50 protein-coding genes and 4 tRNA genes (2 of these 54 cut by a window edge) are annotated in these 57,318 nt (G+C 71.9%); 13 read left to right on the top strand and 41 right to left on the bottom strand.

Features of this window, described 5'->3' with window-relative positions:
- The 5 genes from ACFVVL_RS05560 to rfbB form a co-directional block, all read right to left on the bottom strand.
- Positions 1-924, bottom strand: partial view of a hypothetical protein gene (locus tag ACFVVL_RS05560; protein ID WP_387671543.1) — the 5' portion only. 693 nt of this gene lie to the left of the window's left edge; only the first 924 of its 1,617 coding nucleotides appear in the window; its start codon is at positions 922-924; its stop codon lies beyond the left edge, outside the window.
- 29 nt (positions 925-953) lie between these two features.
- The gene (locus ACFVVL_RS05555) at positions 954-1,349 is read right to left on the bottom strand and encodes a DUF2304 domain-containing protein (protein WP_380292235.1); all 396 of its coding nucleotides are present in this window, start codon (positions 1,347-1,349) and stop codon (positions 954-956) included.
- On the bottom strand, positions 1,346-2,035 hold the full coding sequence (locus ACFVVL_RS05550; RefSeq protein WP_387671541.1) for a glycosyltransferase family 2 protein: 690 nt from the start codon (positions 2,033-2,035) through the stop codon (positions 1,346-1,348). Before ACFVVL_RS05550 ends, ACFVVL_RS05555 begins: the two co-directional genes overlap by 4 nt.
- Positions 2,036-2,120: 85 nt before the next feature.
- Positions 2,121-3,470: a lipopolysaccharide biosynthesis protein gene (locus ACFVVL_RS05545; protein WP_387671539.1), complete on the bottom strand. Its 1,350-nt coding sequence runs from the start codon at positions 3,468-3,470 to the stop codon at positions 2,121-2,123.
- Positions 3,467-4,444, bottom strand: coding sequence for a dTDP-glucose 4,6-dehydratase (rfbB, locus tag ACFVVL_RS05540; protein ID WP_380292229.1), 978 nt, complete (start codon positions 4,442-4,444; stop codon positions 3,467-3,469). The genes ACFVVL_RS05545 and rfbB overlap by 4 nt, the downstream gene beginning before the upstream one ends.
- Positions 4,445-4,561: 117 nt before the next feature.
- Between rfbB and rfbA the strand changes: the two genes are divergently transcribed.
- From rfbA to ACFVVL_RS05515, 5 genes are all read left to right on the top strand, one after another.
- Positions 4,562-5,437 (top strand): glucose-1-phosphate thymidylyltransferase RfbA, encoded by an 876-nt coding sequence (rfbA, locus tag ACFVVL_RS05535; RefSeq protein WP_380292227.1) that lies wholly within the window; start codon positions 4,562-4,564, stop codon positions 5,435-5,437.
- The gene (locus tag ACFVVL_RS05530; protein ID WP_380292225.1) at positions 5,434-6,033 is read left to right on the top strand and encodes a dTDP-4-dehydrorhamnose 3,5-epimerase family protein; all 600 of its coding nucleotides are present in this window, start codon (positions 5,434-5,436) and stop codon (positions 6,031-6,033) included. The genes rfbA and ACFVVL_RS05530 overlap by 4 nt, the downstream gene beginning before the upstream one ends.
- 47 nt (positions 6,034-6,080) lie before the next feature.
- On the top strand, positions 6,081-6,977 hold the full coding sequence (locus ACFVVL_RS05525) for a glycosyltransferase family 2 protein (protein WP_380292223.1): 897 nt from the start codon (positions 6,081-6,083) through the stop codon (positions 6,975-6,977).
- A 47-nt stretch (positions 6,978-7,024) separates the two neighbouring features.
- Positions 7,025-7,999: an NAD-dependent epimerase/dehydratase family protein gene (locus ACFVVL_RS05520; protein ID WP_387671536.1), complete on the top strand. Its 975-nt coding sequence runs from the start codon at positions 7,025-7,027 to the stop codon at positions 7,997-7,999.
- A 170-nt stretch (positions 8,000-8,169) separates the two neighbouring features.
- Positions 8,170-9,399 carry an acyltransferase family protein gene (locus ACFVVL_RS05515; RefSeq protein WP_387671534.1) on the top strand — a complete coding sequence of 410 codons (1,230 nt, stop codon included), beginning with the start codon at positions 8,170-8,172 and terminating at the stop codon, positions 9,397-9,399.
- 103 nt (positions 9,400-9,502) lie between these two features.
- Here the strand turns inward: ACFVVL_RS05515 and ACFVVL_RS05510 are convergent, their stop codons facing one another.
- From ACFVVL_RS05510 to ACFVVL_RS05475, 8 genes are all read right to left on the bottom strand, one after another.
- On the bottom strand, positions 9,503-9,913 hold the full coding sequence (locus ACFVVL_RS05510; RefSeq protein ID WP_380289453.1) for a GtrA family protein: 411 nt from the start codon (positions 9,911-9,913) through the stop codon (positions 9,503-9,505).
- 45 nt (positions 9,914-9,958) lie between these two features.
- Positions 9,959-12,367 carry a hypothetical protein gene (locus ACFVVL_RS05505; RefSeq protein WP_387671532.1) on the bottom strand — a complete coding sequence of 803 codons (2,409 nt, stop codon included), beginning with the start codon at positions 12,365-12,367 and terminating at the stop codon, positions 9,959-9,961.
- 47 nt (positions 12,368-12,414) lie between these two features.
- Complete coding sequence (locus tag ACFVVL_RS05500; protein WP_387671530.1) at positions 12,415-13,428, bottom strand: glycosyltransferase; 1,014 nt, start codon at positions 13,426-13,428, stop codon at positions 12,415-12,417.
- 291 nt (positions 13,429-13,719) lie between these two features.
- A complete protein-coding gene (gene tuf, locus ACFVVL_RS05495; RefSeq protein ID WP_030280743.1) occupies positions 13,720-14,913 on the bottom strand; it encodes an elongation factor Tu in 1,194 nt (397 codons plus the stop codon).
- A gap of 199 nt (positions 14,914-15,112) precedes the next feature.
- On the bottom strand, positions 15,113-17,218 hold the full coding sequence (gene fusA, locus ACFVVL_RS05490) for an elongation factor G (RefSeq protein ID WP_350542313.1): 2,106 nt from the start codon (positions 17,216-17,218) through the stop codon (positions 15,113-15,115).
- A gap of 39 nt (positions 17,219-17,257) precedes the next feature.
- Positions 17,258-17,728: a 30S ribosomal protein S7 gene (gene rpsG, locus ACFVVL_RS05485; protein ID WP_030055803.1), complete on the bottom strand. Its 471-nt coding sequence runs from the start codon at positions 17,726-17,728 to the stop codon at positions 17,258-17,260.
- Positions 17,729-17,730: 2 nt separating this feature from the next.
- Positions 17,731-18,102 (bottom strand): 30S ribosomal protein S12, encoded by a 372-nt coding sequence (rpsL, locus tag ACFVVL_RS05480; protein ID WP_014144289.1) that lies wholly within the window; start codon positions 18,100-18,102, stop codon positions 17,731-17,733.
- A 422-nt stretch (positions 18,103-18,524) separates the two neighbouring features.
- Positions 18,525-19,136 (bottom strand): DUF1707 and DUF4190 domain-containing protein, encoded by a 612-nt coding sequence (locus tag ACFVVL_RS05475; RefSeq protein ID WP_387671528.1) that lies wholly within the window; start codon positions 19,134-19,136, stop codon positions 18,525-18,527.
- Between the two features lie 315 nt (positions 19,137-19,451).
- Here ACFVVL_RS05475 and ACFVVL_RS05470 point away from each other — a divergent pair, with 315 nt between their 5' ends.
- The 4 genes from ACFVVL_RS05470 to ACFVVL_RS05455 all read left to right on the top strand — a co-directional run bounded on the left by ACFVVL_RS05470 (position 19,452) and on the right by ACFVVL_RS05455 (position 24,619).
- The gene (locus tag ACFVVL_RS05470) at positions 19,452-20,261 is read left to right on the top strand and encodes an ABC transporter ATP-binding protein (protein ID WP_387671526.1); all 810 of its coding nucleotides are present in this window, start codon (positions 19,452-19,454) and stop codon (positions 20,259-20,261) included.
- Complete coding sequence (locus ACFVVL_RS05465; RefSeq protein WP_387671525.1) at positions 20,258-21,913, top strand: transporter; 1,656 nt, start codon at positions 20,258-20,260, stop codon at positions 21,911-21,913. The genes ACFVVL_RS05470 and ACFVVL_RS05465 overlap by 4 nt, the downstream gene beginning before the upstream one ends.
- Positions 21,914-22,123: 210 nt before the next feature.
- Positions 22,124-23,425 carry a DUF2786 domain-containing protein gene (locus tag ACFVVL_RS05460; RefSeq protein WP_387671523.1) on the top strand — a complete coding sequence of 434 codons (1,302 nt, stop codon included), beginning with the start codon at positions 22,124-22,126 and terminating at the stop codon, positions 23,423-23,425.
- An 87-nt stretch (positions 23,426-23,512) separates the two neighbouring features.
- Positions 23,513-24,619: an ADP-ribosylglycohydrolase family protein gene (locus ACFVVL_RS05455; RefSeq protein WP_387671521.1), complete on the top strand. Its 1,107-nt coding sequence runs from the start codon at positions 23,513-23,515 to the stop codon at positions 24,617-24,619.
- A gap of 9 nt (positions 24,620-24,628) precedes the next feature.
- Here ACFVVL_RS05455 and ACFVVL_RS05450 read toward each other — a convergent pair whose 3' ends face one another.
- Positions 24,629-25,942 (bottom strand): serpin family protein, encoded by a 1,314-nt coding sequence (locus ACFVVL_RS05450; RefSeq protein ID WP_387671519.1) that lies wholly within the window; start codon positions 25,940-25,942, stop codon positions 24,629-24,631.
- A gap of 162 nt (positions 25,943-26,104) precedes the next feature.
- Between ACFVVL_RS05450 and ACFVVL_RS05445 the strand changes: the two genes are divergently transcribed.
- Positions 26,105-26,749 carry a hypothetical protein gene (locus ACFVVL_RS05445; protein ID WP_387671517.1) on the top strand — a complete coding sequence of 215 codons (645 nt, stop codon included), beginning with the start codon at positions 26,105-26,107 and terminating at the stop codon, positions 26,747-26,749.
- 30 nt (positions 26,750-26,779) lie between these two features.
- Here ACFVVL_RS05445 and ACFVVL_RS05440 read toward each other — a convergent pair whose 3' ends face one another.
- The 19 genes from ACFVVL_RS05440 to ACFVVL_RS05350 form a co-directional block, all read right to left on the bottom strand.
- On the bottom strand, positions 26,780-27,994 hold the full coding sequence (locus ACFVVL_RS05440) for a cytochrome P450 (RefSeq protein ID WP_380289434.1): 1,215 nt from the start codon (positions 27,992-27,994) through the stop codon (positions 26,780-26,782).
- A 107-nt stretch (positions 27,995-28,101) separates the two neighbouring features.
- Positions 28,102-29,094 (bottom strand): hypothetical protein, encoded by a 993-nt coding sequence (locus tag ACFVVL_RS05435; RefSeq protein ID WP_387671515.1) that lies wholly within the window; start codon positions 29,092-29,094, stop codon positions 28,102-28,104.
- Positions 29,091-30,383, bottom strand: a complete 1,293-nt coding sequence (locus tag ACFVVL_RS05430) for a protein phosphatase 2C domain-containing protein (protein ID WP_387671513.1) — start codon at positions 30,381-30,383, stop codon at positions 29,091-29,093. The genes ACFVVL_RS05435 and ACFVVL_RS05430 overlap by 4 nt, the downstream gene beginning before the upstream one ends.
- A gap of 14 nt (positions 30,384-30,397) precedes the next feature.
- Positions 30,398-31,057: a VWA domain-containing protein gene (locus tag ACFVVL_RS05425; RefSeq protein ID WP_380289428.1), complete on the bottom strand. Its 660-nt coding sequence runs from the start codon at positions 31,055-31,057 to the stop codon at positions 30,398-30,400.
- 34 nt (positions 31,058-31,091) lie between these two features.
- Complete coding sequence (locus ACFVVL_RS05420) at positions 31,092-31,619, bottom strand: hypothetical protein (protein WP_380289426.1); 528 nt, start codon at positions 31,617-31,619, stop codon at positions 31,092-31,094.
- Positions 31,616-33,040 (bottom strand): methyl-accepting chemotaxis protein, encoded by a 1,425-nt coding sequence (locus ACFVVL_RS05415; protein WP_387671511.1) that lies wholly within the window; start codon positions 33,038-33,040, stop codon positions 31,616-31,618. The genes ACFVVL_RS05420 and ACFVVL_RS05415 overlap by 4 nt, the downstream gene beginning before the upstream one ends.
- A gap of 261 nt (positions 33,041-33,301) precedes the next feature.
- Entirely contained in the window at positions 33,302-34,042 is a 741-nt protein-coding gene (locus ACFVVL_RS05410) for an NAD-dependent deacetylase (RefSeq protein ID WP_387671509.1), read from the bottom strand.
- Between the two features lie 139 nt (positions 34,043-34,181).
- Positions 34,182-34,255, bottom strand: a tRNA-Met gene (locus tag ACFVVL_RS05405).
- A 125-nt stretch (positions 34,256-34,380) separates the two neighbouring features.
- The gene (locus ACFVVL_RS05400; RefSeq protein WP_380289420.1) at positions 34,381-38,274 is read right to left on the bottom strand and encodes a DNA-directed RNA polymerase subunit beta'; all 3,894 of its coding nucleotides are present in this window, start codon (positions 38,272-38,274) and stop codon (positions 34,381-34,383) included.
- Positions 38,275-38,375: 101 nt separating this feature from the next.
- Positions 38,376-41,852: a DNA-directed RNA polymerase subunit beta gene (gene rpoB, locus ACFVVL_RS05395; protein WP_380289418.1), complete on the bottom strand. Its 3,477-nt coding sequence runs from the start codon at positions 41,850-41,852 to the stop codon at positions 38,376-38,378.
- Positions 41,853-42,579: 727 nt separating this feature from the next.
- Positions 42,580-42,966 (bottom strand): 50S ribosomal protein L7/L12, encoded by a 387-nt coding sequence (gene rplL / locus ACFVVL_RS05390; protein ID WP_380289416.1) that lies wholly within the window; start codon positions 42,964-42,966, stop codon positions 42,580-42,582.
- Between the two features lie 90 nt (positions 42,967-43,056).
- On the bottom strand, positions 43,057-43,620 hold the full coding sequence (rplJ, locus tag ACFVVL_RS05385; RefSeq protein WP_380289414.1) for a 50S ribosomal protein L10: 564 nt from the start codon (positions 43,618-43,620) through the stop codon (positions 43,057-43,059).
- Between the two features lie 373 nt (positions 43,621-43,993).
- A complete protein-coding gene (locus ACFVVL_RS05380; protein ID WP_380289412.1) occupies positions 43,994-44,863 on the bottom strand; it encodes a hypothetical protein in 870 nt (289 codons plus the stop codon).
- Between the two features lie 135 nt (positions 44,864-44,998).
- Positions 44,999-45,844, bottom strand: coding sequence for a hypothetical protein (locus tag ACFVVL_RS05375; RefSeq protein ID WP_387671506.1), 846 nt, complete (start codon positions 45,842-45,844; stop codon positions 44,999-45,001).
- Between the two features lie 182 nt (positions 45,845-46,026).
- The gene (rplA, locus tag ACFVVL_RS05370; RefSeq protein ID WP_350542338.1) at positions 46,027-46,749 is read right to left on the bottom strand and encodes a 50S ribosomal protein L1; all 723 of its coding nucleotides are present in this window, start codon (positions 46,747-46,749) and stop codon (positions 46,027-46,029) included.
- Positions 46,750-46,828: 79 nt separating this feature from the next.
- Positions 46,829-47,263: a 50S ribosomal protein L11 gene (rplK, locus tag ACFVVL_RS05365; protein WP_224278191.1), complete on the bottom strand. Its 435-nt coding sequence runs from the start codon at positions 47,261-47,263 to the stop codon at positions 46,829-46,831.
- A 165-nt stretch (positions 47,264-47,428) separates the two neighbouring features.
- Positions 47,429-48,337, bottom strand: a complete 909-nt coding sequence (gene nusG / locus ACFVVL_RS05360) for a transcription termination/antitermination protein NusG (RefSeq protein WP_387671503.1) — start codon at positions 48,335-48,337, stop codon at positions 47,429-47,431.
- Between the two features lie 210 nt (positions 48,338-48,547).
- Entirely contained in the window at positions 48,548-48,880 is a 333-nt protein-coding gene (gene secE, locus ACFVVL_RS05355; RefSeq protein WP_380289407.1) for a preprotein translocase subunit SecE, read from the bottom strand.
- Positions 48,881-49,028: 148 nt separating this feature from the next.
- Positions 49,029-49,101 (bottom strand) — tRNA-Trp (locus tag ACFVVL_RS05350).
- Between the two features lie 258 nt (positions 49,102-49,359).
- Between ACFVVL_RS05350 and ACFVVL_RS05345 the strand changes: the two genes are divergently transcribed.
- Positions 49,360-50,607 carry a pyridoxal phosphate-dependent aminotransferase gene (locus ACFVVL_RS05345; RefSeq protein WP_380289406.1) on the top strand — a complete coding sequence of 416 codons (1,248 nt, stop codon included), beginning with the start codon at positions 49,360-49,362 and terminating at the stop codon, positions 50,605-50,607.
- 102 nt (positions 50,608-50,709) lie between these two features.
- On the top strand, positions 50,710-51,738 hold the full coding sequence (locus ACFVVL_RS05340; RefSeq protein WP_380289405.1) for an adenosine deaminase: 1,029 nt from the start codon (positions 50,710-50,712) through the stop codon (positions 51,736-51,738).
- 39 nt (positions 51,739-51,777) lie between these two features.
- Here ACFVVL_RS05340 and ACFVVL_RS05335 read toward each other — a convergent pair whose 3' ends face one another.
- From ACFVVL_RS05335 to ACFVVL_RS05310, 6 genes are all read right to left on the bottom strand, one after another.
- Positions 51,778-52,824 (bottom strand): UDP-N-acetylmuramate dehydrogenase, encoded by a 1,047-nt coding sequence (locus ACFVVL_RS05335; RefSeq protein WP_387671500.1) that lies wholly within the window; start codon positions 52,822-52,824, stop codon positions 51,778-51,780.
- A 53-nt stretch (positions 52,825-52,877) separates the two neighbouring features.
- Positions 52,878-53,300, bottom strand: coding sequence for a MaoC family dehydratase (locus ACFVVL_RS05330; RefSeq protein WP_380289455.1), 423 nt, complete (start codon positions 53,298-53,300; stop codon positions 52,878-52,880).
- A 5-nt stretch (positions 53,301-53,305) separates the two neighbouring features.
- Entirely contained in the window at positions 53,306-53,767 is a 462-nt protein-coding gene (locus tag ACFVVL_RS05325) for a MaoC family dehydratase N-terminal domain-containing protein (RefSeq protein WP_380289403.1), read from the bottom strand.
- Positions 53,768-53,887: 120 nt separating this feature from the next.
- Positions 53,888-54,052, bottom strand: coding sequence for a 50S ribosomal protein L33 (gene rpmG, locus ACFVVL_RS05320; RefSeq protein WP_006604855.1), 165 nt, complete (start codon positions 54,050-54,052; stop codon positions 53,888-53,890).
- A gap of 84 nt (positions 54,053-54,136) precedes the next feature.
- Positions 54,137-54,209: transfer RNA gene (locus tag ACFVVL_RS05315), tRNA-Met, on the bottom strand.
- A gap of 43 nt (positions 54,210-54,252) precedes the next feature.
- Positions 54,253-54,325: transfer RNA gene (locus ACFVVL_RS05310), tRNA-Thr, on the bottom strand.
- Between the two features lie 238 nt (positions 54,326-54,563).
- Here ACFVVL_RS05310 and ACFVVL_RS05305 point away from each other — a divergent pair.
- Positions 54,564-55,859 carry a hydrolase gene (locus tag ACFVVL_RS05305; protein ID WP_387671498.1) on the top strand — a complete coding sequence of 432 codons (1,296 nt, stop codon included), beginning with the start codon at positions 54,564-54,566 and terminating at the stop codon, positions 55,857-55,859.
- 216 nt (positions 55,860-56,075) lie between these two features.
- Here the strand turns inward: ACFVVL_RS05305 and ACFVVL_RS05300 are convergent, their stop codons facing one another.
- Together ACFVVL_RS05300 and ACFVVL_RS05295 are read right to left on the bottom strand one after the other, a co-directional pair.
- Positions 56,076-56,753, bottom strand: a complete 678-nt coding sequence (locus tag ACFVVL_RS05300; RefSeq protein ID WP_380289401.1) for a response regulator — start codon at positions 56,751-56,753, stop codon at positions 56,076-56,078.
- On the bottom strand, positions 56,750-57,318 hold the 3' end of the coding sequence (locus tag ACFVVL_RS05295) for an ATP-binding protein (protein WP_387671495.1). Its footprint extends 2,065 nt past the window's final position; 569 of the gene's 2,634 nt are visible here — the last part of the coding sequence; its start codon lies beyond the right edge, outside the window; the stop codon is at positions 56,750-56,752. The genes ACFVVL_RS05300 and ACFVVL_RS05295 overlap by 4 nt, the downstream gene beginning before the upstream one ends.

The raw sequence follows: 57,318 nt of genomic DNA, 5'->3' as shown, positions 1-57,318 counted from the left end.
CGCCCGCAGGACGGCGTCCTTGCCCCGCCGCCGGACCTTGGCCAGGGTGACCACCATCACCGCCAGCATCCCGGGCGCCGACCAGACGAACCAGCCGGAGTACCAGAGGAAGAGGAGGGCCAGCGCGAGGCCGTAGGCGGCGCCGGTGAACAGCGCGGTCCGCACGCTCTTCCCGGTGGAGCGCAGCAGGCTGGTGGTGAACCGGGCCAGGACGGGGATGAGGACCAGCAGCACCACGTCGACGTACGGCTTGGCCGCGTGGACGATCGGGAAGACCGGCACCACGCCGATGGCCAGCGCCCACAGCGGCGGGAGCAGCAGCCGCCACGCCAGGTAGACGGCCGGGCCGGTCAGCGCGATCAGGACCAGGCCGAGCATCTTCAGGCCCAGCCCGGGCTGGCCGGGGTAGAGGAGGTCGGTCCAGCGGGCGAGCAGGTGCGGGAACAGCGGCGGGTAGACGCTGGAGATCGGGCGGCCTTCGAGGATGTCGCCGGTCCACTGCTGCAGCTGCCCGGAGTCACCGCGCTTGGCGTTGAGCGGCCAGACCGTGCCGCGCAGGGCGACCGCCACGCCGCCGGCGTAGAGCCCGGTGGCCAGGCCCGACAGCGAGGCCGCGGCGGTCCGCAGCGCGAGCGGGCGCGAGAACCAGCGGCTCGCCGCCCACCACAGCAGGGCGAGGACGACGAACGCCAGGATGAACCGCAGCTGGAGCGCGGCGAGGCCGCTGACCTGGCCGACCCGCTGCATCGGGTTGACCTTGATGAACGTGCAGATCCAGGTGAACCCGAGGGCAACCAGGACTCCCGATGCTGCCTCGACGGCCCCGGGCGCGAGCCGTCCGAGCAGGGACGGCCGGGCATCGGCGGCCTCCGAGGAAGGCCGCTGACGCGCGATTATTCGTGGCCCGGTGGCCGTCGCAGACATGATTGCCGCTCTCCCGAAACGATGAGGACCTAGAGCTGCGCGACGCGCTCGTCGGCGCCGACCTCGGACTCGGTGAAGCGGTCGGTGTTCACGCGCTGGCCGTCGTTCACCGCGACGGTGCGGGCCAGGTCGGTGAGCTTCTTCTCCAGCGAGCGGAAGCGCATGAAGGTGTTCAGGGTCATGAACGCCATCGCCACGACCAGCAGGTAGAGCACCAGGTCGGTGCCGCGGCCGACGCCGAGCTTGTTGGCGATCCAGGTCACGTCCTGCGGCCGCAGGACCGCGTAGACGTTGGCGACGACGAAGGCGAAGAACGCCATCCGCTTCCAGGCGCGGGTGTGGGCGGCGTCCCAGCGGCGGACGAAGGCGAGCACGAGCACACCCGTGCCGACCATGAGCAGCAACTGGATCCAGATGTACTTCACTTGCGGCCACGCTCCCTGAGCGAGATGTCGAAGAGGATGTTGACGCCGTTGATCAGCGACTGGCCCTTGGAACGGGAGTAGTCGGTGTACAGGATGTCCACCGGCACCTCCATGACCCGCAGCTCCGAGGCCGCCAGGAAGGCGACGATCTCGGAGGCGTGGGCCATGCCGTTCATGGTGATGCGGAGCTTGGTCGCGGCCTCGCGGTTGATGACACGGAGTCCGTTGTGGGAGTCCGTCAGGTTGAGCTTGCGCGCGGTGGGGCTGATCGTCGCGGCGGTCCGCAGGACCACCCGCTTGATCCACGGCACCTCGCCGGTCTGCTCGATGAAGCGGGAGCCGAGGACCACGTCGGCCTCGTCGGCCCGGAGCAGGGCGACCATCTTCTCGACGTCGTGCGTCTGGTGCTGGCCGTCGGCGTCGAAGGTGGCGAAGTACTTGGCGCCGGGCTGCTTGAGCGCGTAGCTGAGACCGGTCTGCAGTGCGGCGCCCTGGCCGAGGTTGACGGGGTGCTGCACCAGGTGCGCCCCGGTGGTCATGATGTGCTCGGACGAGTTGTCCGTGCTGCCGTCGTCGACCACGACGATGTTCGGGAAGGTCTTCCGGGCCCCCTCGATCACGTCGGCGATGACGGTTCCCTCGTTGTAGGCCGGGATGACCAGCCACACGTCGTCGTAGTCGGACATCATGACTCCATGCCGCGGCCGCCGGCCGCGAGTTTCAGGGTGCGAAGAAAGACGGGCTGCGGGCCTCGGCGACAGCGACGTGTCGTCATACCGAGTCCACGAGTGAGGGACGGGCGGACTCGGCGGAACCGGCCGGAGAAGTCGGCGGCTTCCGCAGGAAGGTCAGCCAGACCGCGGCGAACATGCATGCGACAGCGGCCAGCGAACCAACAGTGTAGGCGAGGCAGACCCGGGTCGCGATCGGGCCGGGTACCAGGGTGGTCACGATCAGCGCAACAACACCCAACGCCCAGCCGAGCAGTTGGAGACGGTGGCGATGCAGCACCAGCAGCGCCTGGCCGAGCACCATCGCGAGCATGTAGCAGAGCGTACCGGCCGACATCCAGAGGAAGTCGAGCGAGCCGAGCACGTCATCGGCCTTGAAGAGCACCTGGATCAGCCACGGGCCGAGGACGGTGGCGGGGATGCCACCGGCCACGCCGAGCACGGTGACGACCGCGCAGGTGCGGACCAGCAGCTTGGAGAACCCGGCCCGGTCGCCGGCCGCCGCGGTGCTCGACAGGCCCGCGAGCAGCGAGGCCTGGAGCGAGCCGAAGACGAACAGCGGGACACGGGCCAGCACCACGGCGTTCAGCAGGCCGGACACCAGGGCGGCGTCGTCCGGGGCGAGCAGCTGGGTGGAGACGACCGCGGCGTTGACCACCACCTGCGAGAGCAGGGTGGAGGCGACCAGCGGCGCCAGGCCCGAGGTGAGGGACCCCCAGCCGGCCGCCGGACCGGCCTTCACCCCGGCGAGCAGCGGGCGGACCGTCGCCACCACGGCCACCAGCGGCGCGACGGTGAGGATCAGCGCGAACGCCAGCGGCGAGCGGACACCGGCCACCGCGCAGCCGCCGGCCAGCGCGATCCGCAGCGCGCCGTCCACCGCCAGCTGGGCGCCGTACGCGCCGAACCGGTTGAGGCCGGCCAGCACGCCGCGGCTGACGTTGCTCGCGGCCATCGCGGCGAAGGCGATGCCCAGCGCCATCACCATGTCGGTGCGGCCGTCGAAGAAGGTCCGGGCCAGCGGCCGGACGGCGACCGCCATCCCGACCGCCATCACGGCCAGCATCCCGACGGTGATCAGCAGGATCCGGCGCACGACGGGCGCCGCGCCCTGGCCGCCGACCGCGCGGGCGGCGACGATCCGGGTCAGCTCCTGCTCGACCGGGAAGAAGAGCCCCAGGCCGACCGACATGAGGATCGTCCAGAGCAGCGAGACCGAGGCCATCTCCGGCTTGCCGAGGCTGTAGCCGGCCGCCATCAGGTGGACGTAGGAGGCGGCGCCGAGCAGCACCGTCCCCCCGATCACCAGCTGGGTGCCCGGGGGGAGAGCGCTGACGACCTTGGCCAGCGGGGAACGGCGCGCCGGCGCCGTGCTGCCCTCGTGGTTCACGACTGCTGCGCGGCCCTCACCTTGAGCGGCTCCCACCAGGCACGGTTCTCGCGGTACCAGGCGATGGTCGAGGCGAGGCCCTCCTCGAAGGTGACCTGCGGCTCGTAGCCGAGCTCCTCGCGGATCTTGCTGATGTCCAGCGAGTAGCGCAGGTCGTGGCCCTTGCGGTCCTCGACCCGGTCGACCATGTCCCAGCCCTGGCCGGCGGCCTCCAGCAGCAGGCCGGTGAGCTCCTTGTTGGTGAGCTCGACGCCGCCGCCGATGTTGTAGACCTGGCCGGCCCGGCCCTTGCGCAGCGCGAGGTCGATGCCGCGGCAGTGGTCCGAGACGTGCAGCCAGTCGCGGATGTTGCCGCCGTCGCCGTACAGCGGGACGCGCTTGCCGTCGATCAGGTTGGTGGTGAAGAGCGGGATGACCTTCTCGGGGAACTGGTACGGCCCGTAGTTGTTGGAGCAGCGGGTGACCACCACGTCCATGCCGTGGGTGCGGTGGTAGGCGAGGGCGAGGAGGTCCGAGCCGGCCTTCGAGGAGGAGTACGGGGAGTTCGGCGCGAGCGGCCACTCCTCGGTCCAGGAGCCCTCGGTGATCGAGCCGTAGACCTCGTCGGTGGAGACGTGCACGAAACGGCCGACACCGTGCTTGCGGGCGGCGTCCAGGAGCACCTGGGTGCCGACGACGTTGGTCATCACGAACGGGCCGGCGCCGGCGATGGAGCGGTCGACGTGCGACTCGGCGGCGAAGTGCACGACCGCGTCGTGGCCCGGCATGGCCTGGTCGACGGCGTCGATGTCGCAGATGTCACCGCGGACGAAGGTGTAGCCCGGGTGGTCGGCGACCGGCGCGAGGTTCTCCTCGACGCCCGAGTAGGTCAGCTTGTCGAAGACGGTGACGCGGGCCGCGGGATCCGCCGACAGCAGCGCGCGGACGAACTGGGACCCGATGAATCCGGCGCCGCCGGTGACGAGGATACGCATAGTGCGGCTGAGTATAGTGCGCGCGCGGAGGCGCTCCGTCCCGGGTCCGCGGGGTGCTGCGTGGGCGTCCGAAGGCTGGTTGCCGCGGGGTCGGGCAGGCCACGTAAGGTGTGCGCCATGCGCGGCATTCTTCTTGCGGGCGGCACCGGTTCCCGCCTCTGGCCCCTCACGCGGGCAGTCTCGAAGCAGCTCCTCCCGGTCTTCGACAAGCCGATGATCTACTACCCGCTCTCCACGCTGATCATGGCGGGGATCCGCGAGATCCTGATCATCACCACTCCGCAGGACCGCGACCAGTTCGAGCGGCTGCTCGGCGACGGCTCGCAGCTCGGCCTGGAACTCCAGTACGCCGTCCAGGAGCGCCCGGAGGGCATCGCCCAGGCGTTCGTGCTCGGCGCGGACTTCATCGGCGACGAGCCGGTCGCGCTGATCCTCGGCGACAACATCTTCCACGGCAGCGGCCTCGGCACCCGGCTCGCCCAGCGCACCGACCCCAAGGGCGGCATGGTCTTCGCCTACCCGGTGGCCGACCCGACCGCCTACGGCGTGGTCGAGTTCGACGAGTCCGGCCAGGTCATCTCGATCGAGGAGAAGCCGGTCCGGCCGAAGTCCCGCTACGCGGTGCCCGGCCTCTACTTCTACGACAACCGCGTGGTGGAGATCGCCCGCACGATCACCCCGAGCGCCCGCGGCGAGCTGGAGATCACCGCCGTCAACGACGCCTACCTCCAGCGCGGCGAGCTCCAGGTCACCGTCCTGGACCGCGGCACCGCCTGGCTGGACACCGGCACGTTCGTCTCGATGGTCCAGGCCTCGGAGTTCGTCCGGGTCATCGAGGAGCGCCAGGGCTTCAAGATCGGCTGCGTCGAGGAGGCGGCCTGGCGGGCCGGCTTCCTGACCTCCGACCAGCTGCGCGAGCTGGCGCAGCCGCTGCTGAAGAGCGGTTACGGCCAGTACCTGCTGAACCTGCTGGACGAGGAGGACGCCCGATGAAGTTCCGTGAGCTGTCCATCGAGGGCGCTTGGGAGATCACCCCGCAGCAGCACGGGGACCCGCGCGGCCTGTTCATGGAGTGGTACCGCTTCGACAGGCTCGCCGAGGTGGTCGGCCACCCGCTGCGGATGGCCCAGGGCAACCTCTCGGTCTCCGCCAAGGACGTCGTGCGCGGCATCCACTTCGCCGACGTCGCGCCCGGCCAGGCCAAGTACGTGAGCTGCGTGCGCGGCGCCGTGCTGGACGTGATCGTCGACCTGCGGGTCGGCTCGCCGACCTTCGGCCGCTGGGAGTTCGTCCGCCTCGACGACGTGGACCGGCGCTCGGTCTACATCTCCGAGGGCCTGGGCCACGGCTTCTGCGCGCTGACCGACGACGCCACGCTGTCGTACGTCTGCTCCGAGACCTACAACCCGACCGGCGAGCACGCGGTGCACCCGCTGGACGCGGACCTGGGCATCGAGTGGCCGGCCGAGGTCCCGCAGCTGTCCGCCCGGGACGCCGCCGCCCCGACGCTGGCCGAGGCCATCGAGACCGGCCTGCTGCCGGACTACGAGGAGTGCCTTCGCTACCGGCGCTCGCTCAGCGGCCAGTAGCCTTCTCGCCGTCCCCTCCTACCCGGAAAACACCTGGTGCGCCGCTCATGACAACTCTTGACATCATGCTGCCCTACTACGGCAACGTCGCCCTCATGCAGGCGGCCGTCCGCAGCGTCCTGGCCCAGAGCGACCCGAACTGGCGGCTCACCGTGGTGGACGACGGCAAGGAGCCGGACGTCCCGGGCTGGTTCGCCGAGCTCGGCGACGAGCGGGTCTCGTACCAGCGCAACGAGCAGAACCTCGGCGTCACCGGCAACTACCGCAAGTGCCTCGGCCTGGTGCGCGAGCAGCACTTCGTCATGATGGGCACCGACGACATCATGCTGCCGAACTACGTGGAGACCGCCCGGGCCGTCCTCAAGGACAACCCGGACATCGGCATGGTGCAGCCGGGCGTCCAGGTCATCGACGGCGACGGCACGCCCACCGAGGGGCTGGTGGACCAGGCGAAGAAGCGCATCTACGCGCCCAAGGTCCAGGGCCGCAAGCTGATGAGCGGGGAGGAGCTGGCCATCAGCCTGCTCCGCGGCAACTGGCTGTTCTTCCCCTCCATCTGCTGGCGCACCGAGGCCGTGAAGGCGGTCGGCTTCCGGGACAACCTGGAGGTCACCCAGGACCTGGCGCTGGTCATCGACCTGCTGCAGACCGGCGAGCAGATGATGATCACCGACAAGGTCACCTTCCAGTACCGCCGGCACGCCGTCAGCATCTCCTCCGCGCAGGCCTTCACCGGCGTCCGCTTCGAGGAGGCCAACCGGTTCTTCCGGGACGTCGCCGACCGCCTGGACGCGCACGGCTGGTCCCGGGCCGCCAAGGCCTCCCGGCTGCACCTGTCCTCCCGGATCCACGCGCTCACGATGGTCCCGGGCGCGGTCAAGAACCGGCACAGCGAGGGCACCAGGACGCTGCTGCGGCACGTCGCCGGCACCGACCGCTACTGAGCAACGCCCACCGCCCCACCCGTACCGACCCATCGGAGCCAGAGGCCATGGCCGCTAGCAGCTCAGCCCTCCCCCGGATCGCCGTCCTCGGCGGCACCGGCTTCATCGGGCGCACCATCCTCGCCACCCTGGCCGAGCGGGGCCACCACCTGCTCACCATCGCCCGCAAGGAGCCGGCCGACGCCCTGCCCGGCGAGTTCGCCCGGCTCGACCTGACCGTCGACCCGCCGGCCGCGCTGGCCGCGCTGCTCGCCGAGCACCGGATCGACGTGGTCGTCAACGCGGCCGGCGGCATGTGGGGCCTGACCGACGAGCAGATGGTGGGCGCCAACGTCGGCATGGTCACCCGGCTGCTGGAGGCGCTGCGGTCGATGCCCGCTCCCCCGCGCCTGGTCCACCTCGGCACCGTGCACGAGTACGGGCTCTGCCCGATCGGCGTCAGCCTCTCCGAGGACTCCGCGCCGAACCCGTCCATGGTCTACGGCAAGCTCAAGCTCCAGGCCACCGAGCTGATCGCGACCGCCGTGCGCGAGGAGGGCCTGGACGCGGTGGTGCTCCGGCTCGGCAACGTGGTCGGCGCCGGGCAGCCCTCGCACAGCCTGCTCGGCGTGATGGCCGGCAAGCTGGCCGCGGCCCGGGCGGCCGGCACCACCGCCGAGCTGGCCCTGCAGCCGCTCACCGCCCAGCGCGACTTCGTCGACCTCCAGGACACCGTCGACGCGATCGTGGCCGCGATCCCGTCCGACCCGAAGGCCCCGGCCGTCCTCAACGTCGGCCTGGGCCGGGCGAGTTCGGCCCGCGAGCTGGTGGAGCTGCTGATCGAGGTCAGCGGTGTGCCGACCGAGGTCACCGAGGTGCCGGCGCCGGACGGCACCGGCCCGGAGACCGAGTGGCAGCAGCTGGACGTCACCGCGATCGAGCAGGCCTTCGGCTGGACCCCGCGCCGCAGCCTGCGCGAGGCCGTCCGGACCCTCTGGGAGCACGCGGCCAAGGACGGTTCGTCCCCGGACGCAGGCCGCTAACGATTCGCCCAGCACGGTGAAGGCTTCCGGCAAGCTCGATAGGATCCCCCGAGGGTCCGATCGGGCCCGTGCGCCGGAGGCTTTCTCCGCGTCTCCACTTCCGGAAAGCATGAACCGCTCTCATGTCTCCTAGGCTTTCTCTGCCTGGCCGTCGCGGGACCCTGGCCGAGTTGTACTCCTCCCGGGCCAACAGCTTCGGTGTGCTCCGGCTGCTGCTCGCCTCCGCCGTCGTCGTCTCCCACCTGTACCCGATCGCCTGGGGACGGCTCGACCCGCTGTGGCTCCGCAGCGGCCAGCAGACGGACATCGGCAAGATGTCGGTCATCGGCTTCTTCGTCCTGTCCGGCTTCATGATCAGCGGAAGTGGCGCGCGCAGCACCGTCGGCCGCTACGCCTGGCACCGCGCGCTGCGCATCCTGCCCGGCCTCTGGGGATCGCTGCTGGTCTCCGCGCTGGTGATCGTCCCGCTGCTGTACCACTGGCAGCACGGCACCTTCGACGGCTACTGGGACCACCCCCAGGGTCCGGTGAACTACCTCAAGGGCACCTGGAACACCGCCATGAGCACCGGCTGGGACATCTCCGGCGTGATGGCGGAGGGCCGGGCCAAGGGCACCAACTTCGACCCCGGGGTGAACGGCGCGCTCTGGTCGCTGAAGTACGAGATCCTCTGCTACGTCCTGATCGGGCTGCTCGCGGCCGGCGGCGTGCTCCGCAAGGCCCGGCGGTTCATACCGCTGCTCGCCCTCGCGCTCGGCGGTCTCATCCTGCGCGACTGGGTGAACGCGCCCTCGCTGCGCGGGATCCCCGGCGACCAGCAGTCCTTCGTCATGGTGCCGTTCCTGGACGCCATGTCGGTCCACATGCTGATCCACCTGGTCTTCGTCTTCATGATCGGCGCGACCTTCCAGCTGTACCGCGACAAGCTGGTCATCCACGACGGCCTCGCGCTGATCTGCGCCGCCGTGCTCGGCCTCACCCTGTGGACCGGCGGCCTGTTCGTCTTCGGCTACCCGGCCTTCGCCTACCTGCTCCTCTGGCTGGCCATCCGGCTGCCCCGGCCGTTCCACAAGATCGGCCGCAAGCGCGACTACTCCTACGGCATCTACATCTACGGGTTCACCGTCGAGCAGGCGCTGGCGGTGCTCGGCTACGCCAAGCACGGCAAGCCGGTCTACCTGGCCCTGGCCATGGCGGGCACGGTCGTCCTGGCCGCGCTCTCCTGGCACCTGCTGGAGTCCCCGGTGATGAAGGCCAAGAACTGGACCCCGTGGCCGGTGCGCCGGCTCAAGGAGCGTGCGGCGGTCCGGGCCGCCCGGCGGGGCGAGCCCGTCGAACCCGGCGCCGCCGCCCAGCCGCAGTCGCCCGCCGAACCGGCCCCGCCGAAGGTCTCGGCCTGACCGGCCCGGCCGGCACCGGACGGTGCCGGCCGGACGCGGAAGTGCCTGGCCCGCCGCCCCTCACGGGGGACGGCGGGCCAGGCACTTCGTCGTTCCGGGCGGCTCAGCGGTTCTTGAAGACCCAGACCTTCATCAGCAGGAAGCGCACCACCGTGGCGAGGCCGTTCGCGACGACCAGCCCGCCCACCTCGACCACCCGGGAGGCGTCCGGGACGGCCAGGTCGAGCAGGGCCAGGACGCCCGCGCTCAGCCCCAGGCCGATGAGGAAGGCCACCGCGCCCTGCAGCTGGTGCCGCAGCGCGCCCTCCGAGCCGGTGATGCCGAAGGTGAAGCGGCGGTTGGCGGCCGTGTTGGCCACCGCGCTGACCGCCAGCGCGATCAGGTTCGCCACCTGCGGGTCGGTGAACGCGCGGGCGGCGACGAACAGCCCCAGGTAGAAGAGGGTGCTCAGGACACCGATCACCAGGAAGGACGGCAGCTGCCGCTTGACGGGCGGCGCCGTCTGCGGGGCCACCCCAGGATCGTCCGTGGAAAGCATGCGGGTTACCCGTTCATCCGGTCAGGCCAGCTCGTACACGACGGTCCGGCCGTTGTCGTAGACCTTGCTGGTGAGAGTGCCGAGCTGCGGTGACTCGGCGCCTGCCTTGCGGTCGACCACCAGGTACCGCACCTGGTGCTCCCGGCGCAGGCCGTCGAGCAGCTCCGCGGTCGGCTGGTAGATCGCGTTCTCGTTGCGCTGGAACAGCTCCTGGTCCCAGAACGGCCGCCCGGAGGCGACACCGCCGCCGCTCTGCGCGATCATGCGCGGCGCGTAGGCCCACCCCTCGATGAGCACCGAGCGCTCGGAGTACGCGCTGAGCCACTGGGAGCGGTAGTTGGTGCAGCGGTCGGTGGTGGTGTAGTTCTCCGGCTCCCAGCAGTGGCTGTTGGTCGCGATGACGTCCGCCGGGTCGCTGTGGGCCCGCACCCAGCGGGCCGCGTCGATCTGGCTCTGCGGCAGGATCCAGGTGCCGTCCCACACGTACTGCCGGGACTGCAGGAGGTCCAGTGCCGTCCCCGGGACGCCGACCGCGAGCGTCGCCGTGAGCAGGACGATCCCGCCCCGGCCGCGCAGCCGCGGCCAGACCCGGCCCGACCCCCACCACAGCAGGGCGCCGACCGCCGCGATCCCCGCCAGGACGACCGTCCCGCCGAGCACCGGCAGCAGCGGGGCGTACGGCTGCCAGGTGTCGTAGGCGCCGGCCGCCTTGGCCACCAGCTCGGCCCAGTCCCGGGTGTGGCGGTACATGCCCCAGGTGAGCCCGGCCACCAGGACGAGCACGCCGGCGGCCAGCAGGACCCTGGCCCGCACGGACAGCGCCGCCCGTTCCGCGGCCTCGCAGTAGCCCCAGGCCGCGAGCAGGGCGCCGAAGGGCGCCGAGGCGATGGTGAAGTAGCTGGAGTTGAAGCCGTTGACCACCAGGTAGGCGGCCGGGCCGGCCACGGCGCCGCCCAGCAGGAACCACTGCGCCGGCTCCAGGTTCAGCCGGCGGTGGCGGAACAGCGGGAGCGCGCCGGCCAGCCGGACCTGATGGGTGATCACGAACGCCGCCAGGGTGGCGACCACCACGGCCGCCTGCGCCACGGTGCCGCGCATCTGCGGCGCGTTGGCCCAGTACTGCTGGACGTTCCCGAAGGCCACGACCTCCAGGCCGTAGCTCTCGAAGTCGAAGATGACGGCGGTGGCGAAGAGCTGGGCGCCGGCGATGATCGCGCCGAGCCCGACCACCGTCCAGGGGATCCGGCGGCCGGTGACCAGCATCACCAGTCCGGCCAGCGCCAGGCCGGCCAGGGTCACCGGCAGCGAACTGGCCTTGGCGGCGCTGGAGGCCAGCGCGAACCCCGCCACCAGGACGAACGCTCCGCGCCCGAAGGCTGGCACCCGGCTTCCGTCCGCCGGCTCCTCCCCCGCGGCGTCCGGGCCGCCCTTGCGGCCGATCAGCGCACCGACCACACCGACCAGCGCCACCAGCAGCGGCTGGCTGTAGGTCAGGGACAGGCTCCCCCAGGACATCAGCCGGATCGGCGGGAAGCCGAAGGTCCAGGAGCTCACGTTGTTCGGGTAGGCCGCGGTGAACTCGCCCACCGCGAAGAACAGCAGCGCCGCCGCCGGGCCGGCCCACGCCCTGCCGCTGAGGCGCTGCGCCACCACCGCGATGATCAGCACGGTCAGCGCGCTGAGCGCCGGGACCATCAGCCGCATCGCCACCACCGGCAGGTCGATGTGGCCGACGAGGTCGGTCATCGCCATGTGCGCGAAGGTGAACCAGTGGTAGTGCAGCGGCTCGCCCGCCGCCTGCGGGAAGGTCGGCGGCATGTCGTGGGTGGCGCTGCCGGCGAGCGAGAGCATGTACGGCAGGTCGCCGAAGATCCGCGTCGAGTCGTCCGTCGGCAGCACCGGGAAACGGGCCAGGTTGGCCTCGTAGTAGTAGACGACGGTCAGCGCGACCGTGCCCGCCAGGGCCCAGGAGCGTCCGGCCGAGAAGGGCAGGTAGCCCCGTGGCCGCCAGTGCCGCCGCAGCCGGGGCACCAGCGCGAACGGGAGCACCACCGCCAGCGGCCAGAACGTCGCCACCGACTGGAGGCCCAGGCCGACCAGCACGGCCCAGGCCACCAGCTCCAGCACGAGGCCGGTGACCGCGCCGAACGCGAGGTCCTCCAGCAGCGTGTAGGGGCGGCGGCGCAGGCCCCGGAAGACCAGGGTGCCCGGCAGCAGCACGCCCCAGAGCGCGTAGAAGGTGTACCGGGCGATGTCGTTCACCGACGTGTCGGAGGCGAGCAGCGCCGCCACCAGCACGAGGTAGGCCGCGACGGCCGGGAGGAACCGCACCGCGGTCCGGCCGGGGGTGGCCGGCGCCGGGCCGTCGGTCGGCCCGCCCGGTCGGCGGGCGGGCCGGGAGGCGGCCACGGTCGTGTCGGTGCTGTCCAAGTTTCTCGTCTCTCTACCGGCCCGACCAGCGGTGCCTGGACTGTGCGCTAGCGGGCCGACGCGGAGGGCTCGGGCTGGGTCCGGACGTCGTCCGCGGCCGAGTCGTACCCGACGAAGTAGGCCGGGCGGGCCTGCGCGGCGGAGTAGATCCGGCCGACGTACTCGCCGAGCAGACCGATGCAGACGAGCTGGACCGCGCCGAGGAACAGCATGCCGACGAAGAGCGAGGACCAGCCGGGCACGGTCTCGCCCAGCGCGTACTCGACCGCGGTGTAGACGCCCAGCACGAAGCAGAGCACCAGGCTCACCAGGCCCAGCCAGGTGGCGAGCCGCAGCGGCGCCGCCGAGAAGTTGGTGATGCTGTCGATGGCCAGCCGGAGCATCTTGGAGAGCGGGTAGTGCGTCGAGCCGGCGACCCGCTCCTCCCGCACGTAGACGACCTCGCCGCTGGGGAAGCCCAGCCACGGCACCAGCAGCCGGTAGACCGGCTGGTGCTCGGGCATCGCCTTGAGCGCGTCGACGGCGGCCCGGCTCAGCAGGCGGAAGTCACCGGCCTGGTTGGGCATCTTCTTGCCGACCAGGCGGCGCATCAGCCAGTAGTACGCCCCGGCCGTGCGGCGCTTGAAGACGGTGTCGGTGCCGCGGTCGCCGCGCACGCCGTAGACGATGTCGAGGCCCTGCTCCTGGGCGAGCTGGAGCATCTCCGGGATCTTCTCCGGCGGGTCCTGCAGGTCGGCGTCGATGGAGACGACGTAGTCCCCGAAGGCGCGGTGGATGCCCGCGGTCAGCGCCGCCTGGTGCCCGGAGTTGCGCGCGAACCGCACGATCCGGAACTCCGGCCAGTCCTGGTGGACCTTCTGCATGATCGCCGGGGTGGCGTCGGTGCTGCCGTCGTCGATCCCGACGACCTCGTAGTCGATCCCCAGCCGGTCCAGGATCGGCCGCAGACGCTGAACGGTCAGGGGCAGCGCTTCCTGCTCGTTGTAGATCGGCATGACGACCGACAGCAACGGTGCCGGGGTGCCGGCCGCCTTGAGGTCGTGCCCTGCTGCGTTGAACATCGTTTCTCGCCTGTCCCCATGTTTCCAAGAACGATATGGCGGCACGGACCGACCGGGACGCCCCCACCAGCCGGACACCCTTCACCCACCGTGTCCGAAGGATCCGCGGACAGCAATGGGGGGAGCCCCAATGAGCGGCCAGAATAGCAGGCAGGCATGAAGCCATTCTCAACGACCGGAGGGTCGGCGGCGCGTTCGTCACGCCGACACGCCGAAGGGCCCCGCACACCTTGAGAAAGGTGTGCGGGGCCCTTCGGCTCGCCCGGTCGGACAGGCAGGTCAGAAGGTCAATTACTTGACGATCTTGGTGACCTGGCCGGCGCCGACGGTGCGGCCACCCTCACGGATGGCGAACTTCAGGCCCTCCTCCATGGCGACCGGCTGGATCAGCGCGACCGTCATGGCGGTGTTGTCGCCCGGCATGACCATCTCGGTGCCCTCGGGGAGGGTCACGACGCCGGTCACGTCCGTGGTACGGAAGTAGAACTGCGGGCGGTAGTTGTTGAAGAACGGGGTGTGGCGGCCACCCTCGTCCTTCGACAGGATGTAGGCCTGGGCCTCGAAGTCGGTGTGCGGGGTGACCGAACCCGGCTTGATGATGACCTGGCCGCGCTCGACGTCCTCGCGCTTGATGCCACGGAGCAGCAGACCGACGTTCTCACCGGCCTGGCCCTCGTCGAGCAGCTTGCGGAACATCTCGATGCCGGTGACCGTGGTGGTGGTCTTCTCGGTCTTGATGCCGATGATGTCGACGGTCTCGTTGACCTTGAGGATGCCGCGCTCGATACGACCGGTGACGACGGTGCCACGACCGGTGATCGTGAAGACGTCCTCGATCGGCATCAGGAACGGCTGGTCCACGGCGCGGGCCGGGGTCGGGATGTTCTCGTCGACCGCGTGCATCAGGCCGAGGAGCTTCTCGCCCCACTCCTTGTCGCCCTCCAGCGCCTTCAGCGCGGAGACGCGGACGACCGGCAGGTCGTCGCCCGGGAACTCGTACTCGGAGAGCAGCTCGCGGACCTCGAGCTCGACGAGCTCCAGGATCTCCTCGTCGTCCACCATGTCGGCCTTGTTCAGGGCGACAACGATGTAGGGGACGCCGACCTGGCGGGCCAGGAGGACGTGCTCCTTGGTCTGCGGCATCGGGCCGTCGGTGGCGGCGACCACCAGGATGGCGCCGTCCATCTGGGCGGCACCGGTGATCATGTTCTTGATGTAGTCCGCGTGACCCGGGCAGTCGACGTGGGCGTAGTGGCGCGCCTCGGTCTGGTACTCGACGTGCGCGATGGAGATGGTGATACCGCGCTGCCGCTCCTCCGGCGCCTTGTCGATCTGGTCGAACGGCGTGAAGGGGTTGATCTCCGGGTACGCGTCGTGCAGCACCTTGGTGATGGCCGCGGTCAGCGTGGTCTTACCGTGGTCGATGTGACCGATGGTGCCGATGTTGACGTGGGGCTTCGTCCGCTCGAACTTCGCCTTCGCCACTGAGTCCTCCTGAGGACAGTTCCTGTACGCCGTGCTGACGCCAGTTGGTCTTTGATCGGTTTTGGTGCGGGTTGTCCGGAGGACACCCCGTGCCGTCCCGCTGGTGGGGGGGCCGGAGGCCCCGGGAGGATCCGACCGGATCCTCCCGGGTTGCCTCCTAATAGCCTAAGGGTTGGTTATCGTCCCGAAAGTCGGGACGTCACTCGCCCTTGGCCTTCGCGATGATGTCGTCCGCCACGTTCCGCGGAACCTCGGCGTACGAGTCGAACTGCATCGAGTAGCTCGCGCGACCGGAGGTCTTGCTGCGCAGGTCACCGACGTAGCCGAACATCTCGGAGAGGGGCACCAGCGCCGTGACGACGCGGGCACCGTGACGCTCGTCCATGGACCGGATCTGGCCACGGCGAGAGTTGATGTCGCCGATCACGTCGCCCATGTAGTCCTCGGGCGTGGTGACCTCGACGGCCATCATCGGCTCAAGAAGGACCGGCTTGGCCTTCTTGGCGCCTTCCTTGAAGGCCATCGAACCGGCGATCTTGAACGCGAGTTCGGAGGAGTCGACGTCGTGCGCGGCACCGTCGAGCAGCTTCACGCGGACACCCTGGAGGGGGTAGCCGGCGAGGATGCCGAACTCCATGGCCTCCTGGCAGCCGGCGTCGACCGACGGGATGTACTCGCGCGGGACGCGGCCACCGGTGACCAGGTTGACGAACTCGTAGCCCTCGGCCTGCTCGAGCGGCTCGATCGCGATCTGCACCTTGGCGAACTGACCGGAACCACCGGTCTGCTTCTTGTGGGTGTAGTCGATGCGCTCGACCGCCTGGCGGATGGTCTCGCGGTACGCGACCTGCGGCTTGCCGACGTTGGCCTCGACCTTGAACTCACGGCGCATGCGGTCGACCAGCACCTCAAGGTGCAGCTCGCCCATGCCCGCGATGATGGTCTGGCCGGTCTCCTCGTCCGTGTTGACCTGGAAGGACGGGTCCTCCTCGGCGAGACGCTGGATGGCGACACCCAGCTTCTCCTGGTCACCCTTGGACTTGGGCTCGATCGCGACGCGGATGACCGGGGCCGGGAAGTCCATGGACTCCAGGATGACCGGGTTCTTCTCGTCGGACAGCGTCTCACCGGTGGTGGTCTGCTTCAGGCCCATGACGGCGATGATGTCGCCGGCGCCCACCGAGTCGATCTCCTCACGCTTGTTCGCGTGCATGCGGTAGATCTTGCCGATGCGCTCCTTCTTGCCCTTGACGGCGTTCAGCACCGAGGTGCCGGACTCCAGGCGGCCCGAGTAGACCCGGACGAAGGTGAGCTTGCCGAGGTGCGGGTCCGACATGATCTTGAACGCGAGCGCGGCGAGCGGCTCGTCGTCCGAGGCCTTGCGGGAGATCTTGACGGTGTCGTCGCCCGGCTTGGTGCCCTCGATGGACTCGATGTCCAGCGGGGACGGCAGGTACTTGACGACGGCGTCGAGCAGGGGCTGGACGCCCTTGTTCTTGAACGCGGTGCCGCAGAAGATCGGGGTGAACTCCGAGTTCAGCGTGCCCTTGCGGATCGCCGTCTGCAGCAGCTCGACCGGGATGTCCTCGCCCTCCAGGGCGAGTTCCATGATCTCGTCGCTGACGTTCGACACGGTGTCGATCAGCGCCTCGCGGTACTCGTCCGCCTGCTCCTGCAGCTCGGCCGGGATGTCGACGATGTCGTACATCTCGCCCTTGGCGGCCTCGGCCGACCAGACCAGCGCCTTCATGCGGACCAGGTCGACAACGCCCTGGAAGTCCGACTCGGCACCGATCGGCAGCTGCATGACCAGCGGGGTCGCGCCGAGGCGGTCCACGATGGTCTGGACGCAGAAGAAGAAGTTGGCGCCCGTGCGGTCCAGCTTGTTGATGAAGCAGATGCGCGGGACGCCGTAGCGGTCAGCCTGCCGCCACACGGTCTCGGACTGGGGCTCGACACCGGCGACACCGTCGAACACCGTCACGGCACCGTCGAGGACGCGCAGCGAACGCTCCACCTCGACGGTGAAGTCGACGTGACCCGGGGTGTCGATGATGTTGATGGTGTGGTCGGCATCGTCGACGGTCCAGTGACAGGTCGTCGCGGCCGACGTGATCGTGATGCCGCGCTCCTGCTCCTGCTCCATCCAGTCCATGGTGGCAGCGCCATCGTGGACCTCACCGATCTTGTACGACACACCGGTGTAGAACAGGATCCGCTCGGTGGTGGTGGTCTTGCCCGCGTCGATGTGCGCCATGATCCCGATGTTGCGGACCTTGGCGAGGTCAAGGGAGGTTGCAGCCATGGTGGCTCGTTCTCTCTCTGTCTAGTGACGGGGTACGGACTACCAGCGGTAGTGCGCGAAGGCCTTGTTGGACTCGGCCATCTTGTGGGTGTCCTCGCGACGCTTCACGGAAGCGCCCAGGCCGTTGCTGGCGTCGAGGATCTCGTTCATCAGGCGCTCGGTCATGGTCTTCTCGCGACGGGCGCGCGAGTAGCCGACCATCCAGCGCAGCGCCAGGGTGCTGGCGCGGCCCGGACGGACCTCGACCGGAACCTGGTAGGTCGCGCCACCGACACGGCGGGACTTGACCTCGAGGGCCGGCTTGACGTTCTCCAGCGCGCGCTTCAGCGTCACGACCGGGTCCGAGCCGGTCTTCTCACGGACGCCCTCAAGGGCGCCGTAGACGATCCGCTCGGCGGTGGAGCGCTTGCCGTGCAGCAGGATCTTGTTGACCAGCTGGGTGACGACCGGGGAGCCGTAGACCGGGTCGATGATGACCGGGCGCTTCGGGGCGGGGCCCTTACGAGGCATTCTTACTTCTCCTTCTTGGCGCCGTAGCGGCTGCGGGCCTGCTTGCGGTTCTTGACACCCTGGGTGTCGAGCGAACCGCGGATGATCTTGTAGCGGACACCAGGAAGGTCCTTCACACGACCACCGCGAACCAGCACGATGGAGTGCTCCTGCAGGTTGTGGCCCTCGCCCGGGATGTAAGCGGTGACCTCGATCCCGCTGGTGAGGCGCACACGGGCGACCTTGCGGAGAGCCGAGTTCGGCTTCTTCGGGGTGGTCGTGTACACACGCGTGCAGACCCCACGGCGCTGCGGGGAACCCTTCAGCGCGGGAGTCTTGTTCTTCTCGACCTTGTCCTGCCGGCCCTTTCGGACCAGCTGCTGGATCGTAGGCACCGTTTCTCCGTTTTCTGTGTGCCAAGGCTTGGTGGAACTAACCTGCGGTGATTCCCTCGCACACGGCCCCGTGGTCGACCCACGCGGTCGGGTGTGTTGGGTTTTTTCCGGCACGGAATCCCGTGGGCTGATGTACAGCGACGGCGCTCTACGCGCGGCGCGCTGGGAGGCGCTCCGGCTCGGCGCGGCGACCGGTGTGCATGCACGCACAAGGACCCGGGGACACCCCAGGCACAAGGTCAGAGCGTACCTAGCGCATCGGGCGCGGTCAAAACAAATGCAACGCCGCAGGTGACGGCCGTCGGCCGGGTGTCGCCCGGGTGTCCCGCGCGCGGCCGCCCGGTGTCAGGTCGTCCTCCTGCCGCTCTACCACACCCGGGAGGCCGCCGCCACCGCAACGGCCCCCGACGGCGCGCCGGGAGTCAGCCGAACAGGGCCACCGTGGTCATGATCAGCACCCAGAAGGCGATCGACAGCCAGCCGAAGACGATGCCGGTGACGGCCATGCCGTCCCCGTCCTCGTTGCGCTCCGCGGCCTGCCGGCGCCCGATGTGGCCGGTGATCACCGCCGGCACCCCCAGCAGGCCGCCGGTCGGCACGCAGAGCAGGCCCAGCACCAGCGAGGTCACCGCGACGGCGTTGGTCCGGCGCGGCGGCGGCGGGGCCAGGAAGGTCGGCGGCACGGGCGCGACGACCGGACCGGCCATCGACGGCGCCACCATCTGCGGGGCCACCATCGGCCCGGCCGGCAGGTCGGCGACCAGGCGGGCCAGCTGGCCGTAGGTCTGCGCGCCGCTCGCCGCCTCGAACCGCTCGCCGTACTCGGTGGCGCTCAGCCGGCCCTCGGCGAACGCGGCCTTCAGCACGTCCACCGTCCGCTCGCGGTCCGCGGTCGCCGCGCGCATCGCCGACTGCGGCATCGCGGCGTGGTGCGCCGCGTGGTGCGGCGCGGGCGGCATCCCCGGGACGGGCGGCACGGACGCGGGCGGCTTCGCCGTCCCGTAGCCCTGCTCACCCCATGGCTGAACGGCCATCCGCCACCTCCCGGTACCCCCGCGCGACCACGGTCCCACCCCGCCCACTCGACTCTCATAGTGCAGGACGAACGGGCGTCCTGAGTAGTTGCCGAATCCGCGGATCGGTCGCCCTTTCGCGGGAAATCCCGCGACGGCCCGGCCTCCGCCCGGCCCCGCCGGCCGCCCCGCTCACCCGTTTGGCGCAGACACACCCGGGGCATCGCCACAGGAGACAGGCCCGGCCGGACGGTGGCAGGCTGTCGTCGGGGCCCGTGTCGATCATGGAACCTGCACCGCCCCCGACCGGTCCGACCACCAGTGGAAAGAGCCGCCATGCAGGCGTCAGCGCCGCCGCCGTCCCCCGTTCCCGCCGCCCCCGCGCCCTCGGCCGTCTCCATCCGGGGGCTGTGGAAGCACTTCGGCACCCAGGCCGCCGTCGCCGGGCTCAGCCTGGAGCTGCCGGCCGGCGCGTTCATCGGACTGGTCGGTCCCAACGGCGCCGGCAAGACCACCACCCTGTCGATGGTCACCGGACTGCTCCGGCCCGACCAGGGCACCGTGCTCATCCACGGCGCCGACGTCTGGGCCGACCCGGTCGCCGCCAAGGCCCGGATCGGCATCCTCCCCGAGGGCCTGCGCATGTTCGAGCGGCTCAGCGGCCGTGAACTGCTCCAGTACAACGGACGGTTGCGCGGCCTGCCCGGCGCCGAGGTCGACCGCCGGGCCGAGGAACTGCTCGCCGTCCTCGACCTCGCCGGCCACGCCGACAAACTGGTCGCCGACTACTCCACCGGCATGCGCAAGAAGATCGGCCTCGCCGCCGCGCTGCTGCACAACCCGGACGTGCTGTTCCTCGACGAGCCCTTCGAGGGCGTCGACCCGGTCTCCGCCCAGACCATCCGCGGCGTGCTCAAGCGCTACGCGGCGGCCGGCTCCACCGTCGTCTTCTCCAGCCACGTCATGGAGCTGGTCGAGCAGCTCTGCGACTGGGTCGCCGTCGTCAGCACCGGCCGGGTCGTCGCCCAGGGCCCGCTCGACACCGTCCGCGGCGGGCGCAGCCTGCACGAGGCGTTCCTGGAGCTGATCGGCGTCCGTGAGGACGACGGCCAGGCACTCGGCTGGCTCGGCGGGGGCGACCGGTGAGCACCCCCACCGCGCCCGCGCACCCCGGCCTGCCGGACGGCCCTCCCGACGACCGGACGGTGGTCCGCACCCTCGTCTCCCTCAAACTCCGGCTGCTCCGCAACGGCCTGCGCCGCAGCCGCGGCCGTGCCGTCCTCTACGCGCTCGGCACCGTCCTCGGCCTGCTGTTCGCCGGCGGGATCGCGCTCGCCCTGGCCATGCTGGAGCACGCCGTCGACTCCGGCTCCGCCGGTGACGCGGGCGTCGTCCTCACCGGCGCGCTCACCGTCGGCTGGGCCGCGATACCGCTCTTCCTCTTCTCCAGCGACGAGAGCGCCGACCCGACCCGGCTCACCATGCTGCCGCTGCGGCCCGGCCCGCTGCTGCGCGGCTCCGTGCTCGCCGCCCTGCTCGGGCCCGGGCCGCTGGTCAGCCTGGTCCTGCTCACCGGCGCCGCGCTGTCCGGCGCCGCCGGCGGCGCCTCGGCGGCGGCCGGGGTGGTCGGGGTGCCGCTCGCCGTGCTCACCGTCGTCGTGCTCTCCCGCTCCGTCGCCGCCGGCAACGCCCGGCTGCTCTCCAGCCGGCGCGGCAAGGACTTCGCGATCTTCGGCGGCCTGCTCTTCGCGCTGCTGGTGCAGATCGCCAACGTCGGCTCGCAGAGCATCTTCGGCAAGCCCGGCACCGACGGCCTCGACCTCGAACCGCTCGCCCCGATCGCCTCGGTGCTGCGCTGGATCCCGCCGGTCTCCGCCGTCGACGCCGTCCGCACCGCCGGCGAGGGCCGGTACCCGCTCGCGCTGCTCCAGCTCGCCGCGACCGCCGCGCTGCTCGTCCTGCTGCTGCGCTGGTGGCGGAGCAGCCTGCAGCAGCTGATGGTCACCGCCGACGCCTCCACGGTGGAGGTGGTGCGCGGCGTCCAGGAGCCGGGACGCCGCTGGCGCTTCCTGCCGGACGGCCGGGCCGGCGCCGTGATGCAGCGTCACCTGCGGTACGCCTGGCGCGAGCCGCGGGCCAAGGCCGCCGTCTTCACCAGCATCGGCATGACGCTGGTGATCTGCGTGCTGTCGATCGTCCAGGGCTGGTCCACGGTCTACCTGGTGGCGATGACCGGGATGTTCCTCGGCCTGCAGATGCTCAACCTGTTCGGCATGGACGGCTCCGCGTTCTGGATGGTCGCCGCCACCCTGCTCACCCCCGCCGACGCCCGCGACGAACTGCGCGGCCGCGCGTTCGCCCTGCTCTCCTACGCCGTCCCGGTCACCCTGGTGCTCGCCGTCGTCCTCGCCGCCGCCTCCGGCGACTGGTCCGGCCTGCCCGCCGCCGTCGGCCTCGCCTCCGCCCTGCTCGGCAGCGGCATCGCCATCGGCGCCGTGCTCAGCGTGCTCGCGCCGTACACCATGCCCGCCGACAACAACCCGATGCGCAACGCCGCCCCCGGCCAGGGCGGCCTGGTGATGCTCAACAGCTTCGGCTCGATGTTCGGCAGCGTCGTCGTCGCCTCCCCCGCCATCGGCTACCTCGCCTGGGCCCTCGCCGCCGGCGCCCCCACCTGGCCCCTCCTCCTCGCCGGCCCGCTCTACGGCGCCGTCATCGCCACCCTGGGCCTGCGCCTCGCCGCGGGCCGGCTGCTGGAGCGGCTCCCGGAGATCCTCGCCAAGGCCGTGGAACGCTGAGCGACTGCGGGAGCGGGAAGTCGGCCCCGTCGACTTCCCGCTCCCGTGCCCGCCCGGGGAGGGGGTGGCCGCCCCGCGCTCGGAGCGAGCGAGGGGCGGCCGGGGTGAGCCCAGGACGCGGAGCGGGAGGCCGGAGCCCGGCACCACAGCGGGTGACCGGGCGCGGTCCGGCATCATGGGTGGGAGGTACGGGACCCGGAGGTAGGCGGCGTGGGCAGGCGGAAGCAGGGCGGCGGCGGCAGCGGTGAGGACGCCGGGGCGCTGCTGGAGTCGGCGGTGTGGCTGGTGGTGACGGCTCCGGAGGAGGAGCTGGACCTCTCGCTGGACACCGGGGCCTCCTCGCTCGCGGCCTCCGCCGGCCGGTGGCCGGCGGTGAGCCGGGCGGTGCTGGGGTACGCGGACACGGCGGTCGGCCGGTGCTGGTCGGCCGGGTGGCGGCCGGCGGACCTGGTGCGGGTGGTGCGCCGCGAGCTGAAGCCGGTGCACCTGGCGCTCGCCGTGGACCTGATCGCCGCCGAGGCCCGCCGCTACCCCGCCGCCGCCACCGACCGCCGCTGGCAGGAGCAGCTGCGCGAGCTGGAGGCGGAGGTGTGGTGGACCTCCGACGAGGCGTACCTCCCCGCGTTCGCCCACCGCCACCGCCTGGACCGCTTCGCCCTCGCCACCGCGCTGCTGGAGCTGCTGCGCAGCTGGGGCCGGCTGCCCCCGATCGCCCCCGTGGGCCCCGCGCCGGGCCGGACGCCGCACCGGGAGCCCGGCCCGCGCCGCCCGGTGACCGGCGAGCCGCGGATGCTCCCGCGGATCCGCGCCCTGCTGGCGAAGGCGGAGTCCACCGACTTCCCCGAGGAGGCCGAGGCGCTGACCGCCAAGGCCCAGCAGCTGATGGCCCAGCACAGCATCGACGAGGCCCTGCTCGCCGTCGACGGCGCCGACCCGCACGCGCCGGGCGCGCTGCGGATCGGCGTGGACAACCCGTACGAGGGCCCGAAGACGATGCTGCTGGACGCGGTCGCGGCCGCCAACCGCTGCCGCGTCGTGTGGGCGAAGGAGTTCGGCTTCTGCACCGTGATCGGCTTCGACGCGGACCTGGACGGCGTCGAGCTGCTCTACACCTCGCTGCTGGTGCAGGCGACGCACGCGATGCAGCAGGCCGGTGCCCGCCAGCACCTGGACGGCGCCTCCCGCACCAAGGCGTTCCGGCAGTCCTTCCTGGTGGCGTACGCCGCGCGGATCCGCGAGCGGCTCGCCGAGGCGACCGAGCGGACGACCAGCGACGCCGCGGCCGGCCGGCACCTGCGCGAGGACGGCACGGCGGAGCAGCTGGTCCCGGACGCCCGGCTGCTGCCGGCCCTGAAGGCGCGCACCGAGGCGGTGGACCAGGAGGTGGACCGGTTGTTCCCCAAGCTGGTGTCGCAGCGCGTGCGGGTGAGCGACGGCGAGGGCTGGGCGGCGGGCCGCGCGGCGGCGGACCGGGCGTCCCTGCGCGGCGGATCCGGCGAGATCGACCGCTGAGATCCGGGCGCCGGGATCCGGGGTTCCGCCCCGGCCGCCTGGTAGAACAGGTCGTGGGGGCGGGAACTACCGAGGGGCGGGCGAGCAGTGACGAGTACGGGGACGGGGTACCGGGACCGGGTGCGCGGGGCGCTGCTCGGCGGCGCGGTCGGCGACGCGCTGGGCTGGCCGGTGGAGTTCCTGCAGCTGGAGCAGATCCGCGAGCGCTTCGGCCCGGACGGCGTGACGGGCCTGCCGGGCGGCGGCCTGGTCGCCGAGGTGACCGACGACACCCAGATGACCCTGTTCACCGCCGAGGGCCTGATCCGGGGCTTCGTCCGCGGCTGGTCGGGCGGCGGCGGTTCGGTGCCGGAGGCGGTGCACGGCGCGTACCGGCGGTGGCTGCTCACCCAGCAGCAGGGCGCGCCGGACCGTGAGCCGCTGCCCCGTCCGTACGACGGCTGGCTGCTGCGCGAGCCGTTCCTGTACGCGCAGCGGGCGCCGGGCAACGCGTGCCTGACCGGGGTGCAGTACCACCCGGTGTTCGAGCCTCCGGTGGCGCTGGGGCAGCCGGGGCCGATCAACGCGCACTCCAAGGGCTGCGGCACGGTGATGCGCTCGGCGCCGTTCGGCCTGGCCCGGCTGGGGGTGGAGCAGTCGTTCGGGCTGGCCGCGCAGTGCGCGCAGCTGACCCACGGGCATCCGACCGGCTATCTGGCGGCAGGCGCGTTCGCGGCGTTGGTGGAGCGGCTGGCGGCCGGGACGGAGCCGTGGGCGGCGGTCGGCGAGACGGTGGAGCAGACCCGGGAGTGGCGGGCGTCGAAGGAGACAGTGCAGGCGCTGGCCCGGGCGGTGCGGGTGGCCCAGGAGTCCGAGCCGTCGGCGGAGGCGGTGGAGCAGGTGGGGCTGGGCTGGATCGCCGAGGAGTGCCTGGCGATCGCGGTGTACTGCCTGCTCGCGGCGGCCGGCGGGCCGGAGCCGGCCCGTTCGGCGCTGCTGCTGTCGGTGAACCACTCCGGGGACAGCGACTCGACGGGCGCGGTCTGCGGCAACCTGGTCGGCGCGGCGTACGGCGCGAGCGCGCTGCCGGCCGCCTGGACGCAGGCGGTGGAGGGCCGGGAGGCGCTGCTGCGCACGGCGGACGACCTGCTGGTGCTGTTCGGCAGCCGCGAGCCGGGCCACCCGGCGCTCGGGGACCGCTACCCGGCCGGGTGACGGTCCCCGCTACTTCGCCGCCGGGTCGGTGACCTGGCCGAGGAAGAGCGGCCGGCCGGTGGCGGTGTCCCGGATCAGGAAGAGGAACGGCCGGTCGATGTGCAGTTCGACGGGGCCGACCGGCACCGGCGCGGCCATCACCCCCACCCCGACGCCGCTGCCGGCCGCGGCGACCGTGCCCTGCTCGTCGACCTGCACGGTGGCCTTCTGCACCACCGTGCCGATGGTGAGACCCCCCTCGGCGCCCGGTCCGGGGATGCCGGAGAGGTCGGCCCCCGGGCCGAAGGCGGCCCGCACGCCGAGGCCCCGCAGGGCGGGGGTGAGCTCGTTCGCCGTGTCGAACCGGAACTTCGGCAGGGTGAGGTCGACGGCCCGCGGGGCGAGCGCGCCGAGGATCCGGTCCAGCTCCGGCTGGTCCAGGCCCGTGCGGAAGGCCTCGAAGCCGCCCTGGGCGGGCACCACCAGGTCCATCGCCAGCGTGCCGCCCGCGTACGGGAGTTCGACGGCCTGCCAGGGCTGGCCGAGGATGCCGCCGGAGCCGTCGGCGTAGCGCAGGGTGCCGGTCCTGGCCATGGTGGGGACGCCGGCCTCGGTGCCGTCGAGGCGGTGGAACGGCCGGGCGCTGGTCCTCCCGGCCTTGAACGGCTCGGCCCAGTCGGCCTTGAGGTAGAGCGCGTCGGTGAGCGCCAGCCGGGTGTCCGGGTTGAGCTGTCCCACGCCGAAGAGGTCCTTGATCCGGCCCTCGGTGGCCTTCTCGACGGCGCCGTTGACGGCTTTGCGGGCGCCCTCCGGGTCCTTGCGGAAGTCGGCGGTGTGCACGCCGGTGTCGAAGGCGGCGGCCAGCACGCCGAGGTAGTGCAGGTCGATCGGGTAGTCGCGCTGGGCCCAGAGGTCGTCGGACTGCCGCAGCACGGGCCCGCCCTCGGCGGTGGCCGTCGCGGGGCGGTTCAGGGCGCCGGTGGCGAGCGCGTACTGCTCGGGGGTCAGTTCGGTGTGCAGCGCCGCGGCGAGTTCCCCGGCGGTGGTGCCCCGGGCTCCGGGCAGCACCATGGCGAGCGCGGTGGCCAGGCCGGACGGCGAGAGCACCAGGTTGCCGCCGCCCGCGGCGGGGTCGGCGGCGAGGGCGCGCAGCAGGTCGAGGCCGAACGCGCCGGTGGCCGTGGCGGTGGCGGCGCGCTGGGCCGGGTCCGCGGGCGGCAGCGTCACCGGGTCGGCCCGGACCACGGCCGTGCTGCCGCCGGAGGAGCCGCAGGCGGTGAGCAGGGCCGCGCAGCAGAGCAGGAGCAGCGCCGGGCGGCGGGTGCGGACGGACGTCGGGGGCATGGCCGGCCTCGCCTCTCGGGTCACGGTGCGGGCCGGTGCCCGCGCCTGGGTGCCGGTTGGACGCGGCGGGTCCGGGACCGGTTCCCCGGGCCGCCGGCTCCTTGTGCCATGATCGTTCGCCGTGCGGCCGTGAAGGGGCCGGACCGACGATCGGGGGGATCGATGAGCAGGCTCGCCTGCCCGCAGTGCGGTGCGATCGACCAGGTACGGAGCGTGCCGAGCGTCTTCGAGTCGCAGACCAGCACCTACACGGGGCGCAGCACCGGCTACTCCTCCGGTGTGGCCTACGCCAGCGGGGTCGGGATCGTCCCGACCTTCGGCAGCACCACGACCTTCGTCTCCGGCTCCTCCAGCAGTCTGCTGGCCGACCAGCTGGCCCCGCCGCCCGCGCCCCTGCTGGCCGCGCCCCGCAACGGCTGCGCGATCAGCGCGATGTTCGGGCTGGCCGTCGGCGCCCTCTTCCTGTCGACGATCGTCTCGATCTCCACCAGCGGCCAGGAGAACAGCGGCCGCGACGCGGTGATCCTCCTGGCCGTGCTGGCGACGCCGTTCCTGCTGACGGCGGTGGGCCTGCTGATCGGGCGCGGCCGCTTCCGCCGCCGGGCCCGGCGGGAGTTCGAGGCGTACGCGGCGGTGCACCCGTCGCTGGTCACCGCCTGGCAGTCGAGCTACCTCTGCCGGCGGTGCCACGTGGCGTTCCTTCCGGACGGCGCGCTGGGGCTGGACCTCGGCAGCGCCGCCGTGGTGCCGGTCCCCCGGTTCCCGGACCTGGTCGCCTTCGTCGCCGGGCGCCTGCGCGGCGTCTAGCGCGCCCCGGGCCCGGGCCCGGGGCGTCCGCTACACCTCGACCAGCAGGTCCTTCAGTCCGCGGATCACGTAGCCCGGCTGCCACTCGGGCTCGCGGACCAGCCGCAGGCCCGGGGCGCGCCGCAGCAGGGTGCCGTAGGACTCGGTGAGCTCCAGCCTGGCGAGCGGGGCTCCCAGGCAGAAGTGGATTCCGGCGCCGAAGGTGATGTGCGGGTTGTCGGTGCGGCCGAGGTCGAGGCGGTCGGGGTCGGCGAAGCGCTCGGGGTCGCGGTTGGCGGAGCCGAAGAGCAGGGCGACCTCGGAGCCGCGCGGAACGGTGACGCCGTGGACCTCGATGTCCTCCAGCACCCAGCGCTCGAACATCTGCAGCGGGGTGTCCCAGCGCATCAGCTCCTCGACGGCGGTGGGCAGCAGGGCGTCGGTGTCGGCGCGCAGCCGGGCCAGCTCCCCGGGGTTGCGGAAGAGCGCCCACCAGCCGTTGCCGGTGGTGTTGACGGTCGCCTCGTGGCCGGCGTTGAGCAGCAGCACGCAGGTGGAGATCATCTCCTGCTCGCTGAGCGCGTCCGAGCCCTCCTGGGCCTGGATGAGCGCGCTGACCAGGTCCTCGCCGGGGGTGGCCCGGCGCTCGCGGATGAGGGCGCGCAGGTAGTCGGAGAACTCGGTGCTCGCGGTGACGGCCCGGCGGGCGGCGTCCTCGGTCGGGTTGAGTTCGAACATCCCGGTGATGTCGCGGGACCACGGGCGCAGCAGGTGCCGGTCGGACTCCGGGACGCCGAGCATCTCGGCGATCACCGCGACCGGCAGCGGCTCGGCGACGGCGGCGATGAGGTCGCCGCCGCCGTCCGCGAGCAGGCCGTCGACGAGTTCCCCGGCGAGCCGGCGGACGGTGGGGCGCAGACCCTCGACCATGCGCGGGGTGAAGGCCTTGGAGACCAGGCGGCGGATCCGGGTGTGGTCCGGGGCCTCCAGGTCGAGCAGGCCGTTGTCGTTGAGGGTGTGGAACGGCTCGTGCGCCGGGTCGGGCTCGGGGCGGCCGAACTCCTGGTGGCTGAACCGGTGGGTGTAGGTGCGGCCGAGCCTGCGGTCCCGGAGCAGCGCGCTGACGTCCTCGAAGCGCGAGACCAGCCACTGGTCGGTGGGTTCGAAGTACGTCACGGGGGCCTGCTCGCGCAGGGTGGCGTACGCGTCGTAGGGGTGGGCCACGAACGCCGCCGACCAGGGGTCGAACTTCGCCGTCGTCGTCATCGGTCGATCACTCCAGGCCATGAGGGGGGAGCCGGAAGGATCATCGTACGCATGCGCTCCGTCCGGCCCCCGGTCCCGGTCGGCCGGCCCCCGTCAGCCGGCCCCCGTCAGCCGGGCCGCTTCAGCCGGATGCTCCCCCGGGCCGGTCCCCGGCCGTCGAACAGCCGCTCGTCCTCCGGCCGCGCCGGGCGCGGTGGCGGCGGGGGGACACCCGGCGCGAGCGGAATGCTGCCGCGGCCGCCGAGCGCCAGCAGCCAGGCGGTCAGGTCCGGCCGGCTCCCGTACGGGCCGTCGGCCTGCTCCCAGACCCGCCGGACCATCGCCAGCGGCCGGTCCGCCAGCAGCCCCGGCAGCGGCTCCAGCCTCGCGCCCGGCGCGACGTACGGGTCCTGCGCCAGGATCCGGCCGATCAGCAACGCCGCCTTGTAGCGGTCGCTGTCCACCGAGGCCGCGCTGCCGTGCGGGGAGCGCGGGTCCGCCCAGTTGGGCGTGTCCGCCTGCTCCAGCACCGGGGCGGCGCCGACCCGGCGGATGCCGTCGCAGTCCAGCAGGTGCACCGCCGGCTCGGGCCGCACCGTCCAGAGCACATTGGCGTGCGAGAGGTCCCCGATCACCAGGCCCCAGCGGTGCAGCCGGTCGATCAGGCCCACCAGCTCCAGCAGCAGCGCCGTCCGCTGCTCCGCGTCCGGGCGGACGATGCCCTGGGTGGCCGACTTCTCCGGGTAGAGCAGGTACTGCGCCTCGGTGAGCTTGCGGGTGCCGGCCGCCGTCTGCCAGGTCATCGCCGGCGGGGCCTCCCGCATCAGGAAGCCGACGCAGCGCGGGCCGTCCGTCACCCGGCAGAGCGGCCAGGCCGCCTGGGCGTCCAGCCGCTCCCGGTCGGCCTGCGGCAGGCCGAGCCGCAGGGCGACCAGCGCGGTCAGCGCCCCGCCGTTGACCCGCCCGGCCTCCAGGTAGCGCTTGAACAGCAGGCCGGGGTAGCCGACGAGGCGCTGCACCCGGCCCTGGCCGCCCCGGCCGGCCTCGTCGCCGAGGGGCAGCAGCGCCAGGTCCGCGTCCCCGCCCGTGGCCAGCGCGGTGGCGATGTCCGGCACGCTCACGGGGCGGCCTCCCAGAGGCAGACGACCGAGCGGTCGTCGTCGTAGCTGCGCACCCGGACCTGGGTCTGCCAGAGGAACTCCGCGAGCCCGGGCACCGCGCTGCCCCAGCGCTCGCCGAGCCAGCCCTGCAGCTCGGGCTCCTTGAGCAGCGGGAGCGCGAGCCCGTCGGTGCAGAGCACCAGCAGGTCGCCGGGGCGGGTGTCGGTGATCAGCCGGGCCCGGGCGTGCTCGTAGGCCTCGGGCAGGCAGTCGGTCCTGGTGCTGATCAGGGCACCGCCCTCGCCGGCCTCGGCCGCTTCGAGGTTCTGCCAGCCGCCCCCGCGCAGGCGCAGCAGTCCGCCGTCGCCGACCGAGACGAAGCCCCGGAACGGCACGGCCGGGTCGGCCGGCACCAGCAGGGCCCGCAGGGTCGTGGAGTAGGACTTCGGCGGGCGGCCCTCCTTTCGGGCCTCCTCGGCGAGCTGGTCGGCGGCCTCCGCGATGAGCCGGCTGGTCAGGCTGGCGAAGTCGAGCTCGGCGCCGGAGCGCAGGAAGGCCAGCAGGGTCTCCGCCTTCTGCGCGACCTGCCGGGTGAGCATCCGGAGGATCCCGTGCGAGCCGTGGTGGGAGTGCGACTGGGAGCCGACGCCGTCGGCCACCGCGACCAGCAGCAGCTCGCCGGTCCGCACGACCAGGACGGCGTCCTGGCGGCACTCGGCCGCGTAGCGGTGCCCGTCGCCGCGCACGGAGGCGGCGCGGACGGTGACCGGGCCGAATCGCCCGCCGTCCACCACGGTGTCGGGCAGCAGGGCGCCGAAGAGGTCGCCGCCCGGGACGGCGGGGATGTCGGTCGGCTCGGCGGGGTAGGCGGGGGCCTTGCGGCCGATGTGGTCCAGCGGGCCGGGCTCCCGGAACGAGGGCGGCCGCACGACCCCGCCGGGGGCGGTGGCGGCCCCGGTGGGGACGGCCCCGGCGGGCGGGACCGGGGCGGTGACGGCCCCGGCGGCGGGCGCCACGACGGCCGGGCCGTCGGCACCGTGCGGCTCGCGGACCGCCGACGGCCCCGGGCCGATCGGGCGCGGCAGGAACCCCTCCGGCACCACCGGCCCGGAGACCACCGGCCCGGGAACCACCGGCCGCGACGCCTGCGCCGGGGCGTCGGCCCGGGCCGGGGCCGTCGTCTCCGGGCCCCAGCCGTGCTCGTACACGGAGGCCGCGAGGTCGATCGGGTCCTCCTTGCGGCTCGGCGCGTGCTCCGGCCCGGGCTCCTGGGCGTGGCCGGCCGGCAGCTGGTTGTCGTACGCGTTCATCCGGCGGCCCGGCCTCAGAGCTTGTCGAGCGAGACGGAGGTGAAGCCGGGCACCTGGTCGTCGACCTGGAGGCTCATGCCCTGGCCGGCCTCGGTCGCCCCGCTCACCGAGCGGACGATCGAACGGGTCAGGCTGGCCGCGAACTCCCGCAGCGCGACGGCCGGGTTGGCCGTCCCCTCGTCCTGCATGAACGCCTTGAAGGTGGCGACCCGCGCGATCACGCTCCGGTCGGCCTGGCCGATGCCGAAGGCGATGATGTGCGGCCGGAAGGCGGCGGCCAGCAGGTCCTGGTAGGGCTGGTCCCAGTCGGAGTCGGTCGGCACGCCGTCGGAGAGGAAGAAGACCACCGGGCGGTAGACGTCGTGACCGTCCGCCTTGAGCGCCTGCACGTCCCGCTCGATCGCCTGGCGCAGCAGGGTGAAGGCGTTGCCGAAGGAGGTCAGGCCGGAGGCCTCCAGGGCGGGCAGCTCCTCCAGGTCGCTCAGGTCGACCAGCGGCTGGAGCTCGTGGGCGTCGGTGGAGAAGCCGATCAGCCCGAACCGGGTCTTGTCGGCGATGGTCGGGTTGGTGCTGATCTCCTGGTGGAGGTCGAACAGGGCCTTGTTGAGGGTGTCGATGTCGGCGCTCATCGACCCCGATTCGTCGCACACGGCGTAGAACGGGAGGATCTGCACTGCTCTTCTCCTTCGATTGGCAGGGCGTTGGCGGTCAGCCGGTGTAGAAGTAGATCTCCAGCGAGGCGTGCCGGGGGTTGTCCGCGAGCGAGATGAAGTCCCGGGTGGTGGTGCCCCGGAACATCTCCGGACGGGCCTGCGCGAGCAGGCCGTTGACGGTGTGGGCGTAGGCCTGGCCGACGCCCGGGTCGCGGTTGCTGCCGAAGGTGAGGACGACGGCCGCCTGCCGGCCCGCGTACCGCTCGGTGGCCGCGCGGATCTGGGCGGTCAGCCCGGCCGTGTCCGAGGCCTCCCCGGAGACGTCGACGGTGACCGGGTCGTGCTCGACGCCGCGCGGCCCGGCCGGGGTGGGCGTGGTGGTGGGCGTGGCGGCGGTGGTGGCGCTCGTCTCCGCGGTGGCGGTGGCGGTAGGCGTGACGACGGCCCGCCGGGCGGCCACCGGGTCGCCCTGGTCGCCCATCGCGACCAGGGCGAGCACGAGCAGCATGTCGGCGAACAGCCAGCCGGCCAGGTGCACGCCCCGGGCTCGCGGCCGCCGTGCCGTCCGGAACCGGCCCCTCATCGGCCCGGCCCCTGCCCCTGCCCCGGTACCGGCACCTCGTCGAGTTCCAGCAGCGTCAGGTCGCCGTCCTCGACGGCCGGGCCGGCGGCGGCCGCGCCGGTGCCCCGGGAGCGGGCGGCGCCGGCGTCCGGGCCGGGGCCGGAGGCCGTCTTCACCATGACGATGCCCGCCCCGTCGCGGTGTCCGCCCAACGGTGCGCCCGGCGACCCGCCCGGCGCGGGCGTCCCCAGGCGCTCGGCCGCCGCGGTGGCCGCCGAGGCCGCCGCCGCGACCCGGTCGGCCAGGACCGCGACCTCCCGGGCCAGGCCGTCCAGCCGTTCCAGCACCTGCCCGTTGACGTCGGCCACGGTCTCCGCGCCGGTGGTGAACCCGCGCTGGGCGACCGCGAGGTCGCGCACCGCCTCCTCCACCCGCTCCCCCGCCCCGGCGAGTTCGGCGCCCACCCGGTCGGTGGCCAGCCGGACCAGCTCGGCCGCGTCGAGGGCCTGCTTCCCGCCGCGGTGGACGAGGCCGTCGGTGGCCGCCGCGCCGTCCCGGACCGTCTCGGCGAGCCGCTCGCCGCTGTCCCGCACCGCGACACCGACCCCGTCGACGGCCTTGCCGACCCCGTCGACCGCCTTCTCGACGCCGTCGACGGCCCGGCGCAGCGGATCGACCGCCTCGCCGGCCTCGGTGAGCCGCCGCTCGGCCCCGGCGACCGAGCGCTCGACGGCCAGCGCCGCCTCGCTCAGCTCCCGCTGGGTGTCGGCGGCCTGCCGGCCGAGCCGCTCCAGGGTCTCGGCGGCGCCGGTCAGTTCGGCGGTGAAGCGCTGCGGGGTGGCCCGGCGGCGCTCGTTCAGCACCAGCTGCGCGCGGGTGAGCACCGGCGCCAGCTCCGCCAGCAGGTCCTCCGCCTCGGCCTCGGCCGCCGCCTCCCGGCGGACGGTGCCGGCCCGGCGTACGCCGTGCGCGACGGAGAGCACCAGCAGCAGCGTGATGAACAGGGTCGCGGACAGGGCGACGTCGCCGAAGGTGGCCCAGCCCGACAGCCGGCCCTCGAAGCCGGTCTGCCAGAGTTGGAGGAACGGCCGGGCGGCCTGCCCGGCGTCCGCGCCGATCAGCGCCCGGTAGGCGCTGGTGGCCTGCATCAGCCCGGCCCAGGTGACCAGCAGCGGGACGAACACCAGGGCGCCCAGGGCGACTTCGGCCCAGGCCCAGAACCTCGGCTCGGTGCCCGGCCGCACCGCGGCCCGTACGCTCTCCGGCCGCACGAAGCTGTGCACCAGGTCGAGTTCGGCCCACCGGTCGAGGTCGCCGGCACCGGAGAGCGCCAACCCCAGCTCCCTGAGCTCCTCCTGACGGCTCGCCAGCCCGGGCCGGTCCGCCAGCGCCCGCAGCTCGCCCCCGATCGCGTGGCGGTCCAGCAGTCGACCTGAGGTCATGAGGGGCTCCTTCGTACGCGCCGCCGCGGAGCAGGGGACACCCGTGGCCGGTGCGGCGCGCGGGCGCGCCCGCCCGCGCGGCCTCCCCCTGTGGCCGGAACCCGGCCACGCCGCTCCGCGCGGCAGCGTAGCGCAGAACCGGCCACCGGGAGCGGCCAGTTCGGAACGTCGTCACCCGGTCGTCACCGAATTCTCCGCCCCGGAACACCCCGGGACGCCCCGGGACGCCCCGGGACGCCCCGGGACGCCCCGGGACGGCGGTCAGGCGTACCGGGCGACCAGCCGCCGGACCAGCGCCGGCAGGGCGGTGGAGATCGGCTCCCGGACGACCTCCTGCGCCGCCTCGTCGAACGGCGTCGGCTCACCGTTCACGATGATCAGCCGGGAGCCGGTCTTCACCGCGTTGTACGGCAGCCCGGCGACCGGGAAGACCTGCAGACTGGTGCCGACCACGATGAACAGCTCGCAGGCCCGGCTGATCGCGTCCGCCTGCCGCAGCACCTCCGGGTCCAGCTGCTCGCCGAACATCACGGTGCGCGGCCGCAGGATCCCGCCGCAGTCCCGGCACTCCGGGTCCGCCTCGCCCGCCGCCACCCGTTCCAGCGCCTCCTCCATCGGGCCCGTCACCCGGCACGCCACGCACTGCACCTCCCGCGCGGTGCCGTGGAGTTCGAGCACCTTGCGGGGCGTCTGCCCGGCCCGCTGGTGCAGCCCGTCGACGTTCTGGGTCAGGATCCGCACCGGCAGCCCGGAACGTTCCAGTCCGACCAGCGCCCGGTGCCCCGCGTTCGGCTCGGCGGCGAGCGCCCCCGTCCCGGCCCGCATCCGCCAGGCCTGCCGGCGGACCTCCGAGTCGTCCAGGTACGGGCCGATGGTGACCAGCCGCTGCGCGTCCGGATCGCGCTGCCAGAGCCCGTTCGGGCCTCGGTAGTCGGGAATGCCCGAGTCGGTGGAGATCCCTGCGCCGGTGAGGACGGCGATCAGCGGCCGCTTCGCGTTCATGCCCCGGACGGTACGGCTCCCCCCGCCCACCCGCCACCGAAAATCCGCCCCACCACGCCCGCCCGCCCTCCCCCGCCCACCGGAGCCCGGAAAACCCGAAGGGCCCGGAGGCTTGAAGCCTCCGGGCCCTTCGATGCAGTAGCGGGGACAGGATTTGAACCTGCGACCTCTGGGTTATGAGCCCAGCGAGCTACCGAGCTGCTCCACCCCGCGTCGGTGAACACGATCTTACGCGACTTCGCCCCAGAACCCTAATCCGTTTCCCTCCGCCCCCCGGGAACGCCGCAGGGCGGCCACCCCGGGAGGGGGTGGCCGCCCTGCGGACGGGGACCGTGGACTCAGCCGGTGTACGGGCCGTAGTCGTAGTCGTCCAGCGGGACCGCCTGGCCGGAGCCGGCGCCGAAGGGCGACAGGTCGTAGTCGTCGTAGCCGACGGCCGAGTACATGGCGGCCTTGGCCTCCTCGGTCGGCTCGACCCGGATGTTGCGGTAGCGGGGCAGACCCGTACCGGCCGGGATGAGCTTACCGAGGATGACGTTCTCCTTGAGGCCCAGCAGCGGGTCCGACTTGGCGTGGATCGCCGCGTCGGTGAGGACCCGGGTCGTCTCCTGGAAGGAGGCGGCCGACAGCCAGGACTCGGTGGCCAGCGAGGCCTTGGTGATACCCATCAGCTGCGGACGGCCGGAGGCGGGGTGACCGCCCTCGGAGACCACGCGACGGTTCTCCTGCTCGAAGCGGCCGCGCTCGACGAGCTCGCCCGGGAGCAGCTCGGCGTCGCCCGACTCGATGATCGTCACGCGGCGGAGCATCTGCCGGATGATGATCTCGATGTGCTTGTCGTGGATCGACACACCCTGCGAGTTGTAGACCTTCTGGACCTCGGCGACCAGGTGGACCTGGACGGCACGCTGGCCCATGATGCGCAGGACGTCGTGCGGGTTGGTGGCACCCATGGTCAGCTTCTGGCCGACCTCGACCGCCTCGCCCTCGCTCACCAGGAGCTTGACACGCTTGGAGACCGGGTAGGCGATCTCGTCGGTGCCGTCGTCCGGGGTGACGACGATCTTGCGGGTCTTCTCGGTGTCCTCGATGCGGACCCGGCCCTGGGCCTCCGAGATCGGGGCCACACCCTTGGGGGTACGGGCCTCGAAGAGCTCGACGACACGCGGCAGACCCTGGGTGATGTCGTCACCGGCCACACCACCGGTGTGGAAGGTACGCATGGTCAGCTGGGTACCGGGCTCACCGATGGACTGGGCGGCGATGATGCCGACCGCCTCACCGATGTCGACCAGCTTGCCGGTGGCCAGCGAGCGCCCGTAGCACATGGCGCAGGTGCCGACGGCCGACTCACAGGTCAGGATCGAGCGGGTCTTGACCTCGGCGATGCCGTGGCGGATCAGCTCGTCGATCAGGACGTCACCGAGGTCGGTGTTGGCCGTGGCCAGCAGCTTGCCGTCGACGGTGATGTCCTCGGCGAGCATGCGGGCGTAGACGCTGGTCTCGACGTCGTCCGTCTTGCGCAGGACGCCGTCCGCGCCGACGGTGCCGATGGCCAGCTTCAGGCCGCGCTCGGTGCCGCAGTCCTCCTCGCGAATGATGACGTCCTGGGAGACGTCGACCAGACGACGGGTGAGGTAACCGGAGTCGGCGGTACGCAGAGCGGTGTCCGCCAGACCCTTACGGGCACCGTGGGTGGAGATGAAGTACTCCAGAACGGTGAGGCCCTCACGGAACGACGCCTTGATGGGTCGCGGGATGGTCTCGTTCTTGGCGTTGGACACCAGACCGCGCATACCGGCGATCTGGCGCATCTGCATCATGTTTCCACGGGCGCCCGAGTCGACCATCATGAAGATCGGGTTGGTCTTCGGGAAGTTCGCGGCCATGGCGTCCGCGACCTCGTTGGTCGCCTGGGTCCAGATGCCGACGAGCTCCTGCTTGCGCTCGTCGTTGGTGATCAGACCGCGCTCGTACTGCTTCTGGACCTTCTCCGCCTTCGCCTCGTAGCCCTCAAGGATCTGGGGCTTGCTCGGCGGGACGATGACGTCCGAGATGGAGACGGTGACACCCGAACGGGTCGACCAGTGGAAGCCGGCCGCCTTCAGGTTGTCCAGGGTCGCCGCGACGGTGACCTTGGGGTAGCGCTCGGCCAGGTCGTTGACGATCGCGGAGAGCTGCTTCTTGCCCACCTCGTAGTCGACGAACGGGTAGTCCTCGGGCAGCAGCTCGTTGAAGAGCGCGCGGCCCAGGGTGGTCTTCAGGCGGAAGGACTCGCCCTCGAACCAGGACGACTGGCCGTCCTCGTCCAGCGGCGGGGTCCAGCCACGGGGCGGGACGGTGCCGATGGGCAGGCGCAGCTCGATCGGGGCCTGGACGTCCAGCTCGCGGGCGTCGAAGGCCATGATCGCCTCGGCGGTCGACGAGAAGGTGCGGCCGGCGCCCTTCACGTTCTCGCGGTCCGAGGTCAGGAAGAACAGGCCGAGCACCATGTCCTGGGTCGGCATGGTGACGGGGCGGCCGTCGGCCGGCTTCAGGATGTTGTTCGAGGACAGCATCAGGATGCGGGCCTCGGCCTGCGCCTCCGCGGAGAGCGGCAGGTGGACGGCCATCTGGTCACCGTCGAAGTCCGCGTTGAACGCGGTGCAGACGAGCGGGTGGATCTGGATGGCCTTGCCCTCGACCAGCTGCGGCTCGAAGGCCTGGATGCCGAGGCGGTGCAGGGTGGGCGCACGGTTCAGCAGGACCGGGTGCTCGGCGATGACCTCTTCGAGGACGTCCCACACGACCGGACGGGCGCGCTCGACCATGCGCTTGGCCGACTTGATGTTCTGCGCGTGGTTCAGGTCGACCAGGCGCTTCATCACGAACGGCTTGAAGAGCTCCAGCGCCATGGCCTTGGGCAGACCGCACTGGTGCAGCTTGAGCTGCGGGCCGACGACGATGACCGAACGGGCCGAGTAGTCGACGCGCTTGCCGAGCAGGTTCTGGCGGAAACGACCCTGCTTGCCCTTCAGCATGTCGCTGAGGGACTTCAGCGGGCGGTTGCCCGGGCCGGTGACCGGACGGCCGCGGCGGCCGTTGTCGAACAGCGCGTCGACGGCCTCCTGGAGCATGCGCTTCTCGTTGTTCACGATGATCTCGGGCGCGCCGAGGTCGAGAAGCCGCTTCAGGCGGTTGTTGCGGTTGATGACGCGGCGGTACAGGTCGTTCAGGTCGGAGGTCGCGAAGCGGCCACCGTCCAGCTGCACCATCGGACGCAGGTCCGGCGGGATGACCGGGACGCAGTCCAGCACCATGCCGTTGGGCTTGTTGGTGGTCTGCAGGAACGCCGAGACGACCTTGAGGCGCTTCAGCGCACGGGTCTTCTTCTGGCCCTTGCCGGTGCGGATGATCTCGCGCAGGCGCTCGGACTCCTCCGCCAGGTCGAAGGTCTCAAGGCGGTCCTTGAGGGCCGCCGCGCCCATCGAGCCGGAGAAGTAGGTGCCGAAGCGGTCGCGCAGCTCGCGGTAGAGCAGCTCGTCGCCCTCAAGGTCCTGGACCTTGAGGTTCTTGAAGCGGGCCCACACCTCGTCGAGGCGGTCGAGCTCGCGCTGCGCGCGGTCGCGCAGCTGCTTCATCTCGCGCTCGGCGCCCTCGCGCACCTTGCGGCGCACGTCGGCCTTGGCGCCCTCGGCCTCCAGCTCGGCCAGGTCGGTCTCGGCCTTCTTGGCGCGGGCTTCGAGGTCGGAGTCGCGGCGGTTCTCGATCTGCTGGCGCTCGACCGAGACGTGCGCCTCCAGGGACGGCAGGTCGCGCTGGCGGCGCTCGTCGTCGACCCAGGTGATCATGTAGGCGGCGAAGTAGATGACCTTTTCGAGGTCCTTCGGCGCCAGGTCCAGCAGGTAGCCGAGGCGGGACGGCACGCCCTTGAAGTACCAGATGTGGGTGACCGGGGCGGCCAGCTCGATGTGGCCCATCCGCTCACGACGCACCTTGGCGCGGGTCACCTCGACGCCGCAGCGCTCGCAGATGATGCCCTTGAAGCGGACGCGCTTGTACTTACCGCAGTAGCACTCCCAGTCCCGGGTGGGGCCGAAGATCTTCTCGCAGAAGAGGCCGTCCTTTTCGGGCTTCAGGGTGCGGTAGTTGATGGTCTCCGGCTTCTTGACCTCGCCGTGCGACCACTGGCGGATGTCGTCGGCGGTGGCCAGGCCGATGCGGAGCTCGTCGAAGAAGTTGACGTCAAGCACTGGTCGTCAAGCCCTCTTTCGTAAGTCGAGAGTCGTTCGTGTGGTCTGAGGGGGGCCTGGGGGCGGGCCGGCTGCTCAGCGGGCAGCCGGCCCCACCTCCGTCAGACCTCTTCGACGCTGCTCGGCTCGCGCCGGGACAGGTCGATGCCGAGCTCCTCGGCGGCGCGGAACACGTCCTCGTCGGAGTCCCGCATCTCGATGGACTGGCCGTCCGAGGACAGCACCTCCACGTTGAGGCAGAGCGACTGCATTTCCTTGATGAGGACCTTGAAGGACTCGGGAATGCCGGGCTCGGGGATGTTCTCGCCCTTGACGATGGCCTCGTAGACCTTCACGCGGCCGAGAACGTCGTCGGACTTGATGGTGAGCAGCTCCTGCAGCGCGTAGGCCGCGCCGTACGCCTCAAGGGCCCACACCTCCATCTCACCGAAGCGCTGACCACCGAACTGCGCCTTACCACCGAGCGGCTGCTGGGTGATCATCGAGTACGGGCCGGTCGAGCGGGCGTGCAGCTTGTCGTCGACCAGGTGGTGCAGCTTGAGGATGTACATGTAGCCGACCGAGACCGGCATCGGGAACGGCTCGCCGGAGCGGCCGTCGAACAGCCGGGCCTTGCCGGTGGAGTTCACCAGGCGCGCACCGTCACGGGTGAGCGTGGTGTTGTCCAGCAGGCCGGTGATCTCGTCCTCGCGGGCGCCGTCGAAGACCGGGGTGGCCAGGTTGGTGCCGCCCTCGACCGTGTCGGCGCCGATCGCCTGCAGGCGCTGGGCCCACTCGTCGGCGAGGCCGGAGACGTCCCAGCCCTGCTTGGCGAGCCACCCGAGGTGGATCTCCAGGACCTGTCCCGGGTTCATTCGGGACGGGACACCCAGCGGGTTGAGGATGATGTCGACCGGGGTGCCGTCCTCCAGGAACGGCATGTCCTCGACCGGCAGGATCTTGGAGATGACGCCCTTGTTGCCGTGGCGGCCGGCGAGCTTGTCACCGTTGGTGATCTTGCGCTTCTGGGCCACGTAGACGCGGACCAGCTGGTTCACGCCCGGGGGCAGCTCGTCGCCCTCTTCGCGGTCGAAGACGCGCACGCCGATGACCTTGCCGGACTCACCGTGCGGGACCTTCAGCGAGGTGTCGCGGACCTCGCGGGCCTTCTCGCCGAAGATCGCGCGGAGCAGGCGCTCCTCCGGGGTCAGCTCGGTCTCGCCCTTCGGGGTGACCTTGCCGACCAGGATGTCGCCGGTGACGACGTCGGCGCCGATGCGGATGATGCCGCGCTCGTCGAGGTCGGCGAGGACCTCCTCGGAGACGTTCGGGATGTCCCGGGTGATCTCCTCGGGGCCGAGCTTGGTGTCACGGGCGTCGACCTCGTGCTCCTCGATGTGGATCGAGGAGAGGACGTCGTCCTGCACGAGGCGCTGCGACAGGATGATCGCGTCCTCGTAGTTGTGACCCTCCCACGACATGAACGCCACGAGCAGGTTCTTGCCGAGGGCCATCTCGCCCTCGTCGGTGCACGGGCCGTCGGCCAGCACCTGGTTGACCTCGACCCGGGCGCCCTCGTCCACGAGCACCTTCTGGTTGAAGGCGGTGCCCTGGTTGGAGCGGGTGAACTTGGCGGCGCGGTACGTGGTGTACGTGCCGTCGTCGTTGGCCACGGTGACGTAGTCGGCCGAGACCTCCTGGACGACACCCGCCTTCTCGGCGGTGATGACGTCGGCGGCGTCGACGGCGCAGCGGTACTCCATGCCGGTGCCGACCAGCGGGGCCTCGCTCTTCAGCAGCGGCACCGCCTGGCGCATCATGTTCGAGCCCATGAGCGCGCGGTTGGCGTCGTCGTGCTCCAGGAACGGGATCATGGCGGTCGCGACCGACACCATCTGGCGCGGCGAGACGTCCATGTAGTCGATCTCGGTGCCCGGGATGTAGTCGATCTCGCCACCACGGCGGCGGACCAGGACGCGGGGCTCGGCGAAGTGCAGGTCCGCGGTCAGCGGGGCGTTCGCCTGGGCGATGACGTAGCGGTCCTCCTCGTCGGCGGTCAGGTAGTCGACCTGCTCGGTGACCACGCCGTCGACGACCTTGCGGTACGGGGTCTCGATGAAGCCGAACGCGTTGACCCGGCCGTACGAGGCCAGCGAGCCGATCAGACCGATGTTCGGGCCTTCGGGGGTCTCGATCGGACACATGCGGCCGTAGTGCGAGGGGTGCACGTCACGGACCTCGAAGCCGGCGCGCTCACGGGAGAGACCGCCGGGGCCGAGGGCGGACAGACGGCGCTTGTGGGTCAGGCCCGACAGCGGGTTCGTCTGGTCCATGAACTGCGACAGCTGGCTGGTGCCGAAGAACTCCTTGATGGAGGCGACGACCGGCCGGATGTTGATCAGGGTCTGCGGCGTGATCGCCTCGACGTCCTGGGTGGTCATGCGCTCGCGCACGACGCGCTCCATACGGGCGAGACCCGTACGGACCTGGTTCTGGATGAGCTCGCCCACGTTGCGCAGGCGGCGGTTGCCGAAGTGGTCGATGTCGTCGACCTCGACCACGATGTCGCGGCCGGTCTCGTCACGCCAGTCGACCTCGCCGGCGTGCAGCTTGACCAGGTACTTGATCGCGTTGATGATGTCGGGCTCGGTGAGCACACCGGAGTCCAGCGACTCGGCGTTGCCGAGCTTGCGGTTCACCTTGTAGCGGCCGACCTTGGCGAGGTCGTAGCGCTTCGGGTTGAAGTACAGGTTCTCCAGCAGCGTCTGCGCGGCCTCGCGCGTCGGCGGCTCACCCGGACGCAGCTTGCGGTAGATGTCCAGCAGCGCGTCGTCCTGGCCCTGGGTGTGGTCCTTCTCCAGGGTGGCGCGCATCGACTCGTACTCGCCGAACTCTTCGAGAATCATCTCGTTGGTCCAGCCGAGGGCCTTGAGCAGCACGGTGACCGACTGCTTGCGCTTGCGGTCGATGCGCACGCCGACCATGTCGCGCTTGTCGATCTCCATCTCCAGCCAGGCACCACGCGAGGGGATGACCTTGCAGGAGTAGATCTCCTTGTCGGAGACCTTGTCCAGGGTGGAGTCGAAGTACACGCCCGGGGAGCGGACGAGCTGCGACACGACGACACGCTCGGTGCCGTTGATCACGAACGTGCCCTTGTGGGTCATGAGCGGGAAGTCGCCCATGAAGACCGTCTGAGACTTGATCTCACCGGTCTCGTTGTTGGTGAACTCGGCCGTGACGAAGAGCGGGGCGGCGAACGTGAAGTCGCGGTCCTTGCACTCGTCAATGGAGTTCTTCGGCGGCTCGAAACGGTGGTCGCGGAAGGTCAGCGACATCGACCCACTGAAGTCCTCGATCGGCGAGATCTCCTCGAAGATCTCCTCCAGACCGGACTTGGTGGGGACGTCCAGACCGTTCTCCAGCGCCTCCTCGACCCGGGTCTTCCAGGCCGCGTTGCCGAGCAGCCAGTCAAAGCTCTCGGTCTGCAGGGCCAGGAGGTTCGGGACCTCGAGGGGCTCCTTGATCTTCGCGAAGGAGACGCGGAGCGGGGCGGTGGATGCGGCGGAATTGTTCGAGGCGTTGCGCGGCGCGGCCAAGAGGGGGGTCCTTCCGAGGGCTCGGAGCTCACTACGCGCGTACCAGCCGGGCCTTCACGGGCTTGGTCCCGCCTCCCTCGCCACTGGCCTCTGCCGGGATCGAAACCCCAGGTCAGAGCCGCTTTGCGGAGGTGGTGCCAGACCCCTTCGGGGCAACGCAAACTCCGGGCGACGAGTCACGGAGAAGCTAACAGGCAGCGCAAAGGGACAGTGTAGCCAAAGGCGACACTGCTGTCCAGCTCTGATTCGGAGACCGAATCGGAGACTCCTCCCGGTAGCCGTCGGGCGCGGACGCCCGCCGGGTACTGCACCGGCCCGGACTCGCCGGGCCCACGACTCACGTGGAGTCACTTCCCTCCGGAGCCGCCGGTTATGCATCCGGCGGCGGACCAACCGGGCCGACTCGCGCCTTGAGAATCGCGCGCCGTGCCGGGTTCGTCAAGGGCCCGCCTCCGGCGCGGGCCTCGACCCGTTCATCGCGCCGGACCGCCCCGGCGTTACAGAAGCCGTGGTCGGAGCCACACCCGATGACAGCGATCACCATACCCGCCCGCACCGACAGTGCCGAGTGAGCGTTCGGCCACACCGGTGTGTCCACGCACGGGGCGGCCCGCGGGGCCGGGGAACGCAAAAGGCCGGGCCGACCACCACAGGGGTGATCGGCCCGGCCCGGGCCCCCTCGGAGGGGGCTCAGAAGTGCCTCCCGGCCACTAGGGCCGGGGCGAAGTCACTTGACGGTGACCTTGGCGCCGGCGCCCTCAAGGGCGGCCTTGGCCTTCTCGGCAACGTCCTTGGCAACCTTCTCCAGGACCTTGGCACCAGCGGTGTCAACGAGGTCCTTGGCCTCCTTCAGGCCGAGGGAGGTCAGGGTGCGCACCTCCTTGATGACCTGGATCTTCTTGTCGCCGGCCGACTCGAGGATGACGTCGAACTCGTCCTGCTCCTCGGCAGCGGCCTCGGCGCCACCGGCACCGCCGGCAACGACGACGGCGGCGGCCGGGGCGGCGGCGGTGACGTCGAACTTCTCCTCGAAGGCCTTCACGAACGCGGCCAGCTCGATGAGGGTGAGCTCCTCGAACTGCGCGAGCAGCTCGTCCTGGGACAGCTTCGCCATGATTGGCGTCCTTCCACTAAATCGGCAGGTGGTGCCGGATGTACGGATTGGCGGGCGTACGGGCCCGCAGCGAGGCAGGGCCTCGGCCGATCACTCGGCCGCGGTCTCCTCGGCGGCGGGAGCCGGCGTACCGGCACCGCCCTGCTCGACCTTCTCCCGAAGCGCCTCGACCGTGCGGACGAGCTTCGAGGGCAGGGCCTGGAAGAGCGCGGCAGTCTGGGACTGCTTGGCCTTCATGGCACCCGCCAGCTTGGCGAGCAGCACCTCGCGGGACTCAAGGTCCGCGAGCTTCTTGATCTCGTCGGCGGACAGCGCCTTGCCGTCAAGGACACCGCCCTTGATGACGAGAGCGGGGTTCTCCTTGGCGAAGTCACGCAGAGCCTTCGCCGACTCCACCGGGTCACCGGTGACGAAGGCGACAGCCGTCGGACCGGCGAACAGGTCGTCGAGCTCCGTGATCCCGACCTCATTGGCCGCGATCTTGGTCAGCGTGTTCTTCACCACGGCGTACTGGGCGTTGTCACCCAGCGAGCGACGCAGGGTCTTGACCTGCTTCACCGTCAGACCGCGGTACTCGGTCAGCACGGCCGCGTTCGAGCCACGGAAAAGCTCCGTGATCTCGGCGACGGCAGCAGCCTTGTCGGGCCTAGCCATAGGCTTACGCCTCCTTCCGTGATGTCGAAGTCAGGCCGACCGCGAGAGTCGACCATTCGCGCCTCGGACCACCGGACGGAGGAAAGCCCCTGCGGAAAAGCAGATGAGCCCCGGTGCGCAGGCGCACGGGGCTCGGTGTGAACTCGACGGATCCACGTGCGGGGCACGCGACCCGGAGGTCAAAGCTCCAAACAGTCCTGCGCGGGCTGCCTGCGCGTGAAGCACAGGTCCTTCGGTCGCGCACTCCCCATCGGGCGCACGGCGACAACCAGCGGTCTTTGGCTTCGGTAACAGTAACCGGAGGCCGCCGTCCGGGGCAAATCGCTCGCCCCGGACACTCCCCCCGGACGCCCCCGCGGCGGTGCGGGGGCGCTCAGCGGGCCAGCGGGGAGACGCTGCGGGTGCCGGTGTCCACGGTGTCCGCCTCCGCCGGGGCCTGCGCCGAGAGCGGGCCGCCGGGCTCGGTGTAGAGCACCGAGTCGTCCAGCCGGCCGCTGTCCCCCGTCCCGGTCCGGTCCATCCGGACCAGCTGGTCCTTGTCGTTCAGCCAGAGGTCCAGGGTGAGCGAGGCCGAGCCGCCGGGCGCCAGCGCGGTCCGCAGGCCCTCCCGGCGGGCCGGGGTGAGCTGGGTCTGCGCCGCCGCGTAGCGGGCCGCGTCGGTGGCCACCCGGTAGTGCTCGACGGCCGAGTCCTCCAGCTTCTCCTCGCCGACGTACTGGACGGTGATCCCGTCGGCGGTCGCGGCGGCCAGCGCCACCACCGGGTTGAGCAGGTCGATCAGCCCCGCGTACGGGGTCTCCCGGTGGCCGTCCGGCCCCGGCGGCCCGGCGAACCGCTCCCAGTGCTTGCCGCCCAGCCGGGCCGCGGTGGCCGCGTCGCCGCCCTCGTAGGCCACGGTGTCCACCACGATCAGCTGCTCGGCGGCGGCCGGGGTGGAACGTTTGACCTGGAGCGCGGTCTTCGGCTGCCAGAACAGCGGCCCGGAGCCGGCGTCCGCGCCCAGCCGGTAGCTCACCTTGGCCCGGCGGGCGGTCTGCATGGCCAGCTGGGCGGAGAGCAGCACCCCGTGCGGGGAGCGGTCGGTCGGCTTGGCCGGCCAGGTCGGCGAGGCGCTGCTGGGCGTCGGCGTCGGGGAGCCGGGCGCGCTCGTCGAGGAGGACGGCTCCGGGGCGCCGGCCGAGCTGCACCCGCCCGCCAGCACCGCGACGGCGACCACCGCCGCCAGCCGCTGCCGCACCGCCATCCACGCCTCCCCGAAGAAGTGCCACTGATCCGGCCGGACGCCCGCACGAGCCGCGGCGTCCGCTCCTGCCCACCTTGCCACCCGGCCTCCTCCGGCCCGATGGCACCCCCCGCCACTCGGCCGCACGGCCGCCCCCTACGGCGTGCGGGCGGCGGAGGGGACCGCCGAGGGCGCGCCGGACGGCTCGGCGGCGGGGGGCGGCTCCGCGGACGGCTCGGCCGCGGGCTCGGCGCCCTCGGTGATGTCCGTGGTGGTCACCACCGCGCCGGTCGTGCCGCGGACGGTGGACCGCACCCGCAGCAGCCGGTCCCCGGGCGCCACCCAGAACTCGTAGTCGAGCGTCTCCACCCCGTTCCGCTCGTAGTAGCCCAGCACCTCGGTCAGCCGCGCCGGGCTCAGCCCCTCGTCGGCGCCGAAGTAGTCCGCCACCGATGCGGTGCCCCGGTAGTGCGCGACCGTCCCGCCGTTCAGCTCCTCGCCGCCGAGCGGGGTGAGCCGGCCGGCCAGCGCCATCGTGTGCGCCGGCCCGCCCGGGTTGGACAGCAGGTCGGTGATCCAGCCACCGGCCCAGCCGGCCGCCCCGGCCGCCGCCGGGTCCAGCGACTCCGCCCTGGACCGGTCCGCCGTCCTGGGCGCCGCTCCGGGGTAGCCGAGCTCCAGCGCGCCGTCCTGACCGTGCAGCCGCCCGGTGCCCAGCTCGTCGGTGACGGTCAGCTCGGCCGAGTCGCTGGCGCCCCAGGAGAGCGTCCCGTCGGCGCCGCGCCGCCCGGCCGGCCCCTCCCGGACCACCCGGACCCGGGCCCCGCCCGCGTCGTCCAGCCGCTGGGAGGCGGACAGCAGCACCTGCCGGGGCGGGCGCACGGTGGGCCGGTCGCTGATCGGGGTGCGGTCGCCGGACACGGCGAGCACACTGCACGCGGTCAGGCCGGCGGCGAGCAGCAGCAGGGCCGCTCCCTTGGCGGCGGGGCGGACGGCGGGCACGGCACACTCTCCGGCGGTTCGGACGGCGGCGGCCCCTGGGCGGGGGCACGCGGGCGGACCGGGCGAGCGTACGACGGACCGGGCGGCCGTTCGCCCCGCCGGGGGTATCGATCGGGAAACGACGGCGGGCCCGCACCCCCGGCGAAGGGGGTACGGGCCCGCCGTACGGACGACGACTGCGATCAGACCGCGGCCGGGTCCTCCTCGACGAGGAGGTTGCGGGTGCGGTTCGGGTCCACCTGGATGCCGGGGCCCATGGTGGTCGAGAACGCGGTCTTCTTGATGTAGCGGCCCTTGGCGGCGGACGGCTTGGCGCGGAGCACCTCGTCCAGCGCGGCGGCGTAGTTCTCGACCAGCTGCTCGTCGGTGAAGGAGGCCTTACCGATGATGAAGTGGAGGTTCGAGTGCTTGTCGACGCGGAACTCGATCTTGCCGCCCTTGATGTCGTTGACAGCCTTGGCGACATCGGGGGTGACGGTGCCGGTCTTCGGGTTCGGCATCAGGCCACGGGGACCGAGCACGCGGCCGAGGCGGCCGACCTTGCCCATGAGGTCCGGGGTGGCGACGACGGCGTCGAAGTCCAGCTTGCCCTTGGCGACCTCGTCGATGAGCTCGTCGGCACCGACGATGTCGGCACCCGCAGCACGCGCGGCCTCGGCACGCTCGCCGGTCGCGAAGACCAGGACCCGAGCGGTCTTACCGGTGCCGTGCGGGAGGATCACGGTGCTGCGGACCATCTGGTCGGCCTTGCGCGGGTCGACACCCAGACGCATGGCGACCTCGACGGTGCCGTCGAACTTGCTGGTGCTGGTCGCCTTGGCGAGGCGGACGGCCTCAAGGGGGGCGTAAAGGCGCTCGCGGTCGACCTGGGCGTCCGCGGCCTTCAGGGCCTTGCTGCGCTTCATAGCTGCTCCTGAATGGTGATGGGAGTTGTGGTATTCACGGGCCAGCGCAGGCCCTACCACGGGGGACGAGAAGGGGTGATCAGCCCTCGACGGTGATGCCCATCGACCGGGCGGTGCCGGCGATGATCTTCTCCGCGGCGTCCAGGTCGTTGGCGTTCAGGTCGGGCATCTTGGTGGTGGCGATCTCGCGGACCTGGGCGCTGGTGAGCTTCGCGACCTTGGTCTTGTGCGGCTCGCTGGAGCCCTTCTCGATACCGGCGGCCTTCAGGATGAGGCGCGCGGCCGGCGGCGTCTTCGTGATGAAGGTGAAGGAACGGTCCTCGTAGACCGTGATCTCCACCGGCACGATCATGCCGCGCTGCGACTCGGTCGCGGCGTTGTAGGCCTTGCAGAACTCCATGATGTTGACGCCGTGCTGACCCAGCGCGGGGCCGACCGGCGGAGCCGGGTTGGCCGCACCGGCGTTGATCTGGAGCTTGATAAGCCCCGTGACCTTCTTCTTCTTGGGAGGCATGTCTCTCCGGGTCCTTCCGAGAGGTGATTGCTGGTGTGCGCCGAACCGGGGCGACACCCGGTCGCCAGCACACACATCGGACCAGGCTAACGCCTCGGCGTCGCTGGACCAAAACGGATTCGGGGCGGGGCCCACGGCCCCGCCCCGAATCCGAAGACCGTGGGACTAGTTCTTCTGGATCTGGTCGAAGGAGAGCTCGACCGGGGTCTCCCGGCCGAAGATCTCGACCAGGCCCTTGACCTTCTTCGAGTCGGGGTTGATCTCGTTGATGGTCGCCTGCAGGGTCGCGAACGGACCGTCGGTGACGGTGACCGAGTCGCCGACCTCGAAGTCGAGCACCTGGACCTCGACCGGGCGGACCGGGGAGGCCTTGCCGGCCTCCTTCGCGGCCTGGCGCTCCACGTCGGGGGCGAGCATCTTGACGACCTCGTCCAGGGTCAGCGGGTACGGGTCGTAGGCGTTGCCGACGAAGCCGGTGACACCGGGGGTGTTGCGCACGACGCCCCAGGACTCGGGGGTGAGGTCCATGCGCACCAGGACGTAGCCGGGGAGCTTGTTCTGGCGGATGGTCTTGCGGTCGCCGTTCTTGATCTGGACGACCTCCTCCTGCGGCACCTCGGCCTGGAAGATGTACTCCTCGACGTTGAGGGAGACGGCGCGCTGCTCCAGGTTCTGCTTCACCCGGTTCTCGTAGCCGGCGTAGGTGTGGATCACGTACCACTCGCCCGGCATGAACCGCAGGTCCTCGCGGAACTTGGCGACCGGGTCGACCTCCTCGGCCGGCTCGGCGGCGGCCTCCTCCTCGGCGACGGCCTCGGCCGCCTCCTCGGTCTCGCCCTCGGTCTCGCCCTCGGTCTCGTCCTCGTCGGACTCCACGTGCAGCGCGGCCTCCTCGGCCGACTCCCCGGCCGCGGCCTCGTCGGCCGCCTCGGCCTCGTCCTCGTCGGCGTCGACGGCGTCCACGATCTGCTGCTCGTCGGTCTCGACGTCGTCAGCCAGCTCGGCCGCGTCCTCGGCGGCGACATCCGCCTCGCGGACGGTCTCGTCGGCGTCGTACAGGGGGGACTCAGACACGGTGGCTGCTTCTTTCCTGGAGATGGTGAAGGTGGCGCGCTCCGCGACGGACCGGCGACGCTCCGCTCACGCGGTCGCCGGAAGTTCGCCTCGGAGACTTCAACAGTACCGAGTCAACGGTAGCGGCCTCGTCCCGCCGACGCAGACAGCTCGACCCGGGCCGAGGAACGGCCCGGGTCGGGGAAGCTGTTTCGAAGGTGAACGGCTGCGTCAGCCGAAGATCCAGAGGGCCGCCTTGGAGAAGCCGTAGTCGAGACCGGACACGAAGGCCATCACGATCACGACGAACACGACCACCACGGTGGTGTAGCTCACCAGCTGGTTGCGGGTCGGCCAGACGACCTTGCGCAGTTCGGCGATGATCTGCCGGTAGAAGAGGGCGAGGCGGGCGAACGCGCCCTTCTTGGCCCGCTTGCCGGACTTCTTGTCGCCAGAGCGCTTGCGACGCGACTCGCCCTCCGCGGGCGTGGTCTCGGCAGCGCCGTCGGTCCCCTCGGGGTTGCCGCTCTCAGGCGTTGCGGTGGAGCCCGTGGTCTCCGTCACTCGTCCTCACCTGAATCCGGGTCCTGCCGAGCGTCGACTGCGTACCCCGAAAAGGCACGAGCGGCCGGCTAACGGTGCTGATCGGCGCCCTCTCCGCATCAAGCCCGCTCGCTCTGTGGAGCGAACGGGCTGAATACGGATCAAGCAGCAGGGCAAGAGGGACTTGAACCCCCAACCGCCGGTTTTGGAGACCGGTGCTCTACCAATTGAGCTATTGCCCTACGGAACCTCGCGGCCCCAGTAGCGACCACCAACCTACCGCATCTTCCGTCGATCTCCGTACAGGTTCTGTACGGCGGCGGAGGCTCCGGTTCGTTCGGTGGCCGTCGAGCAGTGAGTGTACGTGGTCGGAGGGCGTTTGGTCGAACCTCTTCTTTTCCGGTCGTGGCCCGGGCCGCGCCGGGCCGCCATGTGGACGGCCCCGTACATATGGTGAAACCGCCATGCCCGGCCCGTGTGCGGTCTGCGACCATGCAGGCATGAGCGCTTCCACCCCGCAGCCCGACAGTTCCGTCCGCCCCGCCGACCGCCGCGTCTCGGCCCGGATCGGCGCGATCGCCGAGTCCGCCACCCTCGCCGTGGACGCCAAGGCCAAGGCCCTCAAGGCGGCCGGCCGTCCGGTCATCGGCTTCGGCGCCGGCGAGCCGGACTTCCCCACCCCGGACTACATCGTCGAGACGGCCGTCGACGCCTGCCGCGACCCGAAGAACCACCGCTACACCCCGGCCGGCGGCCTGCCGGAGCTGAAGGAGGCGATCGCGGCCAAGACCCTGCGCGACTCCGGCTACGCGGTGGACGCCTCGCAGGTCCTGGTGACCAACGGCGGCAAGCAGGCGATCTACGAGGCGTTCGCGGCGATCCTCGACCCGGGCGACGAGGTCATCGTCCCGGCGCCGTACTGGACCACCTACCCGGAGTCGATCCAGCTGGCCGGCGGCGTGCCGGTGGAGGTCGTGACCGACGAGACCACCGGCTACAAGGTCTCGGTCGAGCAGCTGGAGGCCGCCCGCACCGAGAACACCAAGGTGGTCCTCTTCGTCTCGCCGTCCAACCCGACCGGCGCGGTCTACACCCGGGCCGAGGCCGAGGCGATCGGCCGCTGGGCGCTGGAGCACGGCCTGTGGGTGCTCACCGACGAGATCTACGAGCACCTGGTCTACGGCGACGCGGAGTTCACCTCGCTGCCGGCCCTGCTGCCCGAGCTGGCCGACAAGACCGTCGTGGTCAACGGCGTCGCCAAGACCTACGCGATGACCGGCTGGCGGGTGGGCTGGGTGATCGGCCCCAAGGACGTGATCAAGGCCGCGACCAACCTGCAGTCGCACGCCACCTCCAACGTCTCCAACGTCGCCCAGCGCGCCGCCCTGGCCGCCGTCTCCGGCGACCTCTCCGCCGTCCACGAGATGCGCACCGCCTTCGACCGGCGCCGCCGCACCATCGTGAAGATGCTCAACGAGATCGACGGCGTGGTCTGCCCCGAGCCCGAGGGCGCGTTCTACGTCTACCCGTCCGTCAAGGCCCTGCTCGGCAAGGAGATCCGCGGCAAGCGCCCGCAGACCTCCGCCGAGCTGGCCTCGCTGATCCTGGACGAGGCCGAGGTCGCGGTCGTCCCCGGCGAGGCCTTCGGCACCCCCGGCTACCTGCGGCTCTCCTACGCGCTGGGCGACGCCGACCTCGCCGAGGGCGTCGGCCGCATCCAGAAGCTGCTGGCGGAGGCCCGCGACTGAGGTCGTCAAGCCACGGTTGACCGGACCGCCCTCTTTCCACCCCTTCGGGGGACGGGAGGAGGGCGGTTCCCGTAGCACCCCCCGATACGGCAGGATTCGTGAATGGAACGCCTGCTGAACCCGCGAGACGTCAGGGACCTCCCGAAGGCCCACCTGCACCTGCACTTCACCGGCTCGATGCGCCCGGCCACCCTGCTCGAACTGGCCGACAAGCACGGGGTCCGGCTGCCGGAGGCGCTCAGCTCCGGCGAGCCGCCCGAGCTGCGGGCCACCGACGAACGCGGCTGGTTCCGCTTCCAGCGCCTCTACGACACCGCGCGCTCCTGCCTGCGCGACGAGAGCGACATCCGCCGGCTGGTCCGCGAGACCGCCGAGGACGAGCGGCGGGACGGTTCCCGCTGGCTGGAGATCCAGGTCGACCCGACCTCCTACGCGCCCCGGCTGGGCGGTCTGATCCCCGCCCTGGAACTGATCCTGGACGCGGTGGACGACGCCGCCGCGGCCACCGGGGTCGGCATCCGGGTCCTGGTCGCCGCCAATCGGATGAAGTCCCCGATGGACGCCCGGACCCTGGCCCGGCTCGCCGTCCGGTACGCCGACCGGGGCGTGGTCGGCTTCGGCCTCTCCAACGACGAGCGGCGCGGCCTGGCCCGCGACTTCGACCGGGCCTTCGACATCGCCCGCAAGGGCGGGCTGCTGGCCGCCCCGCACGGCGGCGAGCTGGCCGGCCCGGAGTCCGTCCGGGACTGCCTGGACGACCTCGGCGCCGGCCGGATCGGCCACGGTGTGCGGGCGGCCGAGGACGAGCGGCTGATGCAGCGGCTGGCCGACCGTCAGATCACCTGCGAGGTCTGCCCGTCCTCCAACGTCTCGCTCGGCGTCTACGAGCACGCCGAGCAGGTCCCGCTGCGACGGCTGTTCGACGCCGGGGTGCCGCTCGCGCTCGGCGCCGACGACCCGCTGCTGTTCGGCACCCGGCTCGCCGCCCAGTACGACCTGACCCGTGACGTGCTGGGCTTCTCCGACCAGGAGCTGGCCGAGCTGGCCCGCCAGTCGGTGCGCGGCTCGTGCGCGCCCGAGAGCGTGCGGAAGGAACTGCTGGCCGACATCGACGCCTGGCTGACCGCCTGAGCCGCCGGCCACGGGGCCGGGACGCGCCCCGCGGCGCGCCTAGAGGCGGACGCCCACCAGCACCGGCTCGTTGACCAGCTCCACCCCGAAGGCCGCCCGCACGCCGTCCCGGATCTCCCGGGCCAGCGCGAGCAGGTCCTCGGTGGTGGCGGCGCCGCGGTTGGTGAGCGCCAGGGTGTGCTTCGTGGAGAGGGTCGCCGGGCCGCTGCCGTAGCCCTTGCCGAACCCGGCCTTGTCGATCAGCCAGGCGGCCGAGGTCTTGGTGCACCCGTCCGGCGCCGGGTAGGCGGGGGCGGTCAGCTCGCGGCCGGCGGCCACCGCCAGGAAGGCGGCGTACTGCTCGGCGCTCAGCACCGGGTTGGTGAAGAAGGAGCCGGCCGACCAGGTGTCGTGGTCCGCGGCGTCCAGCACCATGCCCTTGCCGGCCCGCAGGCCGAGCACCGCGTCGTGCGCCTCGCGCAGGCCGACCCGTTCGTCCTGGGCCACCCCGAAGTGCTTGGCGACCTCGGCGTAGCGGACCGGGGTGGAACGCCCGCCGGCGTCCTCCAGCGCGAAGCGGACCCGCAGCACCACGTAGCGGTCCGGCTCCGCCTTGAAGCGGCTGTGCCGGTAGGAGAAGGCGCAGGCCTCGTTGCCGAGGGTGACGGTCGTGCCGGAGCGGCGGTCGTAGGCGACCACCTCGGTGACCGTCCGGGCGACCTCCTGGCCGTAGGCGCCGACGTTCTGCACCGGGGTGGCACCGGCCGAGCCGGGGATGCCGGCCAGGAACTCGATGCCGGCCAGGCCCGCGTCGACGGTGCGGGCCACCGCGTCGGCCCACACCTCACCGGCCGCCAGCTCCAGCGCGGTGCCGTCCAGGTCGAAACCGGTGGTGGCGATCCGCAGCACGGTGCCGGGGAAGCCGGCGTCGCCGATCACCAGGTTGGAGCCGCCGCCGATCACCAGCAGCGGCTCCCCCGCCGCGTCCGCTGCGCGGACTGCGGCGATCACCTCGTCGTCGGTGTGCGCGGTCACCAGGCGGCGGGCCGGGCCGCCGAGCCGCAGGGTGGTCAGCGGGGCGAGGGGGGCGTCGAGTTCTTCCAGCACGCCCCCCAGCGTACGGGGGCCGGGTCCGCGGCCCCGCCCGGGCCGGGGCGCGCTCAGGCCAGCCGGACGACCGCCCGGGACATGCCGAGCACCTTCTGGCCCGCGTAGGTCGCGACCAGGTCCACCTGGACCCGGTTGTCGTCGAGCAGCTTGGCGACCTTGCCGGTGACCTCGATCACCGAGCCGACGCCGTCGTTGGGCACCGGCACCGGACGGGTGAACCGGACGCCGTACTCGACCACCGCGGCCGGGTCGCCGACCCAGTCGGTCACCACCCGGACCGCCTCGGCCATGGTGAACATGCCGTGCGCGATGACGTCGGGCAGGCCGACCTCCAGGGCGAACTTCTCGTTCCAGTGGATCGGGTTGAAGTCGCCGGAGGCCCCCGCGTACTGCACCAGGGTGGCGCGGGTCACCGGGAAGGACTGCGCCGGCAGCTCGGTGCCGGCCTCCACCTCGTCGTAGCGGACCGTCATCGGGCTCACTCCCCCGTCTTCTCGTCGGCGGCCCGGGCCACCAGGGTCATGACGGACGTCACCACGTGCTCGCCGGACTCGTCCGCGATCTCGCCGCGCACGGTGAGCACGTCGTTGCCGGCCAGCGACTTGATGTTGTCCACGGTGACGGTGACGGTCAGCCGGTCACCGGCCCGCACCGGGCGGGTGTAGGCGAACTTCTGGTCGCCGTGCACCACCCGGCTGTAGTCGAGGCCGAGCTCCGGGTCCTGGACGACCTGGGCGGAGGCCCGCATGCTGAGCACGATCGGGAAGGTCGGCGGGGCGATCACGTCCGGGTGACCGAACGCCTTGGCCGCCTCGGGGTCGGTGTACGCGGGGTTGGCGTCCCCCACGGCGACGGCGAACTCACGGATCTTCTCGCGGCCGACCTCGTACGGTTCGGTGGGCGGATACGTCCGCCCGATGAAGGAGGGGTCGAGTGCCATCGGCGGAGCTCCTCGGAAACGCGGTGGACAAACGAAAAAACTCCGGGCCGCAACCCAGTGAGGGATGCGGCCCGGAGTCGTAGACCTGAATTCACACAGGCCCGGCGCCCTGCGACAGGGTCAGCGGGTCTCGCGGTGCGCGGTGTGCGAGTTGCAGCGGGGGCAGTGCTTCTTCATCTCAAGACGGTCCGGGTCGTTACGCCGGTTCTTCTTGGTGATGTAGTTCCGCTCCTTGCACTCCACGCAGGCCAGCGTGATCTTCGGGCGGACGTCGGTGGCAGCCACGGGAGTGCCTTCCTTGGACAATGAATGAGAACACAGACAAGAGTAGCCGACCGGGAGTGCGATCTCCCGACCGACTACGCGGGGTAGCGGTGACCGGACTTGAACCGGTGACACAGCGATTATGAGCCGCTTGCTCTACCAACTGAGCTACACCGCCACAGTGATCCGGAGCACGGCCGAAGCCGACTCCTTCTCACCAGAGCCCCCATGCGGAATCGAACCGCAGACCTTCTCCTTACCATGGAGACGCTCTACCGACTGAGCTATAGGGGCGAACGAGGAAGAGATTACACGTTCCGCGCCCAGAGGTGAAATCCGTATCCGGCGGCGAAGTCCGCAGGTCCGCGGCGCGCACGGCCGGTCGATCGAAGGCCGGGCGTTCGACCGGCCCCCGCGGCCGCGGCCCGACCCGATACGACTATTGCCCGCCTCCCGGCACCCCGGGGCCTCCCCCCGTAGGCTCGGCGCTCATTGACGCCAGCAGGAGCCGGACGCGAGAAGGAGCCGGGCGATGGACAGCGCAGCCGCCGACGGACCGCAGCCCGGATCCGGACCGGCCGCCAACCCGCTCGGGCACGGACCCGTCCTGCTGCTCACCGGGGCCAGGCTGGCGGACGGCCGGGTGGTGGACGTGCGGATCAGCGGGGACCGGATCCAGGCGGTCGGCACCGCCGGCGGACTCGGCCCGCTGCCCGCCCTGCCCGGCGCCCCCACCGTCACCACCGGGGCCCGGATCGACCTGCGCGGCTACCTGCTGCTGCCGGCCCCGGCCGAGGCCCACGCGCACTACGACGTCGCCTTCTCCGCCGCGCTGCCCGCACCGCCGCCGGAGACGTCCACCGACCTCACCCGGCGGGTCACCGAGGCCGCGCTGACCTCGCTCGGCTACGGCGCGACCGCCCAGCGCACCCACGTCCGGATCGGCGACGTGCACGGACTGCGCCGGCTGGAGGCGGTGCTCACCGCCCAGCAGGCGCTGCGCGGCCTCGCCGAGCTGCAGGCGGTGGCGATGCCCCGGCTGCTCACCGGCCGGGCCGGGGCGGACGGCCGGGCCCAGCTGCGGGAGGCGCTCAAGCTCGGCGCCACCGCGGCCGGCGGCTGCCCCGAACTGGACCCGGACCCGGCGGGCTACGTCCAGCTGCTGCTGGAGGCCGCCCGGGAGGCGGACTGCCCGGTGGACCTGCACACCACCGCCGCCGACCCGGGCCGGCTGGCCCGGCTGGCCGGCGCGCTCGCGCCGCTGCGGCCCCGGGTGGTGCTCGGGCCCTGCGGCTCGCTCGCGCCGGGCGCCTCGACGGTGCTGGCCAATGCCGGGGTCCGGGTGGTCTGCCTGCCGCAGAACGGCGGCTGCGCGGGGCTGGAGGGGCTGGGGCCCGGCCCGGCCCCCGGGCCGCGGGCGGCACTGCTGCTCGAGCTGGTGAAGGCCCGGGTGCCGCTGGTGGCCGGCAGCGGATCGCTGCGGGACGGCGCCAACCCGGTCGGGCGGGCCGACCCACTGGAGGCCGCGTACCTGCTGGCGGCGGGCGGCGTGCTGGACGTCGAGGGCGCGTACGACGCGGTGTCCAACCAGGCGCGGCTGGCACTCGGGCTGCCGCCGGTGCGGGTGGACGCCGGTTTCCCGGCCGAGTTGCTGGCGGTGCGCGGGGACAGCCTGGCCGGGGCGCTGGCGGGCGGGCACAGCCGGCTGGTGGTGCACAGCGGACGGGTGGTCAGCCGGACCAGCGCGGTGCGCGAGTTCGCCGACACGGTGGCGCTGGCGCTCCCCCGGCAGTCGGACGGCACGGACGGACGCGGGCCGAACGAGTGATCGGGGCGCGCGGCATCGGTACCGCGCGCCCCTCCCCCACCCTCGGCCGCCGCAGCGGCGGAGCGGCGGAGCGGCGCCCCGGCATCCCCCACACGGAGCGGGACGCCGCCTCCTCACCACTGACGCTACGCCCGCGAACGGGCGCTTCCGGCGGCCCTTGACGCCCCGTTGTCGCCGGGGCGGCCGCTCCTGACGGCTCGTTGACGCCCGGGACCCTCAGGGCTCGTAGCGGTAGCCGATCCCCGGCTCGGTGATCAGGTGGCGCGGCCGGGCCGGATCGCGCTCCAGCTTGCGGCGCAGTCCGGCCAGGTAGACCCGCAGGTAGTTGCCGCGCCGCTCCTGGGCCGGCCCCCAGACCTCGCGCAGGATCTGCCGCCCGGGCACCAGCCGGCCCGGGTTGGCCAGCAGCAGGGCGAGGATCCGCCACTCGGTCGGGGTGAGCCGCACCGGCCCGCCGGGACCGGTCACGGTGGTGGCGGCGAGGTCCACCGTGTGGTCGCCGATCACCGGCGCGGGCGCCGCCGGGCCGGCGAACGGCGGGCGGCGCAGCACGGCCCTCAGCCGGGCCAGCAGTTCCTCCATCAGGAAGGGCTTGGTGAGGTAGTCGTCGGCCCCCGCGTCCAGCGCGTCGACCTTGTCGGCGGCGCCGCAGCGGCCGGACAGCACGATGATCGGCACCGCGCTGCGGCGGCGCAGGCCGCGCAGGACCTCCATGCCGTCCAGGTCGGGCAGGCCGAGGTCGAGCAGGACGGCGTCGGGGCTGCTGCGCGCGGCGCGGTCCAGGGCCTCGCCGCCGGTGGCGGCGGTGCGCACGGCGTACTGCCGGGCGCCCAGGTTGATCCGCAGGGTGCGCAGCAGCGCGGGCTCGTCGTCGACGACCAGGATCTCGCTCATGCGGGGGCCTCCCCCTCGGACAGCGGTTTCGCGGCGGGCAGGGTGAGCAGCATGGTGGTGCCGCCGCCGGGGGTGTCCTCGACCTCCAGGCTGCCGCCCATCGCCTCGGCCAGGCCGCGGGAGAGGGCGAGGCCGAGGCCGACGCCCTGGGTGTTGTCGGTGTCGCCGAGGCGCTGGAACGGCAGGAAGACCCGGTCGCGGTCCTCGGGGGCGATGCCGGGGCCGCGGTCGATCACCCGTAGTTCGACCCGCTGGGCGTGGTGGCTGGCGGCGACCAGCACGGGCGCGCCGGGGGCGTTGTGCCGCAGCGCGTTGGTGATCACGTTGGCGAGCACCCGCTCCAGCAGCGGCGGGTCGGCGAGGACGGGCGGCGCGCTCTCCAGGTCGAGCGGCTGGACGGGCGCGTAGGGGTCGGCGAGCGAGTCGAGGGCGCGCGGCAGGATCTCGTCGAGGTGGGTCTCGGCGAGGTGGAGGGTGAGGGCGCCGGCCTGGAGGCGGCTCATGTCGAGCAGGTTGTCCACCAGCCGGGTGAGTCTGACGAGCGACTCGTCGGCGGTGGCGAGGA

Source organism: Kitasatospora sp. NPDC058115, from assembly GCF_042884635.1.
GTDB lineage: Bacteria > Actinomycetota > Actinomycetes > Streptomycetales > Streptomycetaceae > Kitasatospora.
This window is presented reverse-complemented; position numbering and strand designations above follow the sequence as displayed.

Coding starts and splice junctions, on each gene's coding strand:
- ACFVVL_RS05500 (WP_387671530.1), bottom strand. CDS start 13,428: ATGTTCAACGCAGCAGGGCACGACCTCAAGGCGGCCGGCACCCCGGCA.
- rplA (WP_350542338.1), bottom strand. CDS start 46,749: ATGAAGCGCAGCAAGGCCCTGAAGGCCGCGGACGCCCAGGTCGACCGC.
- rplL (WP_380289416.1), bottom strand. CDS start 42,966: ATGGCGAAGCTGTCCCAGGACGAGCTGCTCGCGCAGTTCGAGGAGCTC.
- rfbB (WP_380292229.1), bottom strand. CDS start 4,444: ATGCGTATCCTCGTCACCGGCGGCGCCGGATTCATCGGGTCCCAGTTC.
- ACFVVL_RS05325 (WP_380289403.1), bottom strand. CDS start 53,767: ATGGCACTCGACCCCTCCTTCATCGGGCGGACGTATCCGCCCACCGAA.
- ACFVVL_RS05450 (WP_387671519.1), bottom strand. CDS start 25,942: ATGCCCCCGACGTCCGTCCGCACCCGCCGCCCGGCGCTGCTCCTGCTC.
- ACFVVL_RS05440 (WP_380289434.1), bottom strand. CDS start 27,994: ATGACGACGACGGCGAAGTTCGACCCCTGGTCGGCGGCGTTCGTGGCC.
- ACFVVL_RS05410 (WP_387671509.1), bottom strand. CDS start 34,042: ATGAACGCGAAGCGGCCGCTGATCGCCGTCCTCACCGGCGCAGGGATC.
- fusA (WP_350542313.1), bottom strand. CDS start 17,218: ATGGCTGCAACCTCCCTTGACCTCGCCAAGGTCCGCAACATCGGGATC.
- ACFVVL_RS05525 (WP_380292223.1), top strand. CDS start 6,081: ATGACAACTCTTGACATCATGCTGCCCTACTACGGCAACGTCGCCCTC.
- ACFVVL_RS05530 (WP_380292225.1), top strand. CDS start 5,434: ATGAAGTTCCGTGAGCTGTCCATCGAGGGCGCTTGGGAGATCACCCCG.
- ACFVVL_RS05330 (WP_380289455.1), bottom strand. CDS start 53,300: ATGACGGTCCGCTACGACGAGGTGGAGGCCGGCACCGAGCTGCCGGCG.
- ACFVVL_RS05340 (WP_380289405.1), top strand. CDS start 50,710: ATGGAACGCCTGCTGAACCCGCGAGACGTCAGGGACCTCCCGAAGGCC.
- ACFVVL_RS05520 (WP_387671536.1), top strand. CDS start 7,025: ATGGCCGCTAGCAGCTCAGCCCTCCCCCGGATCGCCGTCCTCGGCGGC.
- ACFVVL_RS05430 (WP_387671513.1), bottom strand. CDS start 30,383: ATGAACGCGTACGACAACCAGCTGCCGGCCGGCCACGCCCAGGAGCCC.
- ACFVVL_RS05345 (WP_380289406.1), top strand. CDS start 49,360: ATGAGCGCTTCCACCCCGCAGCCCGACAGTTCCGTCCGCCCCGCCGAC.
- ACFVVL_RS05550 (WP_387671541.1), bottom strand. CDS start 2,035: ATGTCCGACTACGACGACGTGTGGCTGGTCATCCCGGCCTACAACGAG.
- ACFVVL_RS05415 (WP_387671511.1), bottom strand. CDS start 33,040: ATGACCTCAGGTCGACTGCTGGACCGCCACGCGATCGGGGGCGAGCTG.
- ACFVVL_RS05305 (WP_387671498.1), top strand. CDS start 54,564: ATGGACAGCGCAGCCGCCGACGGACCGCAGCCCGGATCCGGACCGGCC.
- rpsG (WP_030055803.1), bottom strand. CDS start 17,728: ATGCCTCGTAAGGGCCCCGCCCCGAAGCGCCCGGTCATCATCGACCCG.
- ACFVVL_RS05300 (WP_380289401.1), bottom strand. CDS start 56,753: ATGAGCGAGATCCTGGTCGTCGACGACGAGCCCGCGCTGCTGCGCACC.
- rfbA (WP_380292227.1), top strand. CDS start 4,562: ATGCGCGGCATTCTTCTTGCGGGCGGCACCGGTTCCCGCCTCTGGCCC.
- ACFVVL_RS05420 (WP_380289426.1), bottom strand. CDS start 31,619: ATGAGGGGCCGGTTCCGGACGGCACGGCGGCCGCGAGCCCGGGGCGTG.
- ACFVVL_RS05445 (WP_387671517.1), top strand. CDS start 26,105: ATGAGCAGGCTCGCCTGCCCGCAGTGCGGTGCGATCGACCAGGTACGG.
- rplK (WP_224278191.1), bottom strand. CDS start 47,263: ATGCCTCCCAAGAAGAAGAAGGTCACGGGGCTTATCAAGCTCCAGATC.
- ACFVVL_RS05470 (WP_387671526.1), top strand. CDS start 19,452: ATGCAGGCGTCAGCGCCGCCGCCGTCCCCCGTTCCCGCCGCCCCCGCG.
- ACFVVL_RS05475 (WP_387671528.1), bottom strand. CDS start 19,136: ATGGCCGTTCAGCCATGGGGTGAGCAGGGCTACGGGACGGCGAAGCCG.
- rplJ (WP_380289414.1), bottom strand. CDS start 43,620: ATGGCTAGGCCCGACAAGGCTGCTGCCGTCGCCGAGATCACGGAGCTT.
- ACFVVL_RS05380 (WP_380289412.1), bottom strand. CDS start 44,863: ATGGCGGTGCGGCAGCGGCTGGCGGCGGTGGTCGCCGTCGCGGTGCTG.